The organism is Streptomyces sp. NBC_00154, assembly GCF_026342835.1.
In the GTDB taxonomy this organism is placed as follows: Bacteria; Actinomycetota; Actinomycetes; order Streptomycetales; family Streptomycetaceae; genus Streptomyces.
Genome location: NZ_JAPEMI010000002.1, coordinates 855,171 through 911,777 on the forward strand (window position 1 = coordinate 855,171; position 56,607 = coordinate 911,777).

Below are 56,607 nucleotides of genomic sequence, written 5' to 3' on the forward strand. Positions count from 1 at the left end.
CGCCGCCGCTCGTGCCCAGAGCGTCGAGTTCCAACACCCCGCCGTCAGGCGTCACGTACACCGTGCCCGCGGCGAAGTGCTGGTGATCGGCGGCCGGCAGGGCCGCGGCCACGGTGGCGTGCCCGGTCCGCGGGTCGAGCTTCACCAGTCGGGGGGCGGCGGCCGGTCCGGCGACGGCGTAGATCCGGTCGTCCCCGACGGTGGCCGTGGCCAGGGCGGTGGCGTGGTAGCTCCAGAGCTTGGCTCCGGTGGTGGTGTCGAACGCGTCGATCTCGCCACCACCGGCTGTCTGGGCCGGGGTGACCAGGACGGTCCCGACGAGCCGGGCGGAGTGGTCGGCCGCGACCCCGTTCCCGGGCGCGATCTCAGTGTTGCCCACCGCCAGTTTGCGGCTGCGCCCGGACGGTGCGAAGACCCGCACGCTGTCCTGCCCGGCCTTGTGCACCGAGGCGATCAGCGGCGATCCGGAGAAGACGTGGGCCAGATCGGTGTGGGCGTCCTGAGTCTGACTCCAGAGCACCTTCCCGGTCCTGCCGTCGTATGCGGTGAGGGTGAACAGGTGCTTGCTGTCGGCGCAGTAGTCGTCGACCACGATGATCCCGTCGGCGCCCCAGTCGTAGGCGTTGCAGTAGTACCCGCGCGGGCGGAAGCCCCAGACCCGGTGGCCGGTGCGCACGTCCAGGCCCCCCAGGAAGTTCTCGCTGACGATCGTGGCGACATCGCCCTGCAGGTAGGTCCGGGCGGACATCGCCGTGGGGTGTGCCGAGTCGACCAGCGGCATGGTCCACAGGATTGTCCCGGTGGAGGTGTCGATGCCGGCCAGGGCAGTGCAGGAGTTGCTGTCCTTACCGAAAGCGACCGTGCCGTGGCCCTCGGCGGTGAGCGTCGGAGACATCGCGCACGGGCGGGATCCGCTCTTCGCCGCGTTCGGCGGCAGCGCGGCGCTCCACACCACGCTGCCGTCGGTCAGGTCGTAAGCCGTGACACCGGCCCGGGTGCTCGCGCGGATCAGCAGCTTGTCGGTGAGCCAGCTGCCGATCAACTCGTCGTCTGCGGCAGACGGGGGTATCTGCCACACCGGCGCCAGGTGTTTCGACGCCGCGGGGACGGCCTCCTCCCGGTGCAGGGCAACAGCCGCAGCTCCGCCGGCCACGGCGAGCACAGCAAGGGTGAGCAGGATCCGCCCGGCGCGCCGACCGGTCCTGCGGGCCGGCTGTGGCTGGGCCGACGGCAGCGACTGCGCGGCGACAGCCACCGGAAAGGGCAATCGCTCGGGACCGAGAACCGCCGTGGACACCGGGATTGCCGCGGAGGTGGCCGCGCGAGCGGCGGCAGCCGTCGGTGCCACCGGGACCGACGGGCCGGCCGCGGAGGTACGGTTCTGCCGGACGGCCTCGCCGCGCGCCCGGTCCTGCGGGTGTGGCACGCGCGGACCATCAACGGCGCCTGCCGACCGGTGCGGAGCGGACCGATCGTTGCCGCGCACGGCGGGTGGTGCAGCCGGGGGCCGATCGCTCCCCGGCGCGAGGGGCGACACCTCCGGCCAGTCGTACGTGCGCGACTCGGGGCGCGTACCGTCCTCGCGCTCCGGCGACTGCTGCCCGTACGGTGCGGGGCGCGGCGTGCCGCCGATGGGTCGGCGGGGTCTGAAGGCCCAGCCGACGTCCTCCTGGGGAGCCCCCTGCTCCGACGAAGGTTCCGGTGTCATTCCCGCACTTCCACTCTGCTTGCTCGTGATCGGTCCTGCCCGGTGTTCTTCGACGCCGTCCGTGCTGCCTTGCACGTTGCCGGGAGGCTCGGGCCTGACCGGTCGGCTCGGTCCCGCTGCGCCGTCCTCAGCCCTTCCCGAAGGAGTGACCGAAGTGGTAGCGCTTCGATTCCGTCCGGAAGGCCGCCCGGGCGCCCACCGAGGTGTCGATCCGCCAGTCCATCAGCTGCGAGCTGCCCGGCCAGGACTTGCGCTGGTCATACCAGACCAGCCCGATCACGTCGGCCTTTGCCGCGCCTTGGAACAGGTCACGCACCTGTTCCTCCTTCCGGTCGCTCTCTGCCACTCCGGTCTCGGTGATCAGCACCGGTTTGTCGGAGAAGCGTGCGATCTCCCGGAGGGTGGGCGCAAACAGGCTGGAGAACGCGACGCCGTCGACCGGGCCGTAGTAGCCGATCAGACCGATCCAGTCGACGTAGGAGTCCCCGGGGTAGTAGGGCCGGAGCTTCGCGGTGGTGCCGCTGTCGACGACGTGCGGGTTCCACACCCAGATGACGTTGGTGACACCGAGGCTGCGGAAGATGTCGTGGACGTGCTTCCAGGCGGCGACGAAGTCGGCGGCCGTGGCGTTGCCCGGACCCCATGAGTTCCAGGGGCCGTTCATCTCCCCGGCGAACGACAGCGCCAACGGGCCGTGGTAGGCCGCGATCTGTCGCGCCAGGCGGCGGATGTAGGCGTCGTCGTAACCGCCACCGATGTCGGTGAGCGAGGTGTCGGACGGCACCAGTGCAAGCATCGGCAGCTGCCCGTGCTGCCACAGGAAGGTGTTGCCCTCCGGGTCGAAGTCGTCGCCCCAGGAGCTGTAGTACTCGCGGATGTCCGGCGCGCGCCCCGCCTGCCCGGCGAAAGTCTTCACAATGCCGTACTGCCACGGCGTCTTGTCGTCGACGACGCCGAGCATCCGGTCCGATGGGTGGAGCATCGACGAGACGTCGAACGGGGTGGTCGGCGCACTGGTAGTGGCCTCAGGCGAGCGGTGGCCGGACCCCTTGCCCCCGCAGGCGTACACGAGGAACAGCACGGCGACGGTGAGCACGGCGGCAACCGAGCAACCGGGTCGAAGGGTTCTGGCCATGCACGCGGGGTCCGATCGGGCTGGTGACGATGTTCGCGACCAGGATCCTACGAGAACGAGGCCAACTCGGCGTATTTTCATATCATTAAGATCACGTGAGCAGGATAGATCGTGACAAACAGACCGACCTCGCTGCCATTTACCGTTTCACCACACTATTTTCGACTCTCGGAGTCAGCGGCGACGCGATCAAGGAAAGCTCGAGGCCCTCGGTGACCAGCACTCTGACAGAGGTCGAGGCCTCGCCCGTGTTCGTGGACCGGACCGGGCGGCGTGGCCGCCGCCTGCGCGGCCTCGGCTGGGTCTTCGGTGTCGCCTTCGTCGGTGCCGCCGTGGCGATGATTTCCGGCCTGCTCGGAACCCAGTCCCAGGCACCCGCCTTCGAAGTGCCGGACACCGCCGACACCGCGCCACCCGGTCGGTACGTGAACGCTCCACTGCCCTCACCACCGGGGAAGGCGAACCGCAGCACGGGCTCCCCGGCCACCACCGTGACGACGCCGACCGCCCCAGCCACCGCGACCGCCAGTAGGACAGAGACCGCCAGCGTCCCCACCGCTGTTTCGAACCCCGCCCCGTAGCAGCGCAAGGACCAGGAACCCATGTCCCGCCACCAACGCCCACGGCAGTCCGTCCTGCGTCCGCGCAGGCTCGCGGCGCCGCCCCTGCGCTTCTTCCTGCCGCTGACCGTGCTGGTGACCCTGCTGGCACTGATGGTGCTGCGGGGCATGGCCAACAACGAAGTCTTCCACGACGATCGCATCGGGGTGTCGGTGGACAAGGGCACGGTGCCACGCAGCGTGCTGGAGGGCGGTCCCGTCGTTGACACCCGCGGGGCCAGGACAGACGACCCGGTCAGCTACACCATCCCCGACAAGACCGTGGTGCTGAGCTTCGACGACGGCCCGTCGGCCCAGTGGACGCCCAAGGTCCTCAAAGTGCTTGCGGAGCAGCACGTTCGGGCCGACTTCTTCGTCACCGGCTCGATGGCCACGCGCAACCCGGCGCTGATCCGCGAGATCGTCGCCGATGGTCATGAGATCGGTCTGCACACCTTCACCCACCCTGACCTGGCACTGCACAACAGCACCCGGCTCACCTGGGAACTGGGTGAGACACAACTGGCGCTGGCCGGCGTGGCAGGCATCCATACCAGCCTGTTCCGGCCGCCGTACTCCTCCACCGTCGACGCCCTCGACGACTGGTCGTGGCCGGTGACCAAGGAGGTGGGGTCGGACGGATACCTCGCGGCCTTCATCGACAAGGACACCGACGACTGGAAGCGCCCAGGCGTCAACGCCATCGTCCAAGCCGCGATGCCGGACCTCGCCGGCCAGGGCGAGATGATCCTGCTGCACGATGCGGGCGGAAACCGGACGCAGACCCTGGCCGCACTGCCGATGATCATCCAGAAGCTCAAGTCCGAGGGATACACCTTCAAGACCATCGGCGAGGCGCTGGGAACCGGCTCCGCGAACACCCGGGTCAGCGGCTACACGCTCTGGGCCGGCAAGGCGTTCGTGTGGTGCACCGCCTTCTCCGTGGGGCTGATGCCGTGGCTGGTGGTGCTGCTCGCAGTGGTCGGCGTCCTCGTCTTCGCCCGGTTCGCGCTGATGCTGGTCCTGTCGCTGGTGCACGTACGCCGCACCCGAAAACCGGGCTTCTCCTGGGGCGAGCCGATCACCGAGCCGATCACCGTGGTCGTCCCCGCGTACAACGAGCAGGAGTGCATCACCAACACCCTGCTCTCGCTGGCCAGAAGCGACCACCCGGTCGAGGTGATCGTGGTGGACGACGGGTCCACCGACGGCACCGCGGCGTTGGTGCAAGACATGGACCTGCCGATGGTCCGGCTGATCCGCCAGCCGAACAGCGGTAAGCCGACCGCACTCAACACCGGGGTGGCAGCCGCCTCGCACGACCTGATCGTGATGATGGACGGCGACACCGTCTTCGAGCCGGCGACTGTCCGCGAGTTGGTGCAGCCCTTCGCCGATCCGCGGATCGGCGCGGTGGCGGGCAACGCCAAGGTCGGCAACCGGGACACCCTGATCGGTGCCTGGCAGCACATCGAGTACGTGATGGGCTTCAACCTCGACCGGCGCATGTACGACGTGCTGGACTGCATGCCGACGATCCCCGGCGCGGTCGGTGCCTTCCGCCGCCAGGCGCTGCAGCAAGTGGGCGGCATGAGCGACGACACCCTCGCCGAGGACACCGACGTGACCATGGCCCTGCACCGGGCCGGATGGAAGATCGTCTACGCCGAGAACGCCCGCGCGTGGACGGAAGCGCCGGGCAGCATGAGCCAGCTTTGGTCCCAGCGATACCGGTGGAGCTACGGCACCATGCAGGCGATGTGGAAGCACCGGCACGCGGTCCTGGAGCGCGGGCCCGGCGGGCGCTTCGGGCGGGTCGGGCTGCCGTTCGTGGCGCTGTTCATGGTGCTCACCCCGCTGCTCGCACCGGCCATCGACATCGCCATGGTCTACGGCGTGTTCTTCGTCAACCCGTACAAGAGCCTCGGCGCCTGGTTCGCCGTGCTGGCCCTGCAGGCGTTCTGCGCGTGGTGGTCCTTCCGCCTGGACCGGGAGAAAGCCTGGCACCTGGTCACACTGCCGGTCCAACAAGTGGTCTACCGGGTGCTGATGTACATGGTGCTGCTGCAGTCCTGGATCACCGCGCTGACCGGAGGCCGACTGCGCTGGCAGAAGCTGCGGCGCACCGGCGAGGTCGGGTTGGACGTCACCACGGGGGCGATACCGTCATGAGCACCGTCGAACCGGGTGCGGTCGCGGCGGCCGACCCCACTGCGACCGTCCCCCTGCGGGTCGTCCTCCTACCTCCGATACCCGCACAGAGCCTTCCGTCGGACGTCCGCGAGCACGGGACCGAGCACGCTCCCGCAGCGCCCCGCCCACGCGGCAGCCGCGACCGCTACCTCGACCTGCTACGGGCCCTGGCTCTGATCCGGGTGGTGATCTACCACAATTTCGGCTGGACCTGGCTGCCGCTGCTCTTCCCGTCCATGGGCGTGATGTTCGCGCTGGCGGGCTCGCTCATGGCTCGGTCCCTGAGCCGTCCCGCGTTGGGCGTCATCCGCGGGCGGTTGCGCCGCCTGCTGCCACCGATGTGGATGTTCGGCGCGATCGTGCTGACCGCGATGATCATCGACGGGTGGGGCCCGAACTCCGAGGGCCATCCCCGCTGGTGGTGGGGCGAGCTCGCCTTCTGGGTGCTCCCGCTGAGCACCCCGCCCTTCGCCGACACCGTGCACGGCTTCGGCGGCCATCTGCCGTCCAGTTGGGCCGAACAGATCGTCGTCCCGCTGTGGTACCTGCGGGCCTACCTCTGGTACGTCCTTCTCTCGCCGCTCATGCTCAAGGCCATGCGCCGGCTCCCCTGGGTGACGCTGGCGGTACCGCTGGTGCTGTCGGCGGTCCTCAACTCCGGACTGGTCGACCAGTCCGGCCGGCTGATGGAGACGGCCACCGACTTCACCACCTTCGGTTCCTGCTGGCTGCTCGGCATGGCACACCACGAGGGCGTGCTGCGCCGGATCCCGCAGTACGTCGTGCCCTCGATCGCGCCGCTGGTCCTTGCGGCCGGTTTCTGGTGGCTGCAACAGTCGCCGGTCGACGACCCCCGGATCGGCCCGGACCTGGAGGCGGCGCCGCTGGCACAGGCCGTCTGGTCCTTCGGCTGCGTCATGCTGCTGCTCCATCTCAGCCCCTCGTGGGAGCAGTGGCCTCGGCCACTGGAGCGGTTCAGCGGCGTAGTCAGCCTGCTGAACTCCCGCGCGGTCACCGTCTACCTCTGGCACTGCGTCGCGCTGGTGCTCACGGAGCCGCTGATCGACCCGCTGTGGAACAACGACTTCTGCTACACACACCTGCGCTGGCTGCTGTCCAGCCAGTGGTTTCCCCTGCTGGTTGCTGTCCCGCTGATCGTGCTGGCGCTGCTGCTCTTCGGCTGGGTGGAAGACGTGGCGGCCAAGCGCAGCCCGCGGCTGTTTCCCTACCCGCAGCGGGCGAAGGGTCGACGGCGTGCCCAGTAGGGCGTGGTCCGGGAGGTGTAACGGTGGGTAGCTCCTGGTGGCAAGTGGGGCAGCGCCGGCTTCAGGTCGCGCGCCGATCTGTGACTTGCTGACGACTTGGCAGATTGCTCAGACCGGCGTCGTTCGTCCTGCTGCCACTTCAGCGCGTGTCCGGCATCCTCGGGGATTTGGCACCGCGGCGGTCGACGGCATCACGGTCTGGGTGTTCGCTACCACGCTGCCCCGCCTGCAGGTGCTCTCCGACTTCGGGCGCAGGGCCGGGCGCGGGGTGCTGTCGAGCTGCCGGGTTCTGGGCGGGACACACCCGACCCGTGCGTCCGGGTCCAGATCCACTGAGATTTCCAGCGTCACAGCGTCTCGGTTCTTCTGGCCGCTGCAGGTCACAGGCATCACCAGGGACCAGATCATCTGAGACGGGACACCGGGGACGCCCCGGCGGCGACGGTGAGTAATTCCGCCGCGCCGGCCGAAAGCTTCCAGACGAAGTCGGCCTGCTCGTCGGCCATCCTGCGTTCGGCGGCCGGGCGGGCCGGCCATGCCGACATCGGTGTGGCCCGCCGAGCCGTCTGCTGGTCGCAGCCGTGTACTTCAGGTTTGGTTCCCGAGCCGGAGCCTCAGCTGTTGGCCAGTGTGCGGTCGAGGAGGGGGAGCAGGCGGTCCCAGTGGCGCTGCAGTCCGGCGGGGTCGAAGGCGTCGGTGTCGGACATGGTGAACCCGTGGACGGTGTCGGGGTAGATCTCGGAGGTGTAGTTGATCTTCGCGGCGTCCAGCGCCCGGTTGAGCTCTCCCAGGGCCTCGGGCGTCAGGTCGCTTTCGGCGTGGCCGAAGTGGACCTGGGCGGTGATCTCGGCGAGGGTGTCGGGCCCGTCCGCACCCACAGGACCGTGGAATGCGGCGACGGCGGCCACCTGGCAGGGGTGGGCCGCGGCGGTGCGCATCGCCAGGAGGCCGCCTATGCAGTAGCCGGTCACCGCGACCGGCCCGGCGGCGACCTCGGGCTGGGTGGTGAGGAACCTGAGGTAGGCGTCGGCGTCACGCAGTACGCGTTCGGCGGTGTGTGCCTCGATCAACGGCATCAGCTGGGCCATGAGCGCGGGCCGGACCTCTTCTCCGATGCGGTCGGGAAGTTCGATCAGCGGTGCCGGGCCGTGCCGGTAGAAGAGGTTGGGGACGAGTACGTAGTACCCGTGCCCGGCCAGTTCGCGGGCCATCTCCCGCAGCACGGGCCGGATGCCGAAGCCGTCCGCGTACATCAGCACCCCTGGGCGCCGCTCGCCGTGGTCGGGGAAGGCGGCGAAGGCGTCGGCCTGGCCATCCGTGGTGGGAATCTGCAGCGTCTTGGTGGGCATGAGTTCTCCTGTCGTGGTTGATGTGTCGAGGCTGTGATCAACACGACGGAGGTGGAGCCCGCGCAGCAGCGCAAGATCCTCGATCGAACAGCGGGCCCACACCGGCCCGTACGGCGCTCAGAAGAGCACCGGGTCACCAATCCGTGTGTGGCGCAATGCCGTCCCGGTATTCATGACCGCACAGCGTAGCCCACCGGGCAAAAGCCGACGCGAACACCTCAGTCCACAGTGCGGTTCACGAGAATGATGTCGGCCAACCCCCGGATCCTGAACCCGGGCTGTCAAGGGGAGGCTGATCTGTTGGCCTCTGCTCGTGCTGGTGCCGTCCGGGATCGTGCGTATCTGATGCAGTGGCGGATGGAGCCGTATGTGATCAAGCAGTCGTGGTGGTCCATGAGCTCTGTCCAGATCTGCCGTCCGTTGCGCCCTCTGCCAATCATGCTCTCGACCAGGTCGGCTAGTTCGCCGCTGATGGGGTCGGTCGTCTGGTCTGTGATGGTCGGGCGTGGGGTCTCCGCCGAGCCCGGAATCATCTGCGGCGAGGATGTGGATGACTGGCTCGACGACTGGGGTGACGGGGCACTCCTGTTCCTCGACCATGTCCGTACGGTCGGCCACACAGAGGAGGACCGCAGCACCCGGCGCGAGTTGGCGTTGAAGTGGAGCGAGGCGCAGCACCACGAGGCAGCGGTGGGCGGTGCCGCGGCCACCGCCACGACCCGGTCGGCGCGCGACTGATGGCGCGCCGTGGCATGTCAGCCGCGCGGTCATCCCGATGCCGGCCAAGCCCACCTGCCAGGGTCTCCCTCCACAAGGAACCGTAGCGACCGCGCATCCCGCCGCAGCATCGAAGGGGAGGGCCGGACAGTCCGGCCCTCCCCCCCATGTGTACCGGGAGTTACTCGGTGACCTCGTGGTCGTGGCCCTCGTGCAGGCCACCGCCGCTGCCCGCCGAACCCTTGGTGTTCTGCGGCGCCACCGGCTTGCTCAGAAGACTGGTGTCCCAGGCGTACTGGCCCACCGCGTTGGCGATGACGTCGACGTTGACGTCGAACGCCTTCATGTTGATGTTCTTCAGGGTGTCGCAAGCGGCGTGGTAGCAGGCGTCGTACGCGACACCGGCCTTACCGCCGTACACCTTCGCCTGCTCGGCCGTCTTGATGCCCTCGGCGCCGGTGAAGGTGCCGCCCGAGGGGATGCCCACCTCGATGAACGGCCCGTAGTCCGACCGGCCGGTGAAGTCGGTGCCCTCTTGCGGGGTGCCCCGGCTGTCCAGGTAGTCGGTGATCTGCCTCTCCAGCTGCGCCGAGCCCTCCGGGCCGGGGCCGGCACCGACCTGGTCGGAGTCGTCGCCGTCGTAGACGAACTGGGCGTAGTTCGGCGAGGCGATCATGTCGAAGTTCAGGTACAGCTTGACCTTCGCAAGGTCGGCCGCCGAGAGGCTGTTGACGTACGCCTCCGAGCCCAGCAGGCCGAACTCCTCAGCCGACCACCAGGCGAAGCGCACCTTGTTCTTGACGTTCTTGTGGGCAAGGTTCAGGGCCACGTCGAGAATGCCGGCGGAGCCGGAGCCGTTGTCATTGATGCCCGGGCCGGCCGCCACCGAGTCCAGGTGGGCGCCGAACATCACCACGTTGTCGGCGTCGCCGCCCTTGGTCTCGGCGATCACGTTGTAGGTGTGCCGGGTCTCCGCGAAGGTGCGGATCTCCAGGTTGACGGTCACTGCGCCGGCGGCGGCCTTGGCCGCGAGCGCCTCGCCGTCCGCCTGCGTGACGCCGCCGGCCGGGATCTTGGCGACGGACGGGTCTCCCAGCGTGCCGTTGAGCGCGCCCTCGGTGTTGTTGTAGATGATCGCGCCGACCGCGCCCGCACCGGCTGCGGTCTCCTGCTTCTGCGCAAAGGTGCAGCCGCCGCGCTTGATCAGCGCGATCTTGCCGGTGAACGTCCCGGGGGCGTAGTCCTCAGGCTCGCAGCCGGTGGTGGCGTCGACCGGCACCACCGCGACCGGGGCGGTGATGCCGCCGACCGGGCTGCTGGCGGAGTACGTCATGGCGATCAACGGGACGTCCTGCTGCTGCGGTGACACCACCCGCAGGCTCTGCGCCAGCGTCTCGGTGAACGGGTAGTCGAACTCGTTCCGGGTCACCGAGTACCCGGCTTTCCTCAACAGGCCTTCGACGTACTCGGCCGACTTCCGGTGCCCCTCTGACCCGGCCACCCGGGTGTTCCCGCTCTTGTCAGCGATCCGCTGGAACTGCTTCAGATGCTCGTAGGCGTCCTCGGCGTTGCTCTTCTTGACGAGCTTCTTTGCGAGCTTGGCAGCCTCCTTGGCAGGGTCGCTGTGGGCGGAGGCGGTGCCCGATCCGATCAGCAGCAGCGGCGCTATGAGCCCTGCGACGGATACGGCGGCTACCGTGGTGCGGCGGTTCCGAGCGTTCAAAACGCTTCCTTCCGACGGTCCATGAGAAATGGGCGTAATGGTCGAAAACAGCCCGAACGACGTACGGCAGTACTCCGGGGCAGGCAGGGGCGGCCGGATCGCTCCGCCCCCCGCCACTGGCAAGGAGAAAGGTATCTGCTCAGTAAACGGTTGGTAATGGGTTGACCGGAATCTTCGGCGTCGACGCCGTCCGTGCGCGGTACCGAGCACACCGATCGGCGCTGAACCAACCGAAGTTGGCTGGAAGCCACCGGTGCTGACTAGTAGCGTGTCGCCGCTTAGTTATGGTGCACCTGACTGGGAGGTTGGTGTCTGGCAGATTCCTTCCCCTTTGCCAGATAGGACTGTTGTTGTGGGTTCGCAGAAGAAGCGGCCGGTCAGGTTGACCGCGCAGGATCGTGAGGAGCTGGTCCGAGTGACCACGACGGGTGTTCGTGGGGCCTCGATGATCATGCGTGCGCGGGTGCTGCTTGCACTGGACAGCTCGGTGGGTGAGGTGGACACCAAGGAGGCGATCGCGGCCCGGCTCGGTGTCTCCGGTGAGACGTTGCGGCTGGTCGCCAAGCGTTTCGCCGAGACCGGTGGCGATGTTCACGCCACGATCGCGCGGAAGAAGCGCGACCTCCCGCCGGTGCCCTCGCCGGTGACCGGCGAGGTCGAAGCCCGGCTGATCGCGATGGCGTGCTCACAGCCACCCCAGGGCTATGCCCGGTGGTCGCTGCGGCTGTTGGAGAAGCACGTCGCGCTGGTCGAGGACATCCCCGATCTGGACCACTCCACCATCGGGCGGGTCTTAAAAAACGCAACTGCGTCCTCATCTGAGAAAGTGCTGGACCATCCCACCGCGAGCGAACGCGGAGTTCGCGGCCCGGATGGAAGACGTGCTGGCCATCTATGCCCGGCCCTACGATCCGGCACGTCCCGTGGTGTGCATGGACGAGAAGCCCTACCAGCTCCTCGACCATGTCCGCGACCCGCTCCCGGCCCGCCCTGGTCGCGATGCCTGCCAGGACAGCGAGTACATCCGCTGCGGCACGTGCTCGATCTTCGTGTGGGTCGAACCCCTTCGCGGGTGGCGTCGAGTCCAGGCGCTGTCCCAGCGGACCCGGATCGACTGGGCCGGCCAGGTCAAGCAGCTGCTGAGCGTGGATTACCCCGACGTCGAATCCGTGGTGCTGGTGATGGACAACCTCAACACCCACGGCATCGCCTCACTGTACGAGGCATTCGAACCAGAAGAGGCCTTCGCCCTGGCCCAGCGCCTCGAGATCCATCACACGCCCAAACACGGGTCATGGCTCAACATCGCCGAGATCGAACTCTCCGCGCTGACCCGGCAATGCCTCGACCGCCGGATCGGTGACCTCGACAACCTCAACACCGAACTCTCGGCCTGGCAGAACGCCGCCAACACCGACCAACGTCAGGTCGACTGGCAGTTCACCACCCACGACGCACGCATCAAACTGCGCCACCTCTATCCCAAAAATTAGCCGCGACGGTCTACTAGTAGCGTGTCGCCGCTTAGTTATGGTGCACCTGACTGGGAGGTTGGTGTCTGGCAGATTCCTTCCCCTTTGCCAGATAGGACTGTTGTTGTGGGTTCGCAGAAGAAGCGGCCGGTCAGGTTGACCGCGCAGGATCGTGAGGAGCTGGTCCGAGTGACCACGACGGGTGTTCGTGGGGCCTCGATGATCATGCGTGCGCGGGTGCTGCTTGCACTGGACAGCTCGGTGGGTGAGGTGGACACCAAGGAGGCGATCGCGGCCCGGCTCGGTGTCTCCGGTGAGACGTTGCGGCTGGTCGCCAAGCGTTTCGCCGAGACCGGTGGCGATGTTCACGCCACGATCGCGCGGAAGAAGCGCGACCTCCCGCCGGTGCCCTCGCCGGTGACCGGCGAGGTCGAAGCCCGGCTGATCGCGATGGCGTGCTCACAGCCACCCCAGGGCTATGCCCGGTGGTCGCTGCGGCTGTTGGAGAAGCACGTCGCGCTGGTCGAGGACATCCCCGATCTGGACCACTCCACCATCGGGCGGGTCTTAAAAAACGCAACTGCGTCCTCATCTGAGAAAGTGCTGGACCATCCCACCGCGAGCGAACGCGGAGTTCGCGGCCCGGATGGAAGACGTGCTGGCCATCTATGCCCGGCCCTACGATCCGGCACGTCCCGTGGTGTGCATGGACGAGAAGCCCTACCAGCTCCTCGACCATGTCCGCGACCCGCTCCCGGCCCGCCCTGGTCGCGATGCCTGCCAGGACAGCGAGTACATCCGCTGCGGCACGTGCTCGATCTTCGTGTGGGTCGAACCCCTTCGCGGGTGGCGTCGAGTCCAGGCGCTGTCCCAGCGGACCCGGATCGACTGGGCCGGCCAGGTCAAGCAGCTGCTGAGCGTGGATTACCCCGACGTCGAATCCGTGGTGCTGGTGATGGACAACCTCAACACCCACGGCATCGCCTCACTGTACGAGGCATTCGAACCAGAAGAAGCATTCGCCCTGGCCCAGCGCCTCGAGATCCATCACACGCCCAAACACGGGTCATGGCTCAACATCGCCGAGATCGAACTCTCCGCGCTGACCCGGCAATGCCTCGACCGCCGGATCGGTGACCTCGACAACCTCAACACCGAACTCTCGGCCTGGCAGAACGCCACCAACACCGACCAACGTCAGGTCGACTGGCAGTTCACCACCCACGACGCACGCATCAAACTGCGCCACCTCTATCCCAAAAATTAGCCGCGACGGTCTACTAGTAGCGTGTCGCCGCTTAGTTATGGTGCACCTGACTGGGAGGTTGGTGTCTGGCAGATTCCTTCCCCTTTGCCAGATAGGACTGTTGTTGTGGGTTCGCAGAAGAAGCGGCCGGTCAGGTTGACCGCGCAGGATCGTGAGGAGCTGGTCCGAGTGACCACGACGGGTGTTCGTGGGGCCTCGATGATCATGCGTGCGCGGGTGCTGCTTGCACTGGACAGCTCGGTGGGTGAGGTGGACACCAAGGAGGCGATCGCGGCCCGGCTCGGTGTCTCCGGTGAGACGTTGCGGCTGGTCGCCAAGCGTTTCGCCGAGACCGGTGGCGATGTTCACGCCACGATCGCGCGGAAGAAGCGCGACCTCCCGCCGGTGCCCTCGCCGGTGACCGGCGAGGTCGAAGCCCGGCTGATCGCGATGGCGTGCTCACAGCCACCCCAGGGCTATGCCCGGTGGTCGCTGCGGCTGTTGGAGAAGCACGTCGCGCTGGTCGAGGACATCCCCGATCTGGACCACTCCACCATCGGGCGGGTCTTAAAAAACGCAACTGCGTCCTCATCTGAGAAAGTGCTGGACCATCCCACCGCGAGCGAACGCGGAGTTCGCGGCCCGGATGGAAGACGTGCTGGCCATCTATGCCCGGCCCTACGATCCGGCACGTCCCGTGGTGTGCATGGACGAGAAGCCCTACCAGCTCCTCGACCATGTCCGCGACCCGCTCCCGGCCCGCCCTGGTCGCGATGCCTGCCAGGACAGCGAGTACATCCGCTGCGGCACGTGCTCGATCTTCGTGTGGGTCGAACCCCTTCGCGGGTGGCGTCGAGTCCAGGCGCTGTCCCAGCGGACCCGGATCGACTGGGCCGGCCAGGTCAAGCAGCTGCTGAGCGTGGATTACCCCGACGTCGAATCCGTGGTGCTGGTGATGGACAACCTCAACACCCACGGCATCGCCTCACTGTACGAGGCATTCGAACCAGAAGAAGCATTCGCCCTGGCCCAGCGCCTCGAGATCCATCACACGCCCAAACACGGGTCATGGCTCAACATCGCCGAGATCGAACTCTCCGCGCTGACCCGGCAATGCCTCGACCGCCGGATCGGTGACCTCGACAACCTCAACACCGAACTCTCGGCCTGGCAGAACGCCACCAACACCGACCAACGTCAGGTCGACTGGCAGTTCACCACCCACGACGCACGCATCAAACTGCGCCACCTCTATCCCAAAAATTAGCCGCGACGGTCTACTAGTAGCGTGTCGCCGCTTAGTTATGGTGCACCTGACTGGGAGGTTGGTGTCTGGCAGATTCCTTCCCCTTTGCCAGATAGGACTGTTGTTGTGGGTTCGCAGAAGAAGCGGCCGGTCAGGTTGACCGCGCAGGATCGTGAGGAGCTGGTCCGAGTGACCACGACGGGTGTTCGTGGGGCCTCGATGATCATGCGTGCGCGGGTGCTGCTTGCACTGGACAGCTCGGTGGGTGAGGTGGACACCAAGGAGGCGATCGCGGCCCGGCTCGGTGTCTCCGGTGAGACGTTGCGGCTGGTCGCCAAGCGTTTCGCCGAGACCGGTGGCGATGTTCACGCCACGATCGCGCGGAAGAAGCGCGACCTCCCGCCGGTGCCCTCGCCGGTGACCGGCGAGGTCGAAGCCCGGCTGATCGCGATGGCGTGCTCACAGCCACCCCAGGGCTATGCCCGGTGGTCGCTGCGGCTGTTGGAGAAGCACGTCGCGCTGGTCGAGGACATCCCCGATCTGGACCACTCCACCATCGGGCGGGTCTTAAAAAACGCAACTGCGTCCTCATCTGAGAAAGTGCTGGACCATCCCACCGCGAGCGAACGCGGAGTTCGCGGCCCGGATGGAAGACGTGCTGGCCATCTATGCCCGGCCCTACGATCCGGCACGTCCCGTGGTGTGCATGGACGAGAAGCCCTACCAGCTCCTCGACCATGTCCGCGACCCGCTCCCGGCCCGCCCTGGTCGCGATGCCTGCCAGGACAGCGAGTACATCCGCTGCGGCACGTGCTCGATCTTCGTGTGGGTCGAACCCCTTCGCGGGTGGCGTCGAGTCCAGGCGCTGTCCCAGCGGACCCGGATCGACTGGGCCGGCCAGGTCAAGCAGCTGCTGAGCGTGGATTACCCCGACGTCGAATCCGTGGTGCTGGTGATGGACAACCTCAACACCCACGGCATCGCCTCACTGTACGAGGCATTCGAACCAGAAGAAGCATTCGCCCTGGCCCAGCGCCTCGAGATCCATCACACGCCCAAACACGGGTCATGGCTCAACATCGCCGAGATCGAACTCTCCGCGCTGACCCGGCAATGCCTCGACCGCCGGATCGGTGACCTCGACAACCTCAACACCGAACTCTCGGCCTGGCAGAACGCCACCAACACCGACCAACGTCAGGTCGACTGGCAGTTCACCACCCACGACGCACGCATCAAACTGCGCCACCTCTATCCCAAAAATTAGCCGCGACGGTCTACTAGTGCCGTGATCGGCAATGTTTGCCCCATGAGGAGCGTCGTCCAGGGCGTGCGATCGCAAGGTGGCCGGAAGCCCTTGGATGGGGTCTCCCCTCGAACGGAGTTGAGAGCTTAAGGGCTGTCCCGCAACTGCTGGTCACAGGGGAGATGATCTTGCGGCGTCTGGTGTGATCACGGCGTCGGAGCCCTCCTAATTCCTTGGTAACGGGCTGAGGGAGCCGGGGGTTGCCACCAGTCCGTTCGAGCGCCGGGGACCGATGCTCTTCTCTCGTCCCGGCCTTCCACAGTGCAGGTGGTGGCAGCTTCGCGGGCACCGACCGTACGCCTGGAGCCGTCTGGGCACTCGATCCCTTTATCCAGAGCGGCGGCGTTCGGTGTCTTCGAGGTCGCCACTACCGTCAACACTGTCCGCTTGATCACTCGTTGGTGTTGGTGCTGCGAGCCCGCCGCACGGTGACCTCCTGATAGTCCAGAGCCGTCAGAGGTCCCGAGGAGACCGGGGCCCGTGGGGTGCGCTGGTGCCACGAACGGCTAGTGAGGTGGCGGACCGACCGGATGGTCGAGTCCTGGAATTAGGTCGCTGCGTGGCCCGCATGCGCTCGCAACCAGCGCAAACATTGCACCTCTGGGGAGGAAAAGTTGATCTACTGCGGCATCGACTGGGCGGAGAGGACACACGACGTTGCCTTGGTCGACGACACCGGCCAGCTACTTGCGAAGCGACACATCACTGACGACGCGGCCGGCTACAGGAGTCTGATGGACCTGCTGGCCGAGTACGGCGATACGGAGGAGACCCCGATCCCGGTCGCGATCGAGACCTCCCGCGGTCTGCTGGTCGCGGTGCTGCGGGCAGGCAAGCGGAAGGTGTTCGCGATCAACCCGATGGCTGCCGCCCGCTACCGCGATCGGCACGCGGTCTCCCGCAAGAAGTCCGACCCCGGCGACGCCCTGGTCCTGGCGAACATCCTGCGCACGGATATGCATGCTCACCGGCCGCTGCCGAACGACAGCGACCTGGCCCGCGCCATTGCCGTACTGGCCCGCGCTCAGCAGGACGCGGTCTGGAACCGGCAGCAGGTCGCCAACCAGCTCCGCTCGCTGCTGCGTGAGTACTACCCCGCCGCTCTGGATGCCTTCGCCAAGTGGGACAACGGCTTGTGCCGACCGGAGGCCCGCGAGCTGATGAAGCTCGCGCCGACACCGGCCAAGGCCGCGAGCCTGACTCGCACCCAGATTACGGCGGCTCTCAAGCGTGCGGGCCGCAAGCGCGGCATCGAGTCGGACGTCGAGCGGCTGCGCGAGGCATTCCGCACCGACTGGGCCCGTCAGCCCGAGCTTGTCGAGGACGCGCTCGGCAAGCAGACGCTCGCCCTACTCGGACAACTCACGGCCGCCTGCACCGCCGCCACCGACCTCGCCCAGGCCGTCGAGGAGGCGTTCCCGCAGCACCCGGACTCCGAAATTATCCTCAGCTTCCCCGGCCTCGGTATCCAGCTTGCCGCCCGGGTGCTGGCCGAAATCGGAGACGACCGCACCCGCTTCGCGGACGCCCGCGGCCTGAAGGCCTACGCGGGCGCCTCACCGGTCACCCGGGCCTCCGGCAAGAAGTCCAGCATCACCAGACGATGGGTGAAGAACGACCGGCTCAACCACGCCGGCTACCTCTGGGCGTTCTCAGCGATCACTGCCTCGTCCGGTGCCAAAGCCCACTACCGGCGGCGACGTGACGACCACGGAGACTGGCACGCCGCTGGCCAGCGCAATCTGTTCAACCGGATGCTGGGCCAGCTCCACCACTGCCTCAAGAACCGCCGCCTGTTCGATGAACACACCGCGTTCCCGGCGCCGCAGGCCCCAGCACTGGCGGTGGCGTAGGTGATCCCGCTCACGACTCACCGCCCCAGGAGGTCGCTCCGCAGCGTGCTTGAATCACCGGATGATCGACTGGTCCACACTCCACGACGCTTACGGCCCGGCAGACGCGATACCCGGGCTGCTGGATCGAGCCATCGGTCGTGACCAGGAGGCCATCGACGGGCTTTGGGGGCGCTTGTGCCACCAGGGGACGATCACCCCGGCGAGCATCGCCGCACTGCCGCGACTGGCGGACATCGCGAAGACCGAGGGCGCCGGCGACTGGGCGCTCGATCTGGCCGGAGCCATAGCGGGTGGCCTCCTTCAACCTCACGGCGCCGACGAAGAAGTCGCACGCTGTGCGGCGACCTTGGCCGAGCTTCGCGCCATGGCCGCCGCCCGGCTGCGGTCTGGCCTGGCCGGGAAGATCTACCTGAGCCGGTTGCGGGCCATGCTCGCGTTCGACGGCCAGCCCTTGTGGTTCGAGGCCCTGGACGACTTCACCGATTTTGTCGTCACTGTCGCTTGTCCGCACTGCGACGCACCGGTGACGATCGCGGTCGGCGACTACGGCTGCTACTCCTCGATCCGGGACTGGAATCTGGGGGATGTCCACCAGGTCCCGCTCCGGCCAGCCGTCCCGGACGAGCTGACCGGCACCGGGAGGATGTTGCACGAGTCGGCCGTACGGGATGGCCAGCAACGGCTCGCCTGGGGGCTGACGCACCTGTTCGGCCGGGCCGAATGCTCTGGATGCGGGAGCGTCTTCGGCATCGCAGACGAGTACGCGGCCGCCAATGCACCCGCTCCATGGGACTTCGCCCGAGGCCACATTAAGGACGCTCTCTGATGACCACCGATAGGGCCCTTGGAATCGAACAGTGAGCTCGTGCCCGCTGTCCCGACTTGACGGCTTGGCGCCGTGAGGTGTCTGGATAGCCCCGTTCACCGGGCTGAGCCCGCGTTCCTTCGGGAAGCTGGTGACCGTGCTGCGCCGCGAAGGTGCAGATCCGGTCCGCAAGGGCCGCCCGTGGTCCCTTCCGCTGGAGGACCGGGTGCTGCTCGTGTCGGCCTACTGGCGAACTAACTTGACGATGCGCCAACTCGCTCCACTCTTCGGTATCTCGAAGTCCGCGGCCGACCGCGTCATCGACCACCTCGGCCCATCACTCGCGCTCCAGCCACGCAAGCACTTCCGCAAGGACACCGTGCTCATCGTGGACGGCACCCTGGTGCCCACCCGCGACCACACCATCGCCGCACAGTCCAAGAACTACCGGTACTCCACCAACCACCAGGTCGTCATCGACGCCGACACCCGGCTCGTCGTGATGGTCGGCCGACCCCTGCCGGGCAACCGCAACGACTGCAAGGCGTGGCAGGAGTCCGGCGCGAAGGCTGCCGTCGGCAAGACGATGACGATCGCCGACGGCGGCTATCCGGGCACCGTGCTCGTGATGCCCCACCGCCGGCGCAAAGGCGAAGAACTCCCCGACTGGAAACAGGCCCACAACAAGTCCCACAAGCAGGTCCGCGCCCGCGTCGAGCACGTCTTCGCCCGCATGAAGACCTGGAAGATCCTCCGCGACTGCCGCCTCAAAGGCGATGGCGTCCACCACGCCATGCTCGGCATCGCCCACGTGCACAACCTCAACCTCGCCGGATAGGCGACCAGCCGGACTGGCCTTTGGGCGAGTGGCTCCGTGGCATCCGGCCACGGAGCCTCCGCAAAAACCCGTTGGCGGACCACGGCGACCACTGCTACTTTTCCGGAGGCCGTGCAAGAGAACGAGGAGGTGGTACCCGTGAACACAGTATCGACATGGGTGCTCCCCTCCGGGGTCACGGTCGGACGATAGGTCGTCCGGGAGCGCCGTTCACGAGCACTCCCGAAAGGCACGACCATGCAATTCACTTCCGAACAACGCCTCGACGACGGCATCCTCGAACGCGAATTCACCCTCGGCGAGATCCCCGGGATCCTGTGGATGCCTGGATCCGCATCCGCACGGGTGCCGCTGATCCTGCTCGGCCACCCCGGCGGACTGCACAAGATGTACCCCCGACTGGCGGCCCGGGCCCGGCACGCCGCGGCGGATGGCTTCGCCGCGGCCACCATCGAGCTCCCCGGAAGCGGTGACCGGCCCCGTTCAGCCGCCGCCGAGCAGGCCCGCGCCGACCTGCGCCGGGCACTGGAGGCCGGCGAGCCGGTCGACGACGAGATCGTGGACCGGCTCGTCCTCCCGCTGGTCGAAAAGGCGGTCCCGGAATGGCAGACCACCCTGGACGCCCTACTTTCGCTGCCCGAGATCGGCGGCCCGGTCGGGTACTCGGGGGGAGTGATCGCCATCGGGACCCGGCTGGCTGTGGTCGAGCCGCGCATCTCGGCCGCCGTTCTGTTCGCCGGGAGTTTCGTGCCTCGCGCCCTGTTCGAGGAGGCCCGGCAGGTCACCATTCCGCTGCACGTCCTGCTGCAGTGGGACGACGAAGGGAACGACCGGCAGCAGGCCCTGGACCTGTTCGACGCCTTCGGTGCCAAGGAGAAGACGCTGCACGCCAATCTGGGCGGGCACACCGGCGTCCCGCAGTTCGCGGGGGACGCCGCGGCCCAGTTCTTCACCCGGCATCTGAGCTAGCCGCCGACCACCCCCGCCGTCAGGCCAGCAGCAGACGGTAGGCGGTGTCGGTCAGGATGCCGCTCATCGAGGACAGGTCCCGGCCCTCCTCGATGGCGGTAGCCGGTAGATGCACGACCGCCCCGATCGCGGCGGTACCGGCCATCGGTGGTACCGGCCGGTCGGGGCGGCGCGAGGGCGTGGACGCCTAGGTTCGGTGTCAAACGCCTCGATTGGATGACAGGGCGACTGGCTTCATTGTTGTAGGGTCTCGCGGTTGGTGTCGGAGACCGCTCTCGTGACCTGCTTCTTCTTCTTTCGTTGCCTCACGGCGTGTCGGACATCGGAGCCTCAGCTTCGTGTCGCTTCCTCGGCGGTCTGTCTTGATCGGAGCGGACCGCCGGGCTTGTGACCTGGGCTGTCGCGCACCTTCCGAGTCAGCAGCGCGCAGGTCTCCCACCTGTGCGGTTGTCAGGTGGTTTGGGGACGAGCGCGGTGGCGGGTCGGAAGTGCGGGCACGCGTCGACGCCGTCGGCGAGGGCCTGGACGCGGACTGCCGGAGCGGAACTCGCGTGGACAAGCCTCCGGGTGTGTGACCCGCTCGATCGCGCCGTGCGGTCGATGCGCTTTCCCGGCCGGTCGGGCGGGTGGATCAGCGTAGTCCGGCGAAGAGATCGGTCTCGGGTATGACCGCGCCGGTGGCGTCCTGGACACGTACGAAGGTCTCCATGCCCATCAACTCGCCGAACCTCTCGTTGCCCATCTTGAGGAAGAAGATGTTCTCGCCCTGACTGGCGTGCGCGGCCAGCGCGTCGAACTTCTGACCGCTGAACGCGGTGGTGTCCACCCACGTGGTGATCTCATCGTCGGGGAGGCCGATCTCGGCCATCGCGGCGGCCTCGGCAGGATCCGGCTCCGGCATGTCCTCATGAAACTCGCGCATGATCTCGCCGAACCGCTCCATCATCGAGCGGGGCATCGTGGTCCAGTACACCTTCGGTGTCAGCGCGGTCATCTCCAGCGCCGCCATCGTGATGCGGTGGGCCTGGATGTGGTCGGGGTGGCCGTAGAAGCCGTTCTCGTCGTAGGTGACGACCACATCAGGTCGGTAGTGCCGCATGAGTTCCGCGAGCCGGGCCGCGCCTTCCTGCACGGGGGTCTGCCAGAAGGATCCGGGGGCGTCGTTGCTCGGCCAGCCAGCCATCCCGGAGTCGGCATAGTCCAGCATCTCCAGATCGCTGACCTTCAGGACGTCACAGCTCGCCTCAAGTTCTTGACGGCGCATCAAGGCGACCGCCGCCGGATCGTGCCCGGGATCGCCCGGCTTGACACCCCCCGGTCCGTCACCGCAACCGCCGTCGGTACACGTCACGAGAACCGTGCGGACGCCTTCCGCCGCGTACCGCGCGAGGACCCCTCCGGTTCCGGTGGCCTCGTCGTCGGGGTGGGCGTGTACTGCCATGAGCGTCAAGGGCCGGTCAGTCATGAAAAAGTCCTCCTGCAGAAATACGTCTTGGTCCGAGTGCGCGGCGGGCGTACCGCGACCCTGGGGCCCGGATCCTGGTGGGGCGGACGACCTTGTGGTCTCCGTGTTCCCCGCCCGTGCGGCGCCGGTCCCTCGGTCGATGCAACCGTGCCGGCCGGACCGGCTGTTCCCGCCGCGGCCGCTTAGCCTTCCAGGTGTCGGCGTTCAACGCGAACGAGGTACAGGCGCGACCTGCTGTCCCGTCCGATTCGAGTTGGCAGCCGGTGGGGCGCTGACCTGTGAGGTTGCCAGGTGGTTTGAGAATGACGCCGGGCGCTGTTCTCAGACGAGTTGGCTCTCGTGGAAGGGGGCGCGCTGCGGGCCGCCTCTCCGGAACGCCGGATCGGTGAATCCTTGGGCGTCGGTTCGGGAGTAGGTATCGATGTCCGAGCACGGCCCTGGTGCACCCGTGTCGCCCTTCGGGCCCGGCTCGCGCCTGCACTCGTCCTTGTCGTGCTCGTCGCCGTGCGATGACAACTGGCGCTGGCCGTCGCACGACACGGCCGCGCGGTCCGTCACACTCCCTGCCGCCGCCGAGGCGGGGCTGACCGCAGCCGCCATGACCAGCGCGAGCGAGGCAACCATGCCGACCTTCTGGAACGTGCCACGTGCCGTCGGTCTCAGCGGCTTGTGCGTCCTGTCCTCGGGAGTCATGTGGGTGCTCCTTGTGCCAACTGTGCTCGGGCGATGCCCCGAACGGGTGCGAGCTTGACTTGCCAGCACCGGAATTTGCGAGCACCTGCTCATATGTGTGGTACTTTACCCGTCAATTAGTTTCAACTTCCCTTAGGAGAAAGTGCCTTGATTCTCAAGCGCATGAAGCGGATAGCGGCCGGAACTGTGCTGGCCGGCACGGCTGCCGTAATGGTGCTCATGGGCACAGGGACAGCGTCGGCCGCAGAGGTCGAAGAGAACACCTACTGCAACCCCGTCATCTTCACCTACTGTCAGGAATGGTGACCGGCGCAAAAAGGTGTGGCTTGAGGCGTTAGATCAACGCCTCGGATCGGGCGCAGCAGCCGGGTGGCGTCCAGGACGGTCCGCGATCCGGTGCTGGGCCCCGCGGTTCCGGCTCGCCTCGGCGCGTCCATCAGCATCAGCGGCGTCAGGTTGCGGAAGTCCCCGGCGGTGCTCGACCACTTGCTCCAGCCGTACGGGGGGCTCGCGTCGTTCACAGCTGCTGCTTCCTGTGGGATCGTCCTGTCACATCCAGATCGGCGGCCGCTGTGGCCGCGCGCCGGCGCCGTTGCGTCATCGCCCCCGGTGAGCGTGCATCCGGCTCATCAGCTTTGCACTCCCTTGACCTTGATGGCCAGACGCCAAGGGGGCCCTGCCATGCCCCCGCTCCCTGTTCCCCGGCTTCCCATTCCCGGGCACACCACGGTCTGCCACATGCCGGATGCGGCCCTCACTCTGGACCGGTAGCCAAGATCCACAGGAGCGGAACGCCTGGGCCGAGCCCGTACAGCGTGTTGAGCAAGACCCCTCATTCCCCGTGCTGAGAGAGAGTGGGCATGTCCAGCGAAGTCACCGAGCCAGAAGATTCCGGTCCCGTCCCGGATGTGCCGAGTCCGTCCCGCCGCACGTTCATGGCGTCTTCCAGCGCCGTCGGCGGTGCCGTGGTGGCGGGCGGTCTGTTCGTGGGGCCGTCGCGGTTGGGCGCTGAGGAGGCTGTCGCGGCGGAGATGCCGGCCGGCAGCCGTGTGACGTTGACGGTCAACGGCAGACGCCACACGGTCACGGTCGACAACCGGACCTCGTTGCTCGACCTCCTGCGTGAACACCTGGGCCTCACCGGCTCCAAGAAGGGCTGCAACGCCGGTGCCTGCGGGGCGTGTACGGTCCTTGTCGACGGCCGCCGGGTCAACTCCCGCCTGACGCTCACGGTTCGGCTGGAGGGCGCCGAAGTCACCACCATCGAGGGCCTGGCCGACGGCGACGAGATCGGCCCTCAGCGGCCCGCAGGTCAGAACGCGACAGCGATCGTCGTGGCGGCACCGATTCTGCCCACAGGCGGCTGGAACGACACGAACCGCTCACGGTGTGCCGGCCCACGGACCACGTACTTACAAAGCAACGGCAGCCCTGGGTGACGACTCCGAAGTGGGTTCCGCGGGGTGTGAGCAGAGGGCCGTCGGCGGCTGGGTGAGCCCCTGGCCGCGTCCCACGCGAGGCCGTCCGGGCCGACCGATGTGGCGGGTGGTCCGGATGGCCCTGGGTCTCCGTCCCCGATCGCGTGGCGGCCCGGTGGCAGGTCCCGAGGTCCCGCCGAACAGCGCCCCCAAGACGAGTTCTGCAGGCAGCGCCCCCTATGGGCTTGCACTGCCCGGTTCCCCGCCATGCCGACCGCCTTCTCCTCGACGGGCGTGGGAGGCAAGAAAATCCCGCACCCGGCGGCCCTCAGCCAGGACAGCCGGCGGGGTGCAGATCTGGCACGCCTCAATGTCAGGCCCCGCCGCCCGGACCGTTCAGCTGCGCATCGTCACGAACGTGCGGCATGACGGGCAGTGACAGTTACGCCTGGGTGTAACTGTCGCCGCATTCTTCGCGCTGCCGACCGCCGTGACGTGAAGTCACCCGTGGGGGGCGTCGCCACCCGACGGCAGAGGGCGTGCGACGAACGACCCGAGCCCGGGTTCCGTGTAGATGAGTCCATCCTCGCGCAGCGCCCGGTGCACCTTCTGCCCGGTTGCTGCGGCGATCCCGAACTCGGCCTGGAGTTGGAGCACCGACGGCACGCGGGTGCGCGGCGCGTAGGTGCCGTCCACGATCCGTTGCCGAATTACTTCGGCGACCTGGCGCCACCGTGGCTGGTCAGGAACAAATTCGATCACCTGGCCAAGCTAGGCAGGGCATAGCGCATCACGCGAGACATGGCATACCTAGCACGCCGTAGCATGCTCAGGCTATGCTGAACTTACGCGAAGACCTCCGCAGCCGATGACACGGCCCGGCAGTGTGGAGACCAGCAGTGGGGGAGCTGATGACGTGCCTGAGAACACCGGCCCAATGGCGGCCGAGCACAGGGCCGAAGACGCCACCGTCCAGACCGCATACAGCGGGTTCATCCGCCACACCCAGGCGTGCGCCGAGTGCCGCACGGGAGGCATGGACTGCGCGGGCGCCACTGAGCTGCGCCGGGTCTACCGGGCGGCGAAGCGGCGCGCGGGGGAGGTCCGATGATCTGCGACCACTGCAACCGCCCGATGACTCCGGCCGAGACGGGGACCCGCGACATGCCCGGCGCGTCCGGCACAGGCCGCACGCTCTACCTCCACAAGGGCCGCTGCCCCGCGCCGCCCCCGCCGCGGCCGCGGACGTACTCGCCCCGCAACCGCTGAACTCCCGCCCGTACCCGGGGCCGGCGCTGGCCGGGGTGCGGGCGGGGTTCAGTGTCGGGGCCGCCCGTCCGCGATTTGATCAGAGGGGCGGGGCCGTCGCGCTATGGCTATAGCGGCATGGTTGGCGCGGGGAGGGCGAGGATGCGCGCGAGGGCGCCGGAGTTCTGCCGGTCTGGAGCCTGGTCCTCGTGACCGGCGGTGACCTCGCGGAAGGCCGGCTTCAACTCCATGACGTGCTGCCGGTAGAAGAGATCAAGGGGGTTGTCCCGCTTGCGTGCCGGAATGCTCACAGCCTCGACCTGAACCCCAGCGCGCCCTGCAGCGCTTGGGCGGCCATCTGCACGGTGGCGGCGACCTGCGTGTCGATAGGACCGAGTCCGGAGTCGACGCGTACGGGCCGTTTCGGCGGCGCGCCCAGGCAATCTCGTTCTGGCTTGCCTCGGGTGTCGACCCCGCGGAGTGTGCGCGGCGGGCCGGACAGAGCATCCAGGTTCTCTTCCGCTACTACGCCAAGTTCCTTGCCGAGGCACGGAAGCATGCCAACAACTTGATTGAGGAGTCGATGCGGCGATGGGTGGCGGGGCCGGAGGATGGCGTGTTGGACACATGAGGACCTTGGCCCGAAATGCCTCGGAACAACTGGTCAGAGGTGGGATAGCGGTGGGATGTATCGGCAGTAGCCTCGCATTTCATTCCACGACGTAGATGCGCGCCACGAAGGGTGTCTGGCAGGTATGACACCTGGTCAGGCACCCTTCTCTGGTGTCTAGAAGAAGCCGAGCTTTTTCGCGGAGTATGACACGAGAAGGTTCTTCGTCTCCTGGTGGTACAGGAAGTGCGACATGTTTGACCTGCGGAAACGACTGTCGTGGGGCTCGCGGTTGGCATCGTGGTCCGGGAATGGTCCGGATCTCGGGGCGACCGAGCGCTCGGCGTCGGGTGCAACCCGGCCCGGGCTGGGACCCAGTCGTAGTGGTGAGTAGGCGTCAGCGGGGCCGGCCACCCTACGAGGAAGGGTCAGGACTCCGGAGAGGAGTTCCCGGCCCATCCTGGGGAGGCGCGGGTGCTGCTGGTGGCGTTGTTACGGGGCGAGATTCTGGCCGGCGGGTGGCGGGTTGGGTGCCGAGGGTGGTGCGGCTGGAGCGCGTACCGGTTCCGGTGCTGCTGAGGTACTGGATGGCGCCGTCGCCTGCGTCCTCGCCGCTTGCGCCGAAGATGCGGTCGGCGCGGGTGGTGCCGGTGGTGTCCGTGAGTGAGACGGCGGTGCCGAACTGATCGCCGGTCTGGCTAGGAGGTGTCTTCAAATTGTCACGCCCACATCAGGAGCGAGGCGAGGGTGACGGCTGCCTGGTAGGACTCGGCGGTCTTGTCATAGCGGGTAGCGATGCCACGCCACTGCTTCAGGCGGTTGAAACAGCGTTCCACGACGTTGCGCCGCTTGTAGCTCTCGCGGTCGAAGGCCGGCGGTCGCCCGCCCCGGCGGCCACGCCGGGCCCGGTTGCGGACCTGGTCGGCCCGTTCGGGGATGGTGCAGCGGATACCGCGCCGTCGCAGCCAGGCCCGGATCGCCCGGGAGCTGTATCCCTTGTCGCCCAGCACCTGGGCGGGCCGCACCCGGGGCCGTCCTGGACCGAGGTGGGGCACCCGTATCGCTTCCATGACAGTGGTGAACTGGGTGCAGTCGTTGGCGTTCCCGCCGGTGACGGTGAAGGACAGAGGCCGTCCCACGGCGTCGCAGGCCAGATGAATCTTGCTGGTCAGGCCGCCTCGGGAGCGTCCGAGTCCGGGGTTTCGGAGCCCTTTTTTCGGGCCCCGGCGGCATGCTGGTGGGTGCGGACGACGGTGGAATCGACCGACACCAGCCAGTCGATGTCACCGTCCGCGTCCGCCCGGGCCTGCGCGGCTCGGAGCATCCGGTCGAAGGTGCCGTCCAGCGCCCACCGGCGGAAACGAGTGTGGAGTGTGGCCCATGGCCCGTATCGCTCGGGAACGTCCCGCCAGGCCGTCCCGGTCCGGAACTTCCACACGATCCCGTTGAGGACCCTCCGGTCATCCAACCGCTTCCGCCCGCGCAACGAGGCGGGCAACAGCGGCCGAACGAACTCCCACTCTGCATCCGACAGTTCATGGCGGCGTATCACCCGACCATGATCCACCACTCAAGATCACCATTTGTCGGGAGGCTCTGGAATCGCACCGGGGACACAGAGCCGTCAGAGCGGGTTGAGACGGGCCTTGAGCAGGCAGAACTCATTGCCCTCGGGGTCGGCAAGAACGTGCCACTGCTCCTCGCCGGTCTGGCCGATGTCAGCCGGGCGCGCCCCGAGCTTCAGGAGGCGTTCGAGCTCGGCGTCCTGATCGCGGTCGGTGGCGTTGACGTCGATGTGCAGCCGGGACTTCCCCGGCTCCGGCTCGTCCCTGCGGCTGAGGATGATCGTCGGCTGCGGGCCGCCGAACCCTTCGCGCGGCCCGATCTCGAAGCAGTCGTCCCCTTCGCGATCGAGCACTACGAAGTCCAGGACCTCGCACCAGAACCGCGCCAGCACCTCGGGGTCGCGGCAACCGAGTACGAGCTCACTGATACGACATGCCATTGACGAAACCTACTCTCAACGGGGGAACTGCCGGGGCGACCGCGCGGAACTCTTGGGCTCCCCGCAGTGGGAACGTGATCGAGACCGTACCGGGTGAAGCGAGCAGGTGAGAAGGGGTTTTGGGGTCGTCGCCTCCCCGGCCGGGCCGCTGGGGGAGGACCGTAGGCCGCCCAGTGGGGCCGACGGGAATTTGACGACAGGACCTAGTAGGGCTTGGTCAGGTTCGTATGGGGGTGGGTATGTTGTGGTGGCAGGTGGGGCAGCCGCCGGCCCATAGGGCGAGGAGTGTCTGGAGTTCGCGGAGGACCTGGTAGAGGCTCAGACCTGCGCTGTGTCTTTTGGGTGGTGTGCCAGTCGTTGCAGGGTGCAGAAGGCATGGGCGGCGGAGACGAGGGTGACGTGGTGGTGCCAGCCGTTCCAGGTGCGGCCTTCGAAGTGGGCAAGTCCCAGGGCCTGTTTCATCTCGCGGTAGTCGTGCTCGATGCGCCAGCGCAGTTTGGCCAGCCGCACCAGCGTGGCCAGCGGCATCCCGGAAGGCAGGCTCGAGAGCCAGAACTGCACCGGCTCGGGCTCGGTGGCGGGCCATTCGGCCAGCAGCCAGCGCTCGGGCAGTTCTGGAGTGTCGCCGGTTGTGCGGACACCGCGTCCGGCCGGTCGGACGCGCAAAGCGACGAAGCGTGAGTGCATGCGCTTGAAGCCGCTCCGTCCCTGGCCCGGACGGGAGCCTTCCCGCCAGGACACCGGTCTCGCAGCAGCCCGGCCGGCCGCGATGACCAGGTCCTTCATGGTCTGTGCAGGCTCTAGATACTGCATCTTCGGTGGCCGGCCGGTGCCCGCATAGGCGGGCTGGACGGGCCGGGCGCCGGCCCGATGGGCGGTGTGGCGGGAAGAAATGCCCACCGCATAAGGCAGGTTGCGTTCCTCCAGGCCCAGGCGGAAGGCGGCGGCATCACCGTATCCGGCATCCGCGACGACCAGGGGGATGTCGATGCCCCACGAGCGGGCTTCGTCGATCATGTCCAGGGCCAGCTGCCACTTCTCCACATGCCCCGCCTGGGCGGGGATGCCGCAGCGGCCCCGGCGGGCGACCTTGTCCGCATCCGCCTCCGGCGAGGCCGGATCCCAGGAAGCGGGCATGAACAGCCGCCAGTTCACCGCGGCCGAGGCATGATCGCGGGCCAGGTGCAGCGACACCCCGACCTGGCAATTGGTGACCTTGCCCGCGGTGCCGGTGTACTGCCTGGACACACACGCCGAGGCGTCCCCGTCCTTCAAAAAGCCGGTGTCATCGACGATCAGCGCCTCCGCGCCGATCACGTCCTGCATCCTCCAGGCCAGCCGGGCCCGCACATGGGCTGGATCCCACGGGCTGGTAGTCACGAAGTGGGCCAGTGCCTGCCGGTTGCCGTCCTCGCCCAGACGCGCCGCCATCGGCTCCACCGACTTACGCCGACCCTCCAGCAGCAGCCCACGCACATACACCTGCCCCCACCGCCGCTGATCCGCACGGAAGAACCCGTCGAACATCTCCGTCGTGAATGCCTCCAGGTCCTCCCGGACCCCGGCCATCTCTTCAGGTGTCACACCACCTCAACGACACTCACCAACAAGCAGACACGCCACCCACGAGTGAAGCTGACCAAGCCCTACTAGGGCCCCCGCAGGAGCTCGGCGCGCCTTTCGACAGCCGAGATCAGGGCCTCGACCGTGGCGCCGAAGATCTGGTCGTCCGTCACCTCGGCGAGTTCGCCGCTGAGGCGGGTGATGTTCGGGAAGTGCTGCGGGTCGACCAGCCGGTACTCGCGGCTCCATGCGGAGTCGTCGGCTGCGCGGGCGTCCGCGTCGAACAGGAGGAACGCGGCCTGCTGACCCACGTACGCGAGGAGTGTGTCCCCGATCATGCGGTAATGGACGGCAGCCTCGGCGCCCCCGAGGCCGGCCTCCCGGACGGCGCCGAGGATGAGTTCGACGACCCGGAACTCGTTGGTCCGGCGCGTGGTCCGGCTTGCCATGGCGGAGCCCACCACCGGGTACTTGAGGGCGACTGCGAGGGAGGCGTCGGCGAGTGCCCGGATGCGGCCCTTCCAGTCGAGGCCCTCGGGGATGGCGTCGAGCGCCTCGCCGAGCGTGCGGTCCGCGACCGACAGCAGTAGCTCGTCCTTGTCGCGGAAATGCCGGTAGATCGCGGTCGGATCCGCGCCGAGCTCCTCACCCAGGCGCCGGACGGTGAAGGCGTCCTCGCTTCCGCGGGCGGCGATGCGAAGGCTCGCGTCGATGATCGCGTCGGGCGTGAGCTGACTGCCTGCGCGTTTGTTCCGGGCCTTGGTGGCGGGTGGCTTCGGCATGGTGTGGCCAGTGTATCGGTCCGGGATCCAGTGCGCGCAACAGTGTTGACAGCGCTGTTGCGCTGCCGTTCACTCCTCCTCAACGAACACGTCGGGCGGGTCATTCCGCCGTGCTGGAGGTTGAATTGATGGCGCACAGCAGCCAAGCCGACACCGTCTTCGTCGGGGGCCGGGTCTTCACCGGAGCGGGCCCCGTCCCGGTGGACGCCGCCGTCGCCGTTGCGGGCGGCCGGATCGTCGCCGTCGCCGACGCGGGTACGGTGCGCGAGCTGACCGGTGCCGGTACGGAGGTCGTCGACCTGGAGGGCGGCCTGCTCGTCCCCGGATTCCAGGACGCGCACATCCACCCCGTGATGGGTGGAACCCAGATGCTCGGCTGCGACCAGAGCGAGCAGACCACCGCCGAGGGCTGTCTCGCTGTGGTGGCCCAGTACGCCAAGGATCACCCGGACGCGGCCTGGATCCGTGGTGGCGGCTGGGGTATAGACAGCTTCCCCGGCGGAACGCCGACGCGCTCCATGCTCGACGCGGTGGTGCCGGACCGGCCCGTGCTGCTCATCAACTCCGACGGCCACGGCGCCTGGACCAACTCCCGCGCGCTGGAGATCGCGGGCGTCGACCGGCACACCTCCGACCCGGCCGACGGCCGCATCGAGCGGGAGGCGGACGGTACCCCGGCCGGCACCCTGCACGAGGGCGCCGTGGAGCTGGTGGCCCGTCATGTTCCGGTCGCGACCGAGGACGAGATGTATGCCGGGCTGCTCGCCGCGCAGGAGTACCTGTTTTCACTCGGGGTGACCGGGTGGCAGGACGCCATGATCGGCTCCTTCCACGGCTACCCGGACAACCTGCCCGTCTATCTGCGCGCGGCCCGCGAAGGCTCGCTGCTCGCCCGGGTCGTCGGCGCCCTGTGGTGGGACCGGAAGCGCGGTCTGGAGCAGCTTCCGGAGCTGGAGGATCGCCGCCGCATCGGGCAGGCGGGCCGCTTCAGGGCCACCAGCGTCAAGATCATGCAGGACGGCGTCGCGGAGAACTTCACCGCCGGGATGCTGGAGCCGTATCTGGACGGCTGCGGCTGCCCAACCGGCAACTCCGGCTTGAGTTTCGTCGAACCCGGGCTGCTGAGCGAGGCGGTGTGCGCGCTCGACCGGTCCGGCTTCCAGGTCCATTTCCACGCGCTCGGCGACCGTGCCGTGCGCGAGGCACTCGACGCGCTCGGCGCGGCCCGCGCCGCCAACGGCGCCAACGACCACCGGCACCACCTGGCCCACCTCCAGGTCGTCCACCCCGACGACATCGCGCGCTTCGCGGGTCTGGGCGTCGCCGCGAACATCCAGGCGCTGTGGGCCGCGCACGAACCGCAGATGGACGAGCTGACCATCCCGTTTCTGGGGGCCGAACGGGCCGCCCAGCAGTACCCGTTCGGGGATCTGCGCCGTGCCGGGGCCCACCTCGTCGCGGGCAGCGACTGGTCGGTCAGCAGCCCCAACCCGTTGTGGGGCATCCACGTCGCGGTCAACCGTGCCGCCCCCACGGGGGAGCTCCCCGAGGGCGCGATGTACCCGCCGTTCCACCCCGAACAGGCCCTGACCCTGGCCGAGGCGCTCACCGCGTACACCGCGGGCACCGCCTGGGTGAACCACCTCGACGACGTGACCGGCACCGTCGAGGAGGGCAAGTACGCGGACCTCGTCGTCCTCGACCGTGACCCGTTCACGCGGCCCGCCGACGAGATCGGCGACGTCCGGGTGCGCCGGACATACGTCGAGGGCCGCCTTGTCTTCGCCGCGAACACACCTGTGCCCGCGACCGCGACCGACTGACGTACCTCCCCCCCATGCACTTCACCGAGCCCACCCCGGACGGAGACAGGCGATGCCCTCACAGAGCGCAGGATCGAGAAGGCCGACACAGATGCGGGCGGTGCGGCGCGCCGCGGGGACCCTCCTCGCGGCGAGCGCCATGCTCATCACCACTGCGTGCAGCGGCACGGCACACCCGGACAAGGACGCCGGCGGCAGCACGTCGTACAAGCTCACCAAGCAGACGCCCGCCGCCGCGGGCGACATCGACGCCTTCACCTGGTCGATCTACGCCGAGCCGTCCACGCTCGACTACGCCTACGCGTACGACTACCCGCCGAACCAGATCCTCGCCAACGTCTGCGAGAGCCTGCTGCGCTGGAACCCGGACCTGACGACGTCGCCGAACCTGGCGTCCTCGTACACCAATCCGACGCCCACCACCTGGGTCTACAAGATCCGTCCTGGCGTGCACTTCCACGACGGGACGGTGCTCACCGCGAACGACGTCGTCGCTTCGCTGCGCCGTCATATGGACCCCGCCGTGGGCAGCGCGTGGGAGAACACGTTCCGCAACGTGAAATCGATCGACACGACCGGGCCGCTCGAAGTCACCGTCAAACTGAAGAAGCCGGACGCGGTCTTCAACCAGGAGATGGCCACCAGCTCGGGAACCATCGAGTCGGCCGCGACCCTCGACAAGGCGGGCAGGAATTACGGCAGCCCCAAGGGTGGGGTGAACTGCACGGGGCCGTTCTCGTTCGGGTCCTGGGCATCGGGCCAGTCGCTCACCCTGAAGAAGTTCGACGGCTACTGGAACACCAAGCTCAAGCCCAAGGCCGGCCAGGTCAAGTTCGTGTTCCTGAGCGACGCGACGACCCGCGTCAACGCCTTCCAGAGCGGTGAGGTGGACGGTGGCTGGATGGTCCCGGCCGACGCCTACGACCAGCTCGGCTCGTCCACCGCCGGCAAGCTCTACTACGGCGTCAACAGCACCGTCGCCGAAGAGATCGTCAGCAACCTCAAGGGCCCGCTCGGTGACACCGAGGTGCGCAAGGCCCTGCTCATGGCCATCGACCGCAAGGGCATCGTCAAGGCCGGCGCCGGAGGGATCGGCGAGGTCGCAGATTCCCTCGTCACCGACAACATGTGGGACCAGGCGCCCGCGGCGAGCCGCAAGGCCATCATCAAGGACGTGCCGCACTACCCGTACGACCCGGCGAAGGCCAAGGAGATCGCGCAGAGGGCCGGGGTGAAGGGGCAGCGGATCGTCATCGCGACCAGCCCGCTCGACTCGCAGACGACGATCGTCGCGCAGGCCGTCGAGCAGGCCGCCAAGGCCATCGGCCTCGACCCCGAGATCGAGACGCTCTCCCCGGAGAAGTACTCGACGCTCTTCACCGACGCCGCCGCCCGCAAGGGCATCGACCTCTTCCTCACCTTCTGGTACACGTCGATCACCGATCCGCTGGATATGTACGGCTCCCTGGAGACAGGCATGTTCACCAACTACGGCGGCTGGACGAACACGGAATTCGACAAGGCGGTCGAGGACGCTTCCGGCACCTATGACCCGGCCGCGCGCGCCCGGGCCAGCGCGAAGGCGCAGAAGGTCGCCCTGCGGGAACTGCCCTGGTTGCCCCTGTACACGCAGCCCACGAGCGTCTTCCTCGGCAACCGGCTCACCGGCGTCCAGCCGTCTGTCGCCTACCTCTACTACCCGTGGGCGGCCGAGATCGGGGCCAAGAAGTGAGCCGCACGAACACACGGGCGCTCGGGGTCGCGCGCCGCCTGGCCGGGATGGTGGTGACTTTGCTGGTCACCTCGTTCCTGGTGTTCTCCTCGCTGTATCTGGCGCCCGGCGACCCGGCGAGCTTCCTGGTGCGCGGCCGCAGCGCCGGCCCCGAGGAACTCGCCCAAATTCGCCATAGGTACGGCTTCGACGAGCCCTTCTTCGTCCGGTACTGGGACTGGCTGGGCGGCGTACTGCACGGCGACTTCGGCCGCTCCTACGTCTTCCACCAGGACGTCAGCTCGGTCGTCTGGTCGCGGCTGCCGACCACGCTGCTGCTGATCGCCGTCTCGGTCCTGCTGATCGCGGTGGTCGGTGTCGCGGCCGGCATCGTCGGCGCGCTGCGCCGCGGCACGCGCACCGACTCGGTGCTGATGCTGCTGGTGACGGTGGGGGCCGCAGCCCCCGCCTTCGTCGCCGCGCTGCTGCTGCGGTCGCTGTTCGGTGTGAAGCTGGGCTGGTTCCCGACCATCGGCAACGGCGCAGGCGTTCTCGACCGGCTGCACCACGTCGTGCTCCCGGCAATCGCCCTGTCCGTCACGTTCATGGCGATGGTCACGCGGGTTACCCGCTCGTCGATGCTGGAGGAGATGGGCCGTGAGCACGTCGAGGTCGCGGTGAGCCGCGGCACCCCCCAGTGGACCGTGATCCGGCGGCATGTGCTGCGCAACGCCCTCGGCCCGATCGTCACCGTCTCCGCGCTCCTCATCTCCGGGATGCTGGTGAGCACCTCGATCGTGGAGACCGCGTTCGGCATGTCGGGCGTGGGATCGCTGCTGGTGACATCGGTCAACCAGATGGACTTCCAGGTGGTGCAGGCGATAGTGCTGCTCGTGGTGGCCGCGTTCGTCGTGGTCAACTTCCTGGTGGACCTGGTGCATCCGCTGATCGATCCGCGGGTGGCGGCAGCGGGGAGTGCACGATGAGTGCCCCGATGGCGGGAGTGATACGCGCCCCGATCGCCAAGTTGCGCTCCCTGGGCGGCGGTTGGCTGACGAACCTGTGTCTGGGCCTTCTCGTTCTGTTCGTGCTGGTCGCGGTGTTCGCGCCGTGGCTGGCACCGCAGGACCCGACGTACGGAGAGCTGGGCACGGGGCTCGTCGGCCCGAGCGCCGACCACTGGCTGGGCACCGACCAGGGCGGGCACGACACGTTCTCGGCCCTCGTCGAAGGAAGCCGTACGAGTCTGGTCGGGCCGCTGCTCGTGGTGCTGGTCTCGACCGTGGTCGGCATCGCCGTCGGCCTGTTCTCGGCGTGGCGGGGTGGCTGGGTCGATACCCTGCTCGGGAGGCTGCTCGATGTCGTCTTTGCCTTCCCCGCGCTGCTCGTCGCGATCCTCGCGGTGGCAGTCTTCGGCAAGGGGATGACGGCACCGGTGATCGCCATGTCCGTGGCCTACATGCCGTACACCGCACGCCTGGTGCGCGGCCTCGCGATGCAGGAGCAGGCCAGGCCCTACATCGCGGCCTACCGCGTGCAGGGGCACTCCGCGCCGTACGTCGCTGTCCGCCGGCTGCTGCCGAACATCGGCCCGACCGTGCTCGCCCAGTCCACCGTCAACTTCGGCTACGCGTTGCTCGACCTCGCCGCCCTGTCCTTCCTGGGCTTGGGCGTGCAGGCGCCGACACCCGACTGGGGCGCCATGATCAACCAGTCCCAGGCCGCCGTCCTGCGGGGCCAGCCGCTGTCCGCGGCCGTGCCCGCGCTTGCCGTCGTGGTGGTCGTCGTCGCCTTCAACATCGTCGGGGAGACCCTCGGCGACCGGCTCGCCGGGAGGGAGTCCTGATGGCGCTGCTGGAGTACGAGAACCTGAGCATCACCCTGCCCGGCATGGCCCGCCCGGTCCTCGACGGCATCGACCTGACTGTCTCGGCCGGTGAAGTCGTCGCGATGGTCGGCGAATCCGGTTCCGGGAAGTCGGTCACCGCACGGTCGGCCCTCGGGCTGTTCCCCACAGGGGCTGACATCGAAGGTCACGTGCGCGTCGACGGGACGGAGGTGGTGGGCGTCGACCCTGCGGGGCTGCGGGCGATCCGCACCGGTACAGCATCGATGATCTTCCAGGACCCCCGGGCAGGCATCAACCCGGTGCGCCGCATCGGCGACTTCCTCACCGAGTCGCTGCGCGTCAGCAGCGGCTTGGCCAAGGGCCCCGCCAACGCGCGCGCCGCCGAACTGCTCGGCGCGGTCGGCCTTCCGGACCCCGTACGGCACCTGCGCCAGTACCCGCACGAACTCTCCGGCGGCATGTTGCAACGCGTCATGATAGCCGGAGCGCTCACCGGCGGACCCCGGCTGCTGCTCTGCGACGAACCCACCACCGCGCTCGACGTCTCCACCCAGGCCGAGATCATGGCCATCCTCGGGCGGTTGCAGCGCGAACGCGGCCTGGGCATGCTCCTCATCACGCACGACATCGAACTCGCGGCCGCCGCCTGCGACCGGATCTACGTGATGTACGCGGGCCGGATCGTCGAGACGGCACCCACCGCCCAGCTCTTCGCGATGCCCCGCCACCCCTATACCGCGGGGCTGCTCGGCTCGTCGCCGCCGCTTCACGCCCCGGATGGGCCGTCCGCCCGGCTCACCCCGATTCCCGGCTCCCCCATGGGACTGCTCGAGTCCGCGCCCGGCTGCTCCTTCGCGGCGCGCTGCCGCTTTGCCCGGCCCGGAGTCTGCGAGCAGTCACCGCCGCCGCTGGAGCGGTACGGCGGGGCCCTGGTTGCATGCCACCTCGCTGGGGAGTCGCTCACCTCAATGGACAACCCGTCTACAAGGGAGGGCAGTTGACTGTCCAAACTGAGGCCCGCACACTGCTCCAGGTCAGCGGTCTGCGTAAGACCTACAGGACGGGAAAGGCGGAGGTCGTCGCCGTCGACGACCTGTCGTTCTCACTGCGGGCCGGCGGCGCCCTCGGCATCGTGGGGGAGTCGGGCTCCGGCAAGACGACCACGGCCCGGATGCTGATCGGCCTCGAACGCCCCGACGCCGGACAGATCCTCGTCCAAGGCGAACCGCTGGCCCCGACCGTACGCGGCAGGGCGGCCCGCCTCGCCCGCGCCAAGGCGGTGCAGATCGTCTTTCAGGACCCGTACCTCTCGCTGGACGGGCGGATCAGTATCGGCGCCACCATCGACGGGGCGCTGCGCCTGCACGGTCTCGCCGATCCCGTGGCCCGGGCCGCCCGAGTGCGGGAACTCCTCGCCCAGGTCGGCCTCGGTGATCGCGAGGCGGCGGCGCTGCCGCGCAAACTCTCCGGCGGCCAGCGCCAACGCGCCGCCATCGCACGTGCGTTGGCAGTCGGACCCGCCGTCCTCGTACTCGACGAGGCGGTGTCCGCGCTCGATGTCTCCGTCCAGGCCCAGGTTCTCAACCTGCTGTCGGACATCCGCCGCGACACCGGCATCGGCCTGGTCTTCGTCAGCCACGACTTGGCCGTCGTGCGGTACGTGTGCGACGAGGCGCTCGTCCTGTACCGGGGCCGCACCATGGAACACCGCCCCGTCGCGGAGTTGCTCGCCCACCCCGAACACCCGTACACAAAGCTCCTATTGGCGTCCGTTCCCCGGCCGGACTGGGACCCCGACTCCATCAGCCGACGGCGCAGGGAGCTCGATCCTCTGGCGGCGGGAGGCGACGGCTGACGATGTGGAAGATGCCGGGCTATGGACGTCTGGAGTCTGGGCCCGGGCCTGGATCGGCACCAAGGGCACCTCGGTCGTGGCGTTCGGCGGCCTCGACATGGCCCGCACCGTCGTCGCCGTCGACCCCGCCGGCGGAGACACCACCGTGTCCGACGAAACCGGTATCGTCGGCGCAGCCCGCGGCCACGACGGACACCTCTACATCCTCGACGACGGCTCCGGCTCCTTGGGCACGAACGACTGGGGAACTCGCAGCCTGCCACCTCACCCCGACCGCCTGCACCCTTCCCCAGCGTCAGCCTGTCGGCCATGCGGCACGATGCAGCCGGCGGAACGTGCAGCGAAGCTGCTGCCAGGGGAAGCGGCTCTAGACACGAGGACCGTTGCTTCGCCGACTTCGGGGAAGCATCGGCCCTCGAACTGCCACGTCTGCGCACCACGCGTCAGCGACGAGTCCCCAGCGCCGAGCGAGTTCCTCGCGCGACCCGTTCCGCACCTCGATGCTGTCGCGGATGCTGAGGCACCCCAGCCTGGACATCCCGCGAGAAGCCGTCGCGCAACTGTGTCAGGGAACCTCGTGCTCGATCGCCACGTGGGTGACGTGGTGCGCCCCCGGCTTCTCAGCCGGTGAGGGCGTAGGTGCGCAGCGGCGGTCCGCTCGTGCTGATTCCGGTGGTGATCTCGGGGATCAGGTCCCACAGCCCGTTTGCCAGGTCGTTCGCGTACTGCGCGCCGTTGAAGGCGCGGGCGATGTTCACGCCGCAGTCACGGTGCCGGTCGACGCCGCCGTGGAGTGTGGGTCTACGCCGCCCTCCTCAAGCCCACCGGGGTTCCCACGCCGGCAAACGCAGGGCCCAGGTGGTGAGCAGACTGCCTTCGCTGTAGCCGATCACGTCGACCGGCTTGCCGGTGTCGTTGTAGATCTTCCGGATCGCGTTGACGACGTACTCGGCCGACTCCTGGATGTCGCCCAGTTCCACGTTCGGCGGCTCGACCCAGCACACCGGGTACCCGCGGTACTGGCAGTGCTTGTAGTTGGAGTTCCAGTTGGTGTCGCTGCTCACCGCGATGCCGTGCACCAGCAGGATCGGGTGCTTGGCGGCGGTCAGGTAGTTGGCGCTGCAGCTCACGGCGGCGTCCAGGGTGGCGACCGGAGTCCCGAGCGCCGGGCCGGAGTCCGCGTGTGCGGTGGGTTGAAGGCTTCCGAAGGTGAGGGTCAGACCCGCCAGGAGTGCGCTCAGTGAGCGCGTGGCCATGTGAGTGCGACGCCCCACGGCACGAGCGGCCAAGGACTGTGCGGTGTGGTCGGACCGTACGGCCCCGGTGGTGGTCCGGGGGCGCGCCGAACCGTTCTTCTCCACCATGTGTGGTGCGCTGCACGCTGGGTCTGCGCGGTGCCGCGGCGCACGCGACATCGTCCACCTCTATCTCGCGGCTCGCGCTCTGGGGTGGGCGACGGGGCCGGGTGCTGCGCTGGACCGGCGACAAGGCCAACCTGTTCCGGTTCGAGAGCGTCGCGATCCTGGGCAACGACGCCGGCTACCTCACCACCTTCGGCAACCGCCTTGTCGCTTCGGACCGGGGCTCAGGTGCCGGGCAACACCGGTGCGGTCACCGGCGGTCCCTCCAAGATCTGGATGAGCCCGGAGATCCCCGCCCAAGGGTTCCACGCGACCGACGCGAAATCCTGGAAGCCGATTTTCTCCTGGGACGAGTACGACCCGGATCCCGCTGTGAGCAAGGGCATCGTCTGGGGTGCCGTCAAGGGGTGGAATGGCGACTTGTACATCGGCAGCTACAACCCGGCGGCCATCGGCGGCGTCCAGACGATGTGGAAGACCTACGGCCAGCCCGAGGGCGACACGCTCCGTCAGTGCGACATGGTGGAGGCCTCCCGCGCAGCCACCATCTTCAAGATTCATGCTCCGGGTACGGACCAGCAGAAGGTCACACTGCTCTACGGAGAGAAGAGGCTGAGGTTGGCGGCTTTGGTGACCAGGCACTTGCGCGCCTGTTCTGCTCCGCGACTGCCCAGATTCCCGGGTCAGGCTGGCGGGAGCTGGACCACAGCCCTCCGGGGCTGATGCCGCAGGTCTGGAACTGGAGTGATCAGCAGCAGCGAGCACGGATGACTATGGAATACGCGTGGCGGCACGTCGAGACTTCTCGCTGCCCGGCTGCAGGCGGAAGGCCGCATCGCGGCAGAGGACGTCACTTCGCTGCTGACCGACATGTAAGCAGGGCACCGCGCGCTGGAAGCCCACCGCGTGGCCGCCGACGCTCCTCGCCAAAAGGCCCCGGCCTTCGCCGCGGCCGTCGTGCGGCAGGAGCAGGCCCGCCGCGAGCTCGCCGCGCCTTGATCATCCCCGATGCTGAGCCGGACCGGAACAAGACGCCGACGTCGATCGACGCGGTCCGCGCCCACAACCGCCAGGCTGCCGAAGCCGTCCGCGCGGCGGCGATCCGCCGGGCCCAGGCGGAGCGCGTCGCCGGGGAGAACGGCGCCCCCGTGCTGGGGCCGAGGCCGCACGGCCACAGGCTGTGTGAGGACCGCGCCCACACCCTGTCTTGCTGGGGAGCGCGATGTCCACCGGCATACACGACGTGCACGCCCCCCAGGTTTGGCTGTCGCCCACTACGCGCTGCCCCCGCAGTGCACCATGACACCACACGGCCCATTCCGGCAACAGGCAGGGGCGCGCCCGGTGCCGGACACACCCAGGAGCGGGAGCCCCGAGTCAAGGCCGGAGTCCGACGTGCTTGAGTGCGACCATGCTGAGGTCGGTGATGGCTTGCCGGTCCCCCTGACGCCAGGCGTCGGCCCATCCGCCGGGCGGAGCCGGCAGTTTGGCGAGTGCGCCCGGAGGGCCGGTGAGGGCGCGCAAGGCGAGCAGGTCGGCGCCTCCGGGAGCCTCGGCGAGGCGGCGCAGCGTGCTGCTGCGCCGGATCCAGAGCAGGCGCGGCGGGAGCCACAACAGCAGGATGATGAGCACCGGAATGACGATGAGGGCTGTCGTGATCACGTTGGCAACCTGGCTGACGGCTTCCTGGAGTGACACCCCAGCGTCGGCGAAACCGGAGCTGGCGTCGGCCGCGGAGTGGAGCGGCTTCTTCAGTACGCCGCCGATGAGCGGCACGTCCGACGCCGCGTCTCCCGCGTTGCCGAGCTCCTTGGCAAGGCTTTCGCCGGAACTCTCTGCCTTACGCCCCGGTTCGGCCAGCAGCATGATCGTCTCGCGGACGACGAGGGCTGCCCATACCGCGGCGGCGATCAGGGCCACGGCGATCAGGTCCACGAGCACCTGGCGGTTCCGACGTGCGGGTGTCTGGGCGTAGATACGCAACGGAGGCTCCCGTTCGAGTGGCGTTGAGGAGGTCCGGCCGACCCGGCCGCGACTCGGCCGAAACTCTTCCACCGCGCCTCACGGGAAAACGTGCGAGACACGAGGCATGCTGGGAGTCCGGGCGTGGGTGCCCCGCCACCACCGTCGTTCACGAGCCCGCTCCGTGTGCAACCGCGGCTGCGCCCACGGCGGAGCGGCTGCCTTCTGACCGGTGGTCTCCTTCGTCCTTTCGAGCGCCCCACCCCGGTGACGACGATCACCACCGGCTGGGACGGAGTAGTAAGTCAGCGGCGAAACGACCCTCCTGGAGTCCGACTGCCAGACCTGTCAGTGGCAGGGGCGATGCTTTTCCGCGTGACGACCCAGGATGAGTACCCGATACCCGGTCAGGCCGTTGGTGACCGGCTACCTGATCCGCCTTCCGTGATCGAAGGCACCGACTGGGCTGCGCTGGAGCATGACTATGGAGCGGCGCAGGACACGCCACTTCGCCTGTTGCAGCTCTTGGACGAGGACCCCGAGGTGCAGGCGGGAGCGCTGGGGTTGCTGGACGTGTCCGTCCTGCACCAGGAGTCCCTGTACAGCGCGACGGCGCCGGCCGCACTGTACATAGCCGCCGTGCTGAGCGACTCCCGCACTCTGGCGGCCATGAGGACTACTCCATCTGGGACGAACCGCCCTAGGCCGCTGCGGGCCGCGTTGCTGGAATGGCTGGGACAGGTCGCCGATTCAGCCGCATTCAGCGAGACGGCGAATACGACGGCAACGATCAGGGCGTCACCGATGCGGTCCGGGCTGCCCGCGGCACGATCCATGACGCCGTCTCCGTGCACCTGCTGGCCCCGGACCCCACTGTCCGAGAGGCCGCCCTCAGCGCCACCACCGCGCTCCTTCAGTCCCCCGAGCTGGCCGGTCGAATCTCCGGAACCGCCCAGATCCTCCGGCGGTTGCTCGCCCAGAGCACCGACCGGCGTGAACGCGCTGCCACCATCCTGGCCATCGGCGCTTGGGACGAGGACACCACCGGCTGGCTCACCGACCGACCTCGCCATCAGTGCCTGTGCCGCGCTGTCACCAGGATGCGCCGGCAACGCCAGGGCGACGCGGACGATCCTTCGCTCCCTGCTCGCCCCCGCAGTCATCGACTCCTGGTTCCTCGAACCCACCGCCGCCGAACCGTGGGCGGGAGACCCGCTGCCGCAGATCGGAGGGCGCCTGCGGCACGCCCTTCTGGCCACCGCCATCGACCGGACCAACGACTTCGAGAAACCCCTGCCGGTCGAATTGGCCTCCGTGCCGTTCTGCAGCAACCTCACCATCGCCGAAGACTGGGGACCGCTCCTTGCCGCGGCATTCCCTTCCGCTACGACCAGAGTGCCAAGGTCACTCCAGCCCAGCACCGCTACCTGGAAGCCCTCGCCGACCGCGACGAGTGCTGGCGATACACCCATTTCATCGCATCGTGGTTCGACGACATCGGACTTCCCTCGGACCGCAACGCCATCACGGCACTCCTGGCCAGGCCACGGCCGCACTCATAGGACGCCGGCTCGGAACACTCAGCCCACCAGCGCCAGGCAGAAATACCTCACGGCTCGTATGACGCACCCCGCCAGCTGGAGCGGCGGCATGGACAGCCGCTCTTCGTGAGGCGTACGCCAACGACCAAGACGCAGCGACCAGCTTGGTGGCCGTCACCGCCCACGCCGACCGCTCCAAGGCGGACCAGGACCCGTCCGAGTGGATGCGACCCCTGCCGTCTCAGAGGTGGCCGTCCAGGAACTCCCGGACCTCGGCGGTGGTCATAGGCCCCGTGCCGTGCGCCACGGCCTCTCCCTCCTTCAGCAGGACGTAGGACGGGGCTTCGGTGATCCCGTATCGCTCGGTTGCGGCCGGACAGCGCGTAATGTCGGTGCGGACGGCCGTCAGGCGGCTCGCGTATTCGTCGGCGATGCCACCCACGACGAGGTCCATCGCCCGGCAGGGCTCGATTGCCCTGGGCCATGTCCCGGTGAAGTATGCGAGGACCGGGACTCCGCTCATCCCGAGGATGAAATCGAATTCCGCGTCCTCACGGGGTCGGTGAACCCGCCTCGCCATGGAAGCTCCAAACCTTGTGTTCCGTCTTTCCATCCCCATCATCCCTCGCGCGGCCGCGACCCGGGCCGGTGGCTGCTCGGGGTGGCCCTGCCCTCTGAGGCTGCGTCCTCCAGGACTGCGAGAGCGGCGTGATCTGGCGGACCGGCGCGGCCTGCGAGCTGTGCGCCGAGATCGTCCAGGACAAGACCGCCGCACGTGAGCGTGCCCGGCGTGCCGCCCAGGGCCTGTGCCTTGAGCACGGCACCTGTCGCTGCCCGTCTGGCCGGTGGACCAACCACGACGCCGGATGCGGCGCAGTGAATGGACACACCGTACTGTTCGACAGTCTGCTCGCAGGGACGGACGGTGAGCACTTCACGCTGGCCCTGCAGATCGCCTGCGACTGAGCGCCCCGCCCCGCAGGAATGATCATCAGTATCTCTGCGTGCGGGCGCATGGCGTCTCCGCAAACGATGCCCGCATTCCTGCTCATCGACGCTGCGGCGCACTCCAGCCCCGCTCGTCGCGCTCTGCTTGCCGCCACCATCACCGCTGCCGACTCGTGACAGCCGTGCGGCCCGCCCTGTGCCAACCCGACCTTCAGGCCCTGCTCAGCGCCTACTTGGCCAGACGGGCCAACCACGACGCTCAGTCATAGGTCGGTGTGACTGAGCGCGATAGTTGGCCCCCCTCCAGCAGCTGCAGCAGGAGGTCCAGCATCTTGTAGTTGGTGAGCAGGATGTCCGGCGGGTCGGCACGGATCGCGTCCCGGTCGGTGATCAGGTGCTTGACTGTGGGATCGCTGGCGAGCGACGTCGCACCGGTGTAGCGACTGGCACGCCGGTCACCCCAGGGCTATGTCGTCTGCTCGATGTACCCGACCAGGCATGCTCAGCAGGTTGTGTCTACCGAGGTCCGCGCAGGCCGTGGCAGTCGGCTGGACTCACGCACGACCAGGCGGGTGGGGACCGTGACGGTGCGGGCCCGGGAACGGTCGCCGTCGAGCCGGGCCAGGGCCGTCCTGGCCGCTGCTTCGCCGATGGCTGCCGGATCCTGCGCCACGACGGTCAGTGCCGGTTCCAGCACGTCGGCCAGCGGAAAGTCGTCGAAGGTGACGAGAGCGACGTCCTTGCGTGCGGCACGCGTCAGTTGTGCGACCACCCCTATCGCCACGATGTTGTTGGCCGCGAACAGCGCGGTGGGCGGATCGGGCAGGGCCAGCAGTTCGGTGGTCTCGGCGGCGGCGGTCTCCTGGCCATGGGCGCCGGTCACAAGAGCGCGGTCGTAGGGCAGACCCGCCTCGTCGAGTGCCGAGCGGTAGCCGGCGAGCCGCTCGCGCCGGGTGTAGAGCTTCACGGGCAGGTCGCCGATGAAGCCGATACGCCGATGGCCCTGGGCGATGAGATGAGCGACGCCTTCCTGGACGCCGCTCCGATTGGAGCTCACGACGCAGTCGGCCGACAGGCCCACTCCCGGGCGGTCGAGAAACACCACCGGAAGACCTGCCGCGCGGGATGTCTTGAGGTAGCCGTGGTCGGCGCCGGCGGCGGGTACCACCATCAGGATGCTGACCTGACGGGCGAGGAAGGTCTGGGTCAGCACCCGCTCCCGTTGGGGGTCTTCGGCGGAGGAGCCCATGAGCAGGGTCAGTCCGCGGTCCCGCACCACGTCCTCTATACCGCCGGCGACCGTTCCGAAGAACGGGTTGCCCAGGTCGGGCACCACGAGCCCCACGGTGGTGTCGGGGCCTCCGACCCGGATGTTGCGGGCCATCAGGTTGGGCTGGAATCCGAGTTTCGCTACCGCCGCAAGAACACGCTGCCGTGTCTCAGGAGAAGTCGGACCGTCCTCGTTGAGTACCCGGGAGACCGTTTTGGCGCTGACACCCACTTCTCGGGCGACATCGGCCAGCGTGGGGCGGCGGGTCGCGGCCATGTACCACCGTTCCTGTTCGTCGGGCCCGGCCCAGGAGGCCGGGCCCGCTCTGTTCTCCGAGTGTGACCTCAGTGGGCCCTCACGCCTGCCGCCTTGGCGGCGTCGGCGTCCGTCACGACCGTACCGCCCTCGCTGTTCACCGTGAGCGCCCCGGTCATGATGGCGACGACTTCGGCCATGGAGTGGTCGGAGGGCTTGATCAGCGCCTCCCGCCGCCCGAGCCGGTGCACGTGGATACGGTCGGCGATCTCAAATACGTGCGGCATGTTGTGACTGATCAGGACGACGGGCATGCCCTTGTCGCGGACCCGGCGGATGAGGTCGAGAACCTGGCCCGACTCCTTGACTCCGAGCGCCGCGGTGGGCTCGTCCATCACGACGACGCTTCTGGCCCAGGCGACGGCACGGGCGACGGCCACGGCCTGGCGCTGGCCGCCGGACAGGGTCTCCACTGCCTGGGTGAGCGAGCGCAGCCCGATCTTCAGATCCGCCATGTGGGCGGCGGCTTCGTCCCGCATCCGCTTCTTGTCGAGCATGCGCAGCGCGCTGCCGAGGAGGCCGGGGCGGCGAAGCTCGCGTCCAAGGAACATGTTCGAGGCGATGTCCATAGAGGCTGCGACGGCGAGATCCTGGTACACGGTCTCGATGCCGTGCTCGCGCGCACTCTGCGGGCCGCTGAACCGGATCGGTTCTCCCTGCAGCCGGATCTCGCCCTCGTCGGGGGTGACGGCGCCGGTCAGCGCCTTGATCAGGCTGGTCTTGCCGGCGCCGTTGTCGCCGATGACGGCGAGGACCTCGCCGGGCAGGAGGTCGAAGTCCGCCCCGTCGATGGCGGTCACATGGCCGTACCTCTTGACCAGGCCACGAGCCTGGAGGACGGGAGTTGTCGAGGTGTCGGTGCTCATCGCGTCTTCTTCCGGGAGATCTGGTCGACGGTCACGGCGAGGATCACCAGGGCACCGGTGATCAGCGTCTGGTAGATCGACGCGACGCCCATCAGCTGGAGCCCGTTGCGGAAGACTCCGACAATCAGTACCCCGATGAAGGTGCCAAGGACGGCTCCTCGGCCGCCGAAGAGGCTCGTCCCGCCGAGGACCACCGCGGTGATGCTGTCGAGGTTGTCGGTCTGTCCTGCCTGCGGATCGCCCACGCCGGTACGGGAGATGAGCAGCAGCGCCGCGATGCCGTACACGAGCCCGGCGAGGGTGTAGATGCCGATGGTCAGCCGGGAGGTGCGGATGCCGTTGAGCCGCGCGCTTTCCGGGCTGTTGCCCAGCGCGTAGACGTGGCGGCCCCATGAGGTGCTGCTGAGCGCGTAGGCGAAGGCCAGGAACAGGGCGATGGTGATGAGGGAGCCGTAGGTGATGTCGGTCCCGCCCAGCGGGAAGGTCTCGCCGAGGGCGGTGAGCGGTGCGGGCAGGTTGGTGATCGTCTGCTCGGCCGAGTAGATGTGGGTCAGGGCGAACGCCACGTTCAGCATGCCCAGCGTCACGATGAAGGGCGGGAGCGGGATCATCTGCACGAGCAGGCCGTTGAGCAGGCCGAAGCCGCCGCAGACGACGATCCCGAGGGCGATCGCGGCAAGAGGAGAGATGGTTCCCTGGGCGGCCATCTTGGCGATGACGATGCTGCCGAACGCCATGACGGCGCCGCAGGAGAGGTCGATGCCCGCGGTGAGGATGATGAGGGTCTGGCCGATGGCGAGAGTGCCCACGACCATGACCTGCTGGACGATCAAGGAGAAGTTGCCGCCGGACAGGAACTGCTCAGTCGTCAGGGAGAAGAAGACGCAGGCGAGTACAAGCGCGGCCAGGGGGCCCGCGGTCGGGGTGGCGAGCAGCCGGCGGACCACGGTCGGTCCTTTCAGCTGGTCGTAGGGCGTGGTCGTGGCAGTCATGGTGGTCCTTGCCGGAGATGGTTGCTGGGGTGGACACCGGTGGTCGATGCCGCGGGCGTGTGCTCGCCGGCGGGAATGCGTGGCGGCCGTGAGGGCGGCCCGCACCCGAAGCACGGCGCAGGCAACGGCGGCCCCTTCCCGGGCAATCGGCCGCCCACGCGTCCGACCGGTCGGACGGGGAGGGCGGGCCGACGCCGAACCGGGCGGACGGGGAGCGGCAAGATGGCGACTGGGGGTCAGCCCCAGCAGTTCTCCAGGCCGTACGCGGTGTCCTTGGCGTCGACACCGGGCTGCGCCGTGTCGGTGATCAGCGTGACGCCGGTGTCGGTGTAGCCCGAGGGCTTCTTGCCGTTCTCGGCGAAGTCGGCGACGGCCTTGACGCCGAGCGACGCCATCTTGAGCGGGTACTGCTGCGACGTGGCCGCGATCTTGCCTTCCTTGACTGCCGTGGTGCCGGTGCAGCCGCCGTCGACGGAGACGACCAGCACCTTCTTCTCCAGCCCCTTGGCCTTCAGCGCCGTGTGGGCGCCCAGCGCGGCCGGTTCGTTGATCGTGTAGACGACATTGACGTCGGGGGCCTTCTGCAGGCAGTTCTCCATGGCGGTCTGGCCCTTGGCCTGATCACCGCCGGTGTCCTGGCTGCACACGATGGACGGGTCGCCCTCTGGAACACCGAAGCCCTTGAGGAAGCCCTGGTGCCGCTGCAAGCCCACGGCGACCCCGGGCGCCAGGTCGAGCGTGGCGATCTTCGCCTTCTTGCCGGCCATGGCGGCCTTGGCATAGGCGCCGATGAGTTCGCCGGCCTTGACGTTGTCGGTGGCGAACAGGGCGTCGGTGGCGTCCTGCGGGTCGGTCGGGCTGTCCAGGGCGATGACGAGTATGCCCTTGGCGCGGGCCTTCTCCAGGGCGGGCACGATCGCCTTCGAGTCGTTGGGCGTGATGAGGATGCCCTTCACGCCGGAGTTGACCATGTTCTCGATCGCGGTGACCTGACCTGCGTTGTCTCCGTCGAACTTGCCAGCCGCGCTGACGAGTTCCACGCCGCTGTCCTTCGCGGCCTGCTCCGCCCCCTCCTTCATCTTCACGAAAAAGGGGTTGGTGTCCGTCTTGGTGATCAGGCCGACCTTGACCGACCCGTCTTTGTCGCCCTGCGCGCCGGAGCCGCAGGCGGTGAGTGCCAGCGTCACGGCGGCGGTGCAGGCTGCGCCTCTGACCAGTTTGGTGACGGCACGGTTGTTACGGGGCATGACTGACTCCTGCTGGATTCGGGCGGAGCGGCTGCGCAGTTCAAGGGCGCTGCGGCACGAGGAATGCTGCTGTCCGAGGTGTCATCGTTGACCTATGTCATCGTTGACACTACTTGCGGAGGATGATGGACTCCATCTCCCGGCAACGTCAATGCTTTGACCCCGTCACAAATTGGCAACGTCGCGCCGGCGGCCTCGTCCCGACGGCGCCGTCCTTGAGAATCGCCCCTGCGGCGCGCCGCTCCCGCGCCGCCCTATCCGGAGAGAAGCAGCCATGCGCCTGCCCCAGGTCACCGTCCTGGGTGAATGCGTCGCCGACGCCTTCACCGTCCCCTCACCCGCCCCGGATGAGCTCGTCCTGCGGGTCCTGCCGGGCGGCGGCCCGGCCAACACGGCTGTGGCACTCGCCCGCCTGGGCACGCCCGCCCGAATGCTGGCCCGGCTGTCGGACGACGTATTCGGCCGGCTCTTCCGTGCCCGTCTGGAGGCATCGGGCGTCGATCTTTCCCAGGCGGTCCGCGCCGCGGAGCCGAGCACCCTGGCCGTCGCCGAGCTCGACGCAGCTGGCCAGGCGGCATACTCCTTCCACGCCCAGGGCACCGCGGACTGGCAGTGGACGGCGGACGAACTGTCCGCCACAGACCTTGCGTCCACCGCCTGCTTGCACTCGGGCTCGCTGGCCCTCGTACGAGAGCCAGGTGGCCGGGTGGTCGAGGAATTCCTGCTGCGCGCCGCGGCAACCGCCACGATTTGCGTCGATCCCAACGTCCGGCCGCTGCTCGTGGCGCCCGCGGCCTACCGCGCACGCCTGCCGCGCTGGTGCGAGCTGGCCGACGTCCTGCGCGTGAGCGAGGACGACCTGGAGCTGCTGCTGCCCGGTCACTCGGTCGAGCAGGCCTGCGACCTCTGGCACTCCGCGGGCGCCCGGCTCGTAGTCGTCACCCTCGGGGAGCGCGGCGCTATCGCCTCGCTGGACGGCGAGCGGGTGGTGGTGCCGGCACCACCGACGGCTGTCATCGACACCGTCGGAGCGGGCGACTCCTTCACCGCAGGACTTCTCCACCACCTCGGAACCAAGGGTCTGCTCGGCGGCCGGCTGACGGATCTGCGCATCGACGACGTCACGCAGGCGTGCGTATTCGCGGCCAGGGTGGCGGCGCTCACCTGCTCGGTCAGCGGTCCGAATCCGCCGTGGGAGCACGAACTGCAGCAGTCGGCGGCCCCGGTCGGGCCATAGAGCCCAGTCCGTTCCCGTCCAGGCGGCCTTGCCGCAACCATTGACGGACCACCTCGAGCGCGCTCATCATCACTGCCCAGCGGAAGTCATCGCTGACACATGTCAGCGATGACATAACTGGTTCCAGGCTTGCCCCCACCGCCCGGCACTCCGTGATCCCCCTCGGCGTCGTGCCACCGCAGCGGACGCGGACATGACGCCGCCGCCACAGTGCAGGAGAGACCATGAGCCCACTCCCCGTATACCGACGTGCCCGGCTGCGCCTTGTCGCCGCAGCAGCCGCGACATGCGCGCTCGCCGTCACCACCGTAGCCCCCCAGGCGGCGGCAACCGGCACAGTCCCCCACACCGAGACCTACCGGCCCCAGTTCCACTACTCCCCGGAGAAGAACTGGATGAACGACCCCAATGGACTGGTGTACTTCAAGGGCGAGTACCACCTCTTCTACCAGTACAACCCGAGCGGCAACACGTGGGGCAACATGTCCTGGGGCCATGCGGTCAGCAAGGACCTCGTGCACTGGGAGGAGCTGCCGCTCGCCATCCCGCACGACGACGAGGAGATGGTCTTCTCCGGCAGCGCGGTGGTCGACCACAACAACACCAGCGGTTTCGGGACGAAGAACAACCCCGCGATGGTGGCCGTCTACACCAGCGCCTACAAGAAGGACGGCAGACAGGCCCAGTCGCTGGCGTACAGCACCGACCGCGGCCGCACCTGGACCAAGTACGAGGGCAACCCGGTCCTCGACATCGGTTCGAAGGAGTTCCGGGACCCGAAGGTGCAGTGGTATGCGCCGACGAAGAGCTGGCTGATGACGGTGTCCCTGTCCACCGATCACAAGGTCCGCTTCTACTCCTCGAAGGACCTCAAGAACTGGTCGCACCTGAGCGACTTCGGCCCGGTCGGCGCCGTCGGAGGCGTGTGGGAGTGCCCCGACCTGTTCCCGCTGCCCGTCGACGGCGACAGCGGGCGCACCAAGTGGGTGCTAGTGGTGAACATCAACCCCGGCGGCATCGCGGGCGGTTCGGCCGCCCAGTATTTCGTCGGGGACTTCGACGGCACCCGCTTCACCGCGGACGACGACGGCTCGTACACGCCTCCGCCCGGCCTGGTCGTAAAGGACTTCGAGGCCGACACCTACGGAAGCTGGACGACGACCGGCACGGCCTTCGGCAGCGGACCGGTCCCCGCACCCGCACCCGGCTCAGGCACGAGCGGCGTCGAGGGCGAGGGGTTCGTCGACAGCTTCCACGGCGACGACGCCCAGACCGGTACGCTCACCTCGCAGCCCTTCACCGTGAACAGCGCGTATCTCAACTTCAAGGTGGCCGGCGGCCGCCACCCGCACGTCCCCGGATCGGTCCTGGGTAACCCTCCGGTACCGGAAGGCACCGTCCTCGCCGACTTCGAACAAGACGGCTACGGATCCTGGACCGCCACGGGCACCGCCTTCGGCGCCGGCCCCGCCGCAGGAACGCTCCCCGGCCAGCAACAGGTGTCCGGACACACCGGCGACCGGCTGGTCAACAGCTTCCTGGACGGCGATTCGGCCACCGGCACCCTCACCTCGCCCGAGTTCACCATCACGGCCAAACACATCAACTTCCTCATCGGCGGCGGCAGACACCCCTCCGGAGCCGAAGCGCCCACCGCCGTCCGCCTCGTCGTCGACGGCAAAACCGTGCGCAGCGCCACCGGCGCCGACTCCGAAGCACTCAACTGGGCCTCCTGGGACGTCGGCGACCTCGCCGGCCGCAAGGCGCACATCGAGGTCGTCGACCAGAACACCGGCGGCTGGGGTCACATCCTGCTCGACCAGATCATGCTCTCCGACACCCCGGCACGGCCGCGTTCGACCGAAACGGCAATCAATCTCCTCGTCGACGGCAAGGTCGTCCAAAGCGTGTCCGGTGCGGACAGCGGAAGCCTGGACTGGGCGTCCTTCGACCTCCGCGCCCACCAGGGCAAGCAGGCCACCATCCAACTCGTCGACATGAACAAGGGCGGCTGGGGCCACATCATGGCCGACCACTTCGTCGCCGCAAACGAGCGCGCGACCTCCAGCGTCCAGCGGGCCCAGTGGGTCGACTACGGCAAGGACTACTACGCGGCCGTCTCCTGGGAGGACGCACCCGGCGGCAAGCGCCGCATGATCGGCTGGATGAACAACTGGCAGTACGCCAACAACATCCCCACCACACCCTGGCGCAGCGCGCAGAGCATTCCCAGGGACATGGCGCTGCGCACCGTGGACGGGCAGATCCGGCTCACCCAGCAGCCGGTGACGTCCGTGCAGTCACTCCGTACCGGCCCGGCAGCCGGTGTCCGAGGCGTCACGGTCAACGATGGCTCCATTCCCCTGGCCGGGGGACGGGCCGACGGCAAGGCGCTCGACCTCCAGGCCACCTTCTCCCTCGGCGACGCCGAGCGGTTCGGGCTCAAGGCCCGCACCGGCAAGGGACAGGAAACCGTCATCGGGTACGACGCGAAAACCCAGGAGCTGTACGTCGACCGGACGAAGTCGGGTGCGGTGGACTTCCATCACGACTTCCCCGGCGTCCAGCGGGCACCGCTGGCGGCCGAGAACGGCAAGGTCAAACTCCGGATCCTGGTCGACTGGTCGTCGGTGGAGGTGTTCGGCGGTGACGGCCAGGCGGTGATCACCGACCAGATCTTCCCCGATCCGAGCAGCGAGGGCATCCAGATCTTCGCTGAAGGCGGCTCCGTCGACGTGGACAAGATCAAGGTCTGGCAGCTGCGGTCCTACCGGGACTGACCAACCCACCGGCGAAGCGGGCGGGGACGGCATACCGGCCCCGCCCGTGCCTCGCTCGTGTCGGCCTCGACTCCACAGGTCACCAGCGTTCACGCAGACGGGACGCTGGGGCGAGCGCGGCAAGCCGCACGCCGCAACCGCAGACGCGGCGTGCGGCATCGTCCACCTGGAGGGCGGTGAAATAGCCCAGACCCACTCCTCCTGGACCGTCCGCGTCAACCGCGACGACACCTTTCGCGAACAGCTGCCCGGGGTGCTGGAGCGATACCAGCGGCGCACAACCCGCCTGACCAGGCAGGTTAAGGCCGTGGTCGAGGAGTTAGCGGGCCGTGCCGGATCGCGCCTGCTGGCGGTACCCGCGATGGGCCTGTCGCGTCACACGGCTCTGTGCACACTGCTGCGGATCCCTCTGCCCACCGGGCGGGCACCCCGCGTGATCGGCGTCGACGACTTCGCCCTGCGCCGGCGGCACCGCTACGCCACCGTCGTGATCGACGCAAAACGCATGAGCGGAGTGACGTGCTGCCTGACCGCACCGCCGACACGTTGGAAGCGTGGCTTCGCCAGCATCCGGGCATCGAGATCGTGTGCCGCGACGGCTCCTCGACCTACGCCGAGGCCATCCGCCGTGCTCTGCCCGACGCGGTGCAGGTCGCCGACCGGTGGCACCTGTGGCACAACCTCTGCGAAACCATCCTGAGTGAAGTCAAAGCGCACAGCACCTGCTGGGCCGCCGTGCTGGACACCCTCATCTATGAAGGACCCCGAGCCCAGACCACCCTCGAACGCCGGCACCAGGCCCACGGCCTCCTCCAGCAACGTGTAAGCCTGCTCGATGCGCCCGCCGATTGCAACACTCCCTGAACACCGTCAAACGCTATGCCCGCGCCGACCGTCCCGCACGCATGCTCCGCGTCCCTAAATGCCGTGCCAGCCTCGTCGATCCCTACCGGGAGTACCTGCGCAAACGCCGGGCCGAAGACCGGCCGTCGCCGTCAAGCACCTCTTCGAAGAGATCAAGGCCCTCGGATTCACAGGCTGCCTGAACCTGTTGTACAAGTACATCAACCAGGGCCGCGCGGACGCCGATCGAAGCCACATCCCCCGCGCAGGCTTGCTCGGATGCTCCTGACCAGGCCGGACAGTCTCAAGCCCGGACCTCACGACCTCCTGGCCCGGCTTACCGCCGCCTGCTCCGAGATGACCGACCTCGCCACCAGATCCCGGACTTCGCCAAACTCCTGACACCCGAGAAGCAAGCGGCGACGAGCTGTCGCACTCGATCACCCAGGTCCGCATCGCCGATCTGCCCCACCTACACGCCTTCACCCGGGCCTGGACCGCGACCGCGCCGCCGTGGTGGCCGGACTCATGCGTCCGTACAGCAACGGCCCGACCGAAGGCGTCAACACCAAAACCAAGCGGATCGCCCGCCAGATGCACGGACGAGCGGGCTTCACGCTCCTCCGCCACCGCATCAACCACCCTCCGTCACCACCGAATGCGCCACCTGCACGTTATTCCCGTTCCGGGGCCGCCAGTACCGCTATACGTTTGCGGCCAAGCCGCTTCTTCAGGATGAGATTCTCGGCGTAGAGATTCGCTGTCACCGTAGCAAGGGCGTCGAGTTTGCCTTGGGTCTCCGCTGCCAGTTCCCTCGCTTCCCGCAGCTTCTTGCGCAGTGCCGACGACGGTGAGGTGCACGAGGTGCACTCGCTCAAGCGTCGGGCGGCAAGCGCGACGCGACCTATTCCCATCCCGCCGCAATTCGTACGCATGCTGCGTGCCCATGTGAAACGGTTCGATGTGGCACCCGACGGTCGACTCTTCCGGAACCAGGCTGGCAACTACGTGGACGCTGCCGCCTACGGCATCACGTGGGCGCGGGCCTGGGAGCACGCCCTGACTCGTACCGAGCGGACTCCTCGCCTGGCCAAGCGACCTTACGATCTCCGGCACGCCGGGATCTCGTTCTGGCTCTACTCCGGAGTGGACCCGGCCGAATGCGCCCGCCGCGCCGGTCAGAGCATCGAGGTTCTCTTCCGCCACTACGTCAAGTTCCTCGACGGCCTTCGAGAGCAGGCGAACCGCCTCATCGAGCAGTCCATGAACGAGTGGCAGCGCGTCAGCCAAGGTGACGCACCCGAGGGCTGAACCGGGGGGTTTGATCCGTGATTGGTCCGGAAGCACTGGTCGGGAGGGGTACAGCAGTGGAAGGAAATGGGAGTTAGCGCGCAAGCCGGGCTCGGTCGAGAACGGGCTGAGTAAAAGGCGCCCGACGGGTGAAAGCCCAGGTCAGGCACCTTTTCGCGTGCGTCTAGAAGAAGCCCAGCTTCTTCGGCGAGTACGACACCAGAAGATTCTTCGTCTGCTGGTGGTACAGCGCAAGCAGCTCGCTGACCCGCGAATATGGCAGCCGTGGGGACCTTGCCGGGACCGCTGGCCCGGGAATGGTCCGGATCTTGACTGATGCAGACCTTGGGGCTGCGGCTCTGTTGGATTGGCCGTAGCCGCCCGCTCCGAGCTGACGGTCCCACCTGGCACAGGCAGTCAGAACCGTCTTCCGGCGTCCGCGTGGTCCAGGTCGGTAGCGTTTGGCCTGGTCAGGTCCTTGTGGTGCGGCTGCGTCGCCCCTGTTGGTGACACGTATGTGACCGCTGTGACTGATGTGGACCCCTGCCGGCTCGTTCCGGCGGGGGTCTCTGCGTTCGGGGATGGGCCCGGTTAAGCGATGGTCGATGTGGTTTGCTCTGCTCCGGTTCGCTGTTCCGGACTGCGAGGCGCGCGTGGCTGTAGCGACGCAGCACGGAGCGGGGCACAGGGCCAACGTTCAGCGGTGACGCAAGAGCCTAGTAAGCAGGGCGCGGACCCTGAACGCGTGCCATGCGGGTTAGCGCCCCCGCATCAGGAGGTGAAGGAGTGTCACCACGGCAACAGCGACGACGAGGGCGGTGACAAACGACGGGTGCTCGAAGGCGACGTACGCGGTGCCCCAACCAACGAGCATGAGCAGTATGGTCCGTTGATCTAACTGCCCGTTCATTCGCGAGGCCCTCTTTGCATCTACGCCGTCATGGCTGTCACGCAGCCCCCATGAGCGGGGTCCTGGCGTGACCGCGCAGATCAACCGGTCGGTGAAGGTGACTGTGGGCCTTACCGGCGTTGCCACCCTCACGATCGAGGGCCATGAGCAGGGCGACCCCGAATACCCCAAAGTCGCTCTCGGTGATCCCGTGCTGCACGGCCTCTGACGGGCGGGCCGCTCCGCCGTCGGGGTTCTTGTGGGGTGCATGTGATGCCCCATAAGGTGAACTGCTTTGTGTGACACGTGAGTTCGAGGTCGTCGACCAGGGGAGAGTCGTGGAGATCAAAAAGGTAGTGATCCGCGAAGAGGAGCGCACGAACCGCAAGCCCGCCGTCATGGAGAAGCGCCCGCCGACCCGCTGACCGGGCGGGAACGTGAGCGTGAGCGGGATGTCGAGGGGACGGTGACGGGGGAGAGTGGTGTGCGCGTACAGCTGGTGACCATGCCGTGGCACCCGATCGATCTGCCCTCTCTCCAAGTGGGCTTGCTGCACCAGCTGTTGCGGCAGGTCCGCCCGGACGACGATGTGCGTGAGTTCCACGGCTCGCTGCGCTGGGCGGAGTTCCTCCTCGAGCGGTCCGGCGGGCGGCTGCGCCCCGGTGACTACGAGGCGATCGGCAGCGATTCGATCTTCGACGGCCTCGGTGACTGGGTCTTCTCGGGTGTGCTGTACGAGGACGAGAGCTGGGGCGTCGCCCGGCTGAAGGAGTACGCCGCACGTCGCGGCCTCTGCATCGACACCGCCTCCGACATGCGGGTCCACGCGGCCGAGTTCATCGCCGAGTGCGCGACGGAAGTGCTCGCCCAGGAACCGGACGTCGTCGGGTTCACCAGCACGTTCATGCAGAACGTGCCCTCGCTCGCGCTGGCCAGGAAGCTCAAGCGCCGCCGTCCAGGGCTCACCGTCGTCTTCGGCGGCAGCAACTGCGACGGCCCGATGGGGCACGCCCTGCACCGCAACCATCCCTTCGTCGACCACGTGGTGCGCGGCGAGGGCGAGTACGCCTTCCCGGCGCTCCTGCGCCACCTGGACGCCGACACACCACCCGCCGACGTACCGGGCCTGTGCTGGTGGGAAGGGCAGACGGACGGCCGGGTCTCGCGGGCGAATACCGAGTCCCGGCGCACCGTGGCGCCCTCCGACATCCCCGCGCCCGACTACGACCAGTGGCAGGCAGCCCTCGACGCATCCCCCGTCCTCGAATACGTCTACCCGAAGCTGGTGGTCGAGGGGGCACGCGGCTGCTGGTGGGGCGAGAAGCACCACTGCACCTTCTGCGGGCTCAACGGCTCCTCCATGGCGTTCCGCGCCAAGTCGGGCGAGCAGCTGTGGAGCGAGATCGACCACCTCGTACGACGGCACCGCATCCTCGACGTCGTCACCGTCGACAACATCATCGACATGGCGTACTTCAAGGACTTCCTGCCCCTCGCCGCCGAGAGCGGCTGGGACCTGCGGATGCACTACGAGGTCAAGTCCAACCTCAACCGTGAACAGATCGCCCTCCTCGGGCGGGCCGGAGCCGTGCTCATCCAGCCCGGCATCGAAAGCCT

The 56,607-nt window shown here is 68.1% G+C and carries 51 protein-coding genes and 8 pseudogenes (2 of these 59 running past the window's edge); 38 read left to right on the forward strand and 21 right to left on the reverse strand.

Annotated features, from left to right (window positions below; genetic code table 11):
* On the reverse strand, window positions 1–1,426 hold the 5' portion of the coding sequence (locus tag OHA03_RS40355; protein WP_267008941.1) for a PQQ-binding-like beta-propeller repeat protein. It extends 17 nt beyond the left edge of the window; the window shows 1,426 of its 1,443 coding nt (coding positions 1–1,426); it begins with the start codon at window positions 1,424–1,426; its stop codon lies off the left edge, out of view.
* Between the two features lie 409 nt (window positions 1,427–1,835).
* Window positions 1,836–2,843 (reverse strand): glycoside hydrolase family 26 protein, encoded by a 1,008-nt coding sequence (locus OHA03_RS40360; RefSeq protein ID WP_267008942.1) that lies wholly within the window; start codon window positions 2,841–2,843, stop codon window positions 1,836–1,838.
* A gap of 212 nt (window positions 2,844–3,055) precedes the next feature.
* Between OHA03_RS40360 and OHA03_RS40365 the strand changes: the two genes are divergently transcribed.
* The 3 genes from OHA03_RS40365 to OHA03_RS40375 are packed head-to-tail and all read left to right on the forward strand — an operon-like array spanning window position 3,056 to window position 6,900.
* Window positions 3,056–3,424: a hypothetical protein gene (locus OHA03_RS40365; RefSeq protein WP_267008943.1), complete on the forward strand. Its 369-nt coding sequence runs from the start codon at window positions 3,056–3,058 to the stop codon at window positions 3,422–3,424.
* Between the two features lie 21 nt (window positions 3,425–3,445).
* The gene (locus OHA03_RS40370; protein ID WP_267008944.1) at window positions 3,446–5,614 is read left to right on the forward strand and encodes a bifunctional polysaccharide deacetylase/glycosyltransferase family 2 protein; all 2,169 of its coding nucleotides are present in this window, start codon (window positions 3,446–3,448) and stop codon (window positions 5,612–5,614) included.
* Window positions 5,611–6,900 carry an acyltransferase gene (locus OHA03_RS40375; RefSeq protein ID WP_267008945.1) on the forward strand — a complete coding sequence of 430 codons (1,290 nt, stop codon included), beginning with the start codon at window positions 5,611–5,613 and terminating at the stop codon, window positions 6,898–6,900. Before OHA03_RS40370 ends, OHA03_RS40375 begins: the two co-directional genes overlap by 4 nt.
* Before the next feature lie 614 nt (window positions 6,901–7,514).
* On the opposite strand, the gene OHA03_RS40380 is transcribed toward OHA03_RS40375, so the two are convergent.
* Window positions 7,515–8,249 carry a dienelactone hydrolase family protein gene (locus OHA03_RS40380; protein ID WP_267008946.1) on the reverse strand — a complete coding sequence of 245 codons (735 nt, stop codon included), beginning with the start codon at window positions 8,247–8,249 and terminating at the stop codon, window positions 7,515–7,517.
* A gap of 438 nt (window positions 8,250–8,687) precedes the next feature.
* On the opposite strand from OHA03_RS40380, the gene OHA03_RS40385 reads away from it, so the two are divergent.
* The gene (locus tag OHA03_RS40385; RefSeq protein WP_267008947.1) at window positions 8,688–8,987 is read left to right on the forward strand and encodes a hypothetical protein; all 300 of its coding nucleotides are present in this window, start codon (window positions 8,688–8,690) and stop codon (window positions 8,985–8,987) included.
* Between the two features lie 160 nt (window positions 8,988–9,147).
* Here OHA03_RS40385 and OHA03_RS40390 read toward each other — a convergent pair whose 3' ends face one another.
* Complete coding sequence (locus OHA03_RS40390; protein WP_267008948.1) at window positions 9,148–10,689, reverse strand: M28 family metallopeptidase; 1,542 nt, start codon at window positions 10,687–10,689, stop codon at window positions 9,148–9,150.
* A gap of 451 nt (window positions 10,690–11,140) precedes the next feature.
* On the opposite strand from OHA03_RS40390, the pseudogene OHA03_RS48135 reads away from it, so the two are divergent.
* From OHA03_RS48135 to OHA03_RS40430, 12 genes and pseudogenes are all read left to right on the forward strand, one after another.
* Window positions 11,141–11,425 (forward strand): annotated as a pseudogene (locus tag OHA03_RS48135) (helix-turn-helix domain-containing protein); the annotation flags it as partial.
* 100 nt (window positions 11,426–11,525) lie between these two features.
* Window positions 11,526–12,182: an IS630 family transposase gene (locus OHA03_RS40395; RefSeq protein ID WP_267009645.1), complete on the forward strand. Its 657-nt coding sequence runs from the start codon at window positions 11,526–11,528 to the stop codon at window positions 12,180–12,182.
* 204 nt (window positions 12,183–12,386) lie between these two features.
* Window positions 12,387–12,671: pseudogene (locus OHA03_RS48140) on the forward strand (helix-turn-helix domain-containing protein); the annotation flags it as partial.
* Window positions 12,672–12,771: 100 nt separating this feature from the next.
* Window positions 12,772–13,428: an IS630 family transposase gene (locus OHA03_RS40400; protein WP_267009646.1), complete on the forward strand. Its 657-nt coding sequence runs from the start codon at window positions 12,772–12,774 to the stop codon at window positions 13,426–13,428.
* Between the two features lie 204 nt (window positions 13,429–13,632).
* Window positions 13,633–13,917 (forward strand): annotated as a pseudogene (locus OHA03_RS48145) (helix-turn-helix domain-containing protein); the annotation flags it as partial.
* Between the two features lie 100 nt (window positions 13,918–14,017).
* On the forward strand, window positions 14,018–14,674 hold the full coding sequence (locus OHA03_RS40405) for an IS630 family transposase (protein ID WP_267009646.1): 657 nt from the start codon (window positions 14,018–14,020) through the stop codon (window positions 14,672–14,674).
* A 204-nt stretch (window positions 14,675–14,878) separates the two neighbouring features.
* A pseudogene (locus OHA03_RS48150) lies at window positions 14,879–15,163 on the forward strand (helix-turn-helix domain-containing protein); the annotation flags it as partial.
* 100 nt (window positions 15,164–15,263) lie between these two features.
* Window positions 15,264–15,920, forward strand: coding sequence for an IS630 family transposase (locus OHA03_RS40410; protein WP_267009646.1), 657 nt, complete (start codon window positions 15,264–15,266; stop codon window positions 15,918–15,920).
* A 653-nt stretch (window positions 15,921–16,573) separates the two neighbouring features.
* Window positions 16,574–17,812 (forward strand): IS110 family transposase, encoded by a 1,239-nt coding sequence (locus OHA03_RS40415; RefSeq protein WP_267008949.1) that lies wholly within the window; start codon window positions 16,574–16,576, stop codon window positions 17,810–17,812.
* A gap of 61 nt (window positions 17,813–17,873) precedes the next feature.
* Window positions 17,874–18,641 (forward strand): hypothetical protein, encoded by a 768-nt coding sequence (locus OHA03_RS40420; protein ID WP_267008950.1) that lies wholly within the window; start codon window positions 17,874–17,876, stop codon window positions 18,639–18,641.
* 85 nt (window positions 18,642–18,726) lie between these two features.
* The gene (locus OHA03_RS40425; protein ID WP_267009647.1) at window positions 18,727–19,458 is read left to right on the forward strand and encodes a transposase; all 732 of its coding nucleotides are present in this window, start codon (window positions 18,727–18,729) and stop codon (window positions 19,456–19,458) included.
* 237 nt (window positions 19,459–19,695) lie between these two features.
* On the forward strand, window positions 19,696–20,427 hold the full coding sequence (locus tag OHA03_RS40430) for an alpha/beta hydrolase (protein WP_267008951.1): 732 nt from the start codon (window positions 19,696–19,698) through the stop codon (window positions 20,425–20,427).
* A 19-nt stretch (window positions 20,428–20,446) separates the two neighbouring features.
* Here the strand turns inward: OHA03_RS40430 and OHA03_RS40435 are convergent, their stop codons facing one another.
* From OHA03_RS40435 to OHA03_RS40445, 3 genes are all read right to left on the reverse strand, one after another.
* On the reverse strand, window positions 20,447–20,572 hold the full coding sequence (locus OHA03_RS40435; protein ID WP_267008952.1) for a hypothetical protein: 126 nt from the start codon (window positions 20,570–20,572) through the stop codon (window positions 20,447–20,449).
* A gap of 486 nt (window positions 20,573–21,058) precedes the next feature.
* Window positions 21,059–21,892 (reverse strand): PIG-L family deacetylase, encoded by an 834-nt coding sequence (locus OHA03_RS40440; protein ID WP_267008953.1) that lies wholly within the window; start codon window positions 21,890–21,892, stop codon window positions 21,059–21,061.
* A gap of 321 nt (window positions 21,893–22,213) precedes the next feature.
* Window positions 22,214–22,585 carry a hypothetical protein gene (locus tag OHA03_RS40445; RefSeq protein WP_267008954.1) on the reverse strand — a complete coding sequence of 124 codons (372 nt, stop codon included), beginning with the start codon at window positions 22,583–22,585 and terminating at the stop codon, window positions 22,214–22,216.
* A gap of 147 nt (window positions 22,586–22,732) precedes the next feature.
* On the opposite strand from OHA03_RS40445, the gene OHA03_RS40450 reads away from it, so the two are divergent.
* Complete coding sequence (locus OHA03_RS40450) at window positions 22,733–22,891, forward strand: hypothetical protein (RefSeq protein WP_267008955.1); 159 nt, start codon at window positions 22,733–22,735, stop codon at window positions 22,889–22,891.
* 554 nt (window positions 22,892–23,445) lie between these two features.
* Window positions 23,446–24,024: a (2Fe-2S)-binding protein gene (locus OHA03_RS40455; RefSeq protein WP_267008956.1), complete on the forward strand. Its 579-nt coding sequence runs from the start codon at window positions 23,446–23,448 to the stop codon at window positions 24,022–24,024.
* Window positions 24,025–24,504: 480 nt separating this feature from the next.
* On the opposite strand, the gene OHA03_RS40460 is transcribed toward OHA03_RS40455, so the two are convergent.
* On the reverse strand, window positions 24,505–24,765 hold the full coding sequence (locus OHA03_RS40460; protein WP_267008957.1) for a GntR family transcriptional regulator: 261 nt from the start codon (window positions 24,763–24,765) through the stop codon (window positions 24,505–24,507).
* A 154-nt stretch (window positions 24,766–24,919) separates the two neighbouring features.
* Here OHA03_RS40460 and OHA03_RS40465 point away from each other — a divergent pair, with 154 nt between their 5' ends.
* Both OHA03_RS40465 and OHA03_RS40470 read left to right on the forward strand, forming a co-directional pair.
* On the forward strand, window positions 24,920–25,114 hold the full coding sequence (locus tag OHA03_RS40465; RefSeq protein ID WP_267008958.1) for a hypothetical protein: 195 nt from the start codon (window positions 24,920–24,922) through the stop codon (window positions 25,112–25,114).
* Entirely contained in the window at window positions 25,111–25,272 is a 162-nt protein-coding gene (locus tag OHA03_RS40470) for a hypothetical protein (protein WP_267008959.1), read from the forward strand. Before OHA03_RS40465 ends, OHA03_RS40470 begins: the two co-directional genes overlap by 4 nt.
* 107 nt (window positions 25,273–25,379) lie before the next feature.
* On the opposite strand, the gene OHA03_RS40475 is transcribed toward OHA03_RS40470, so the two are convergent.
* A complete protein-coding gene (locus OHA03_RS40475; protein ID WP_267008960.1) occupies window positions 25,380–25,562 on the reverse strand; it encodes a hypothetical protein in 183 nt (60 codons plus the stop codon).
* A gap of 35 nt (window positions 25,563–25,597) precedes the next feature.
* Between OHA03_RS40475 and OHA03_RS40480 the strand changes: the two genes are divergently transcribed.
* Window positions 25,598–25,882 carry a hypothetical protein gene (locus OHA03_RS40480; protein WP_267008961.1) on the forward strand — a complete coding sequence of 95 codons (285 nt, stop codon included), beginning with the start codon at window positions 25,598–25,600 and terminating at the stop codon, window positions 25,880–25,882.
* Window positions 25,883–26,580: 698 nt separating this feature from the next.
* On the opposite strand, the pseudogene OHA03_RS40485 reads toward OHA03_RS40480, so the two are convergent.
* From OHA03_RS40485 to OHA03_RS40500, 4 genes and pseudogenes are all read right to left on the reverse strand, one after another.
* Window positions 26,581–27,410, reverse strand: a pseudogene (locus OHA03_RS40485) (IS5 family transposase).
* A 75-nt stretch (window positions 27,411–27,485) separates the two neighbouring features.
* The gene (locus tag OHA03_RS40490) at window positions 27,486–27,866 is read right to left on the reverse strand and encodes a VOC family protein (protein ID WP_267008962.1); all 381 of its coding nucleotides are present in this window, start codon (window positions 27,864–27,866) and stop codon (window positions 27,486–27,488) included.
* A 318-nt stretch (window positions 27,867–28,184) separates the two neighbouring features.
* A complete protein-coding gene (locus OHA03_RS40495; RefSeq protein ID WP_267008963.1) occupies window positions 28,185–29,450 on the reverse strand; it encodes an IS701 family transposase in 1,266 nt (421 codons plus the stop codon).
* A gap of 65 nt (window positions 29,451–29,515) precedes the next feature.
* Window positions 29,516–30,211, reverse strand: a complete 696-nt coding sequence (locus tag OHA03_RS40500) for a TetR/AcrR family transcriptional regulator (RefSeq protein ID WP_267008964.1) — start codon at window positions 30,209–30,211, stop codon at window positions 29,516–29,518.
* A 128-nt stretch (window positions 30,212–30,339) separates the two neighbouring features.
* Here OHA03_RS40500 and OHA03_RS40505 point away from each other — a divergent pair, with 128 nt between their 5' ends.
* Genes OHA03_RS40505 through OHA03_RS40530 form a run of 6 tightly spaced genes read left to right on the forward strand, consistent with a single transcriptional unit; the run spans window position 30,340 to window position 37,449 of the window.
* Entirely contained in the window at window positions 30,340–32,034 is a 1,695-nt protein-coding gene (locus tag OHA03_RS40505) for an amidohydrolase (protein WP_267008965.1), read from the forward strand.
* A gap of 52 nt (window positions 32,035–32,086) precedes the next feature.
* Window positions 32,087–33,766 (forward strand): ABC transporter substrate-binding protein, encoded by a 1,680-nt coding sequence (locus OHA03_RS40510; RefSeq protein ID WP_267008966.1) that lies wholly within the window; start codon window positions 32,087–32,089, stop codon window positions 33,764–33,766.
* Window positions 33,763–34,731: an ABC transporter permease gene (locus tag OHA03_RS40515; protein ID WP_267008967.1), complete on the forward strand. Its 969-nt coding sequence runs from the start codon at window positions 33,763–33,765 to the stop codon at window positions 34,729–34,731. Before OHA03_RS40510 ends, OHA03_RS40515 begins: the two co-directional genes overlap by 4 nt.
* The gene (locus tag OHA03_RS40520) at window positions 34,728–35,591 is read left to right on the forward strand and encodes an ABC transporter permease (RefSeq protein ID WP_267008968.1); all 864 of its coding nucleotides are present in this window, start codon (window positions 34,728–34,730) and stop codon (window positions 35,589–35,591) included. The genes OHA03_RS40515 and OHA03_RS40520 overlap by 4 nt, the downstream gene beginning before the upstream one ends.
* The gene (locus OHA03_RS40525; RefSeq protein WP_267008969.1) at window positions 35,591–36,595 is read left to right on the forward strand and encodes an ABC transporter ATP-binding protein; all 1,005 of its coding nucleotides are present in this window, start codon (window positions 35,591–35,593) and stop codon (window positions 36,593–36,595) included. The genes OHA03_RS40520 and OHA03_RS40525 overlap by 1 nt, the downstream gene beginning before the upstream one ends.
* The gene (locus OHA03_RS40530) at window positions 36,592–37,449 is read left to right on the forward strand and encodes an ATP-binding cassette domain-containing protein (RefSeq protein ID WP_267008970.1); all 858 of its coding nucleotides are present in this window, start codon (window positions 36,592–36,594) and stop codon (window positions 37,447–37,449) included. Before OHA03_RS40525 ends, OHA03_RS40530 begins: the two co-directional genes overlap by 4 nt.
* Window positions 37,450–38,069: 620 nt before the next feature.
* Here the strand turns inward: OHA03_RS40530 and OHA03_RS40535 are convergent.
* Entirely contained in the window at window positions 38,070–38,207 is a 138-nt protein-coding gene (locus OHA03_RS40535; RefSeq protein ID WP_267008971.1) for a hypothetical protein, read from the reverse strand.
* 57 nt (window positions 38,208–38,264) lie between these two features.
* On the reverse strand, window positions 38,265–38,813 hold the full coding sequence (locus OHA03_RS40540) for a triacylglycerol lipase (RefSeq protein ID WP_267008972.1): 549 nt from the start codon (window positions 38,811–38,813) through the stop codon (window positions 38,265–38,267).
* A 273-nt stretch (window positions 38,814–39,086) separates the two neighbouring features.
* Here OHA03_RS40540 and OHA03_RS40545 point away from each other — a divergent pair, with 273 nt between their 5' ends.
* Window positions 39,087–39,533: a hypothetical protein gene (locus OHA03_RS40545; RefSeq protein ID WP_267008973.1), complete on the forward strand. Its 447-nt coding sequence runs from the start codon at window positions 39,087–39,089 to the stop codon at window positions 39,531–39,533.
* 654 nt (window positions 39,534–40,187) lie between these two features.
* Here the strand turns inward: OHA03_RS40545 and OHA03_RS40550 are convergent.
* The gene (locus tag OHA03_RS40550; protein ID WP_267008974.1) at window positions 40,188–40,793 is read right to left on the reverse strand and encodes a hypothetical protein; all 606 of its coding nucleotides are present in this window, start codon (window positions 40,791–40,793) and stop codon (window positions 40,188–40,190) included.
* Window positions 40,794–42,408: 1,615 nt separating this feature from the next.
* On the opposite strand from OHA03_RS40550, the pseudogene OHA03_RS40555 reads away from it, so the two are divergent.
* A pseudogene (locus OHA03_RS40555) lies at window positions 42,409–42,552 on the forward strand (HNH endonuclease); the annotation flags it as partial.
* A gap of 2 nt (window positions 42,553–42,554) precedes the next feature.
* On the opposite strand, the gene OHA03_RS40560 reads toward OHA03_RS40555, so the two are convergent.
* A complete protein-coding gene (locus OHA03_RS40560; protein WP_267008975.1) occupies window positions 42,555–42,893 on the reverse strand; it encodes a co-chaperone YbbN in 339 nt (112 codons plus the stop codon).
* A 128-nt stretch (window positions 42,894–43,021) separates the two neighbouring features.
* Here OHA03_RS40560 and OHA03_RS40565 point away from each other — a divergent pair, with 128 nt between their 5' ends.
* Complete coding sequence (locus OHA03_RS40565; RefSeq protein ID WP_267008976.1) at window positions 43,022–43,279, forward strand: hypothetical protein; 258 nt, start codon at window positions 43,022–43,024, stop codon at window positions 43,277–43,279.
* Window positions 43,280–43,763: 484 nt separating this feature from the next.
* Here OHA03_RS40565 and OHA03_RS40570 read toward each other — a convergent pair whose 3' ends face one another.
* The 4 genes from OHA03_RS40570 to OHA03_RS40585 form a co-directional block, all read right to left on the reverse strand.
* On the reverse strand, window positions 43,764–44,807 hold the full coding sequence (locus tag OHA03_RS40570; protein WP_267008977.1) for a LacI family DNA-binding transcriptional regulator: 1,044 nt from the start codon (window positions 44,805–44,807) through the stop codon (window positions 43,764–43,766).
* 68 nt (window positions 44,808–44,875) lie between these two features.
* Window positions 44,876–45,712, reverse strand: coding sequence for an ATP-binding cassette domain-containing protein (locus tag OHA03_RS40575; RefSeq protein WP_267008978.1), 837 nt, complete (start codon window positions 45,710–45,712; stop codon window positions 44,876–44,878).
* Entirely contained in the window at window positions 45,709–46,704 is a 996-nt protein-coding gene (locus tag OHA03_RS40580; RefSeq protein ID WP_267008979.1) for an ABC transporter permease, read from the reverse strand. Before OHA03_RS40580 ends, OHA03_RS40575 begins: the two co-directional genes overlap by 4 nt.
* A 236-nt stretch (window positions 46,705–46,940) precedes the next feature.
* A complete protein-coding gene (locus tag OHA03_RS40585; protein ID WP_267008980.1) occupies window positions 46,941–47,951 on the reverse strand; it encodes a substrate-binding domain-containing protein in 1,011 nt (336 codons plus the stop codon).
* 274 nt (window positions 47,952–48,225) lie between these two features.
* On the opposite strand from OHA03_RS40585, the gene OHA03_RS40590 reads away from it, so the two are divergent.
* From OHA03_RS40590 to OHA03_RS40625, 8 genes and pseudogenes are all read left to right on the forward strand, one after another.
* A complete protein-coding gene (locus tag OHA03_RS40590; protein ID WP_267008981.1) occupies window positions 48,226–49,188 on the forward strand; it encodes a carbohydrate kinase in 963 nt (320 codons plus the stop codon).
* A 224-nt stretch (window positions 49,189–49,412) separates the two neighbouring features.
* Window positions 49,413–51,968, forward strand: a complete 2,556-nt coding sequence (locus OHA03_RS40595) for a GH32 C-terminal domain-containing protein (protein WP_267008982.1) — start codon at window positions 49,413–49,415, stop codon at window positions 51,966–51,968.
* Window positions 51,969–52,071: 103 nt separating this feature from the next.
* Window positions 52,072–52,197, forward strand: a pseudogene (locus tag OHA03_RS40600) (gfo/Idh/MocA family oxidoreductase); the annotation flags it as partial.
* Window positions 52,198–53,420, forward strand: a pseudogene (locus OHA03_RS40605) (ISL3 family transposase); the annotation flags it as partial.
* Window positions 53,421–53,744: 324 nt separating this feature from the next.
* Window positions 53,745–54,122 (forward strand): hypothetical protein, encoded by a 378-nt coding sequence (locus OHA03_RS40610; RefSeq protein ID WP_267008983.1) that lies wholly within the window; start codon window positions 53,745–53,747, stop codon window positions 54,120–54,122.
* A 956-nt stretch (window positions 54,123–55,078) separates the two neighbouring features.
* A complete protein-coding gene (locus OHA03_RS40615; RefSeq protein ID WP_158711268.1) occupies window positions 55,079–55,219 on the forward strand; it encodes a hypothetical protein in 141 nt (46 codons plus the stop codon).
* A gap of 70 nt (window positions 55,220–55,289) precedes the next feature.
* On the forward strand, window positions 55,290–55,415 hold the full coding sequence (locus OHA03_RS40620; RefSeq protein WP_267008984.1) for a hypothetical protein: 126 nt from the start codon (window positions 55,290–55,292) through the stop codon (window positions 55,413–55,415).
* A 59-nt stretch (window positions 55,416–55,474) separates the two neighbouring features.
* Window positions 55,475–56,607 carry the 5' portion of a RiPP maturation radical SAM C-methyltransferase gene (locus OHA03_RS40625; protein ID WP_267008985.1) on the forward strand. Its footprint extends 775 nt past the window's final position, so 1,133 of the gene's 1,908 nt are visible here — the first part of the coding sequence; the start codon lies at window positions 55,475–55,477; its stop codon lies off the right edge, out of view.

What these genes read in the sequence shown, in the direction of transcription:
- OHA03_RS40360 (WP_267008942.1), bottom strand. Translation starts at nt 2,843, where the DNA reads ATGGCCAGAACCCTTCGACCCGGTTGCTCGGTTGCCGCCGTGCTCACC.
- OHA03_RS40370 (WP_267008944.1), top strand. Translation starts at nt 3,446, where the DNA reads ATGTCCCGCCACCAACGCCCACGGCAGTCCGTCCTGCGTCCGCGCAGG.
- OHA03_RS40375 (WP_267008945.1), top strand. Translation starts at nt 5,611, where the DNA reads ATGAGCACCGTCGAACCGGGTGCGGTCGCGGCGGCCGACCCCACTGCG.
- OHA03_RS40380 (WP_267008946.1), bottom strand. Translation starts at nt 8,249, where the DNA reads ATGCCCACCAAGACGCTGCAGATTCCCACCACGGATGGCCAGGCCGAC.
- OHA03_RS40385 (WP_267008947.1), top strand. Translation starts at nt 8,688, where the DNA reads ATGCTCTCGACCAGGTCGGCTAGTTCGCCGCTGATGGGGTCGGTCGTC.
- OHA03_RS40420 (WP_267008950.1), top strand. Translation starts at nt 17,874, where the DNA reads ATGATCGACTGGTCCACACTCCACGACGCTTACGGCCCGGCAGACGCG.
- OHA03_RS40430 (WP_267008951.1), top strand. Translation starts at nt 19,696, where the DNA reads ATGCAATTCACTTCCGAACAACGCCTCGACGACGGCATCCTCGAACGC.
- OHA03_RS40435 (WP_267008952.1), bottom strand. Translation starts at nt 20,572, where the DNA reads ATGGCCGGTACCGCCGCGATCGGGGCGGTCGTGCATCTACCGGCTACC.
- OHA03_RS40440 (WP_267008953.1), bottom strand. Translation starts at nt 21,892, where the DNA reads ATGACTGACCGGCCCTTGACGCTCATGGCAGTACACGCCCACCCCGAC.
- OHA03_RS40445 (WP_267008954.1), bottom strand. Translation starts at nt 22,585, where the DNA reads ATGACTCCCGAGGACAGGACGCACAAGCCGCTGAGACCGACGGCACGT.
- OHA03_RS40455 (WP_267008956.1), top strand. Translation starts at nt 23,446, where the DNA reads ATGTCCAGCGAAGTCACCGAGCCAGAAGATTCCGGTCCCGTCCCGGAT.
- OHA03_RS40470 (WP_267008959.1), top strand. Translation starts at nt 25,111, where the DNA reads ATGATCTGCGACCACTGCAACCGCCCGATGACTCCGGCCGAGACGGGG.
- OHA03_RS40490 (WP_267008962.1), bottom strand. Translation starts at nt 27,866, where the DNA reads ATGGCATGTCGTATCAGTGAGCTCGTACTCGGTTGCCGCGACCCCGAG.
- OHA03_RS40500 (WP_267008964.1), bottom strand. Translation starts at nt 30,211, where the DNA reads ATGCCGAAGCCACCCGCCACCAAGGCCCGGAACAAACGCGCAGGCAGT.
- OHA03_RS40505 (WP_267008965.1), top strand. Translation starts at nt 30,340, where the DNA reads ATGGCGCACAGCAGCCAAGCCGACACCGTCTTCGTCGGGGGCCGGGTC.
- OHA03_RS40510 (WP_267008966.1), top strand. Translation starts at nt 32,087, where the DNA reads ATGCCCTCACAGAGCGCAGGATCGAGAAGGCCGACACAGATGCGGGCG.
- OHA03_RS40520 (WP_267008968.1), top strand. Translation starts at nt 34,728, where the DNA reads ATGAGTGCCCCGATGGCGGGAGTGATACGCGCCCCGATCGCCAAGTTG.
- OHA03_RS40525 (WP_267008969.1), top strand. Translation starts at nt 35,591, where the DNA reads ATGGCGCTGCTGGAGTACGAGAACCTGAGCATCACCCTGCCCGGCATG.
- OHA03_RS40540 (WP_267008972.1), bottom strand. Translation starts at nt 38,813, where the DNA reads ATGGTGGAGAAGAACGGTTCGGCGCGCCCCCGGACCACCACCGGGGCC.
- OHA03_RS40545 (WP_267008973.1), top strand. Translation starts at nt 39,087, where the DNA reads ATGAGCCCGGAGATCCCCGCCCAAGGGTTCCACGCGACCGACGCGAAA.
- OHA03_RS40560 (WP_267008975.1), bottom strand. Translation starts at nt 42,893, where the DNA reads ATGGCGAGGCGGGTTCACCGACCCCGTGAGGACGCGGAATTCGATTTC.
- OHA03_RS40570 (WP_267008977.1), bottom strand. Translation starts at nt 44,807, where the DNA reads ATGGCCGCGACCCGCCGCCCCACGCTGGCCGATGTCGCCCGAGAAGTG.
- OHA03_RS40575 (WP_267008978.1), bottom strand. Translation starts at nt 45,712, where the DNA reads ATGAGCACCGACACCTCGACAACTCCCGTCCTCCAGGCTCGTGGCCTG.
- OHA03_RS40580 (WP_267008979.1), bottom strand. Translation starts at nt 46,704, where the DNA reads ATGACTGCCACGACCACGCCCTACGACCAGCTGAAAGGACCGACCGTG.
- OHA03_RS40585 (WP_267008980.1), bottom strand. Translation starts at nt 47,951, where the DNA reads ATGCCCCGTAACAACCGTGCCGTCACCAAACTGGTCAGAGGCGCAGCC.
- OHA03_RS40590 (WP_267008981.1), top strand. Translation starts at nt 48,226, where the DNA reads ATGCGCCTGCCCCAGGTCACCGTCCTGGGTGAATGCGTCGCCGACGCC.
- OHA03_RS40595 (WP_267008982.1), top strand. Translation starts at nt 49,413, where the DNA reads ATGAGCCCACTCCCCGTATACCGACGTGCCCGGCTGCGCCTTGTCGCC.
- OHA03_RS40610 (WP_267008983.1), top strand. Translation starts at nt 53,745, where the DNA reads ATGCTGCGTGCCCATGTGAAACGGTTCGATGTGGCACCCGACGGTCGA.